Consider the following 57,372-nt stretch of genomic DNA (forward strand, 5'->3'; position numbering starts at 1 on the left):
TACGACAAGCAATTGTTCCTGCGCGACCCGTCCGTCGAGCTGTGGGCCAACATCCAGCACGCGATCTTTCGTGAAGGCGCCAGCGGCGTGGTGCTGGGGCGTGATGGCTGGTTGTTCACCAATCAGGAATACCTGCAACCCAGGGACCTCGAGGGCAACCTGGAGCGACAGATCGTGCTGATCGACAAGGTACGCGCGCAACTGGCGCAACAGGGCGCGCGGCTGATCGTCCTGCCCATTCCGATGAAGCTGGACACCTACGCCGTACATTCCACCTATGCCCCCTCGCAGCCGATCAGCGACCTGTACCAGCACTTCAGCCAGCGCCTGCAGGACCACGGCATCGACACCGTGGACCTGCGCAGCGCCTACCAGAACGCGGCGGCCAATGAGCAGCTGTTCCTGCGTAACGATACTCACTGGAGCCCGAGGGGCGCCGAACTGGCAGCGCAAACCCTGGCCAAACAGTTCCCTGAACTGCAGGGCGACACCCCTTACCTGACCCAGGCGGTCAGCGAAAAAGAAGTCACCGGCGACCTGCTCAACTACCTCAAGTTCGACCCCAGGCTGGCGCCCAGCTATTTCGAGCCGGTGCATATCCAGCTCTACGAAACCCTGCAGCAGAACCGCAACGACCTCGCCGACAGCCTGTTCGGCGAAGCGGCCGTGTCACTGGCGCTGGTAGGCACCAGCTACACACGCATCGATGACTGGAACTTCGTCGGCTTTCTCAAGGAAGCCCTGCAGCGCGACCTGGTAAGCGTCGCGCTGGAAGCCCGTGGCCCGTTCCAGTCGATGAACGAATTTCTCGCCGGCCCAGCCGCGAAAAGCGCGGAGCTGCAGACCGTGATCTGGGAATTCCCCCTGCGCACCCTGCTCGCCCAGCGCCAGATTCCTTCGCCCCTGGCTACGCCAGAAACTGCCCAACACTGACCGAGGTACCGTCGCATGCCTGCCTTCATTTCCCGCGCCCTGATCATCCTGCTGACGATCGCCAGCGCCGCCGCCCAAGCCCAGGACGGCAACGCCGACCTTTACGATCCGGTGGCCCCGGCCAACTCGGCTTTCGTGCGGGTACTCAACCTCAGCGAACGCAACATCGAAGTCACCCTCAGCGGCAAGAACAAGCCCCAGGTCGTCACCGGCGGGCAGTTCGGTGGCTATCGCTTCGTCGTGCCGGGCAAGCAGCGCATCGCCGTGGCCAACCAGGCGATCGAGCATGAGCTGAAGGCCAACACCGCCAGCACGGTGATCTACCGCGACGGCCAGCTGCTGCTGATCGCCGACCAGTTCGTCAACGAACCGCGCAAGGCGCAGATCGCCTTCTACAACCTCACCGACAAGCCGGCAGCGCTGAAGACCGTCGACGGGCAGCACGTGGTGGTCGACACCATCGAGCGCGACCAGACCGGCAGCCGCATGGTCAACGAGCTGAAGATCGCCTTCGCCGCCTATGCCGGCAGCGAACAACTGATCGGTTTCGACGAGCTGTTCCTGAAAAAGGGCCGCTCCTACAGCTATGCCCTGCTACCCGCCGCCAACGGCTACCGCGCGATAACCCTGGCCAACAGCATCGACCCCAGCGAATGAACCCTGAACGGCCGGCCAAACAAGTGAGCGGACGATGATCCCGACGAGCATGAAGCACTATTTTCTACTGGCCATCGGCAGCCTGATCGCAGCAGGCGTACAGCACGCCAGCGCGGCGGCGCAGGGCGAAAAGACCGATGAATGCACGGATTTGCAATGCCTGATCTGCCCGCAACTCGGTGCGCCCGAGGAATATGCCGAAGGCAACATGAAGTCACTCAAGCAGATCGTGCCGGGGAGCGATCGCTGGCTGTTCCGTTCGGAGGTCGACCTGACCAACGAGTTCGGCATTCCGCCAGCCATGCAGCCGGAGTTCACCCGTCTGATGCGTGCGTTCGCCAGCCATGGCACCCAGGTGGCGGTGGCCGTGCAACCGACTCGCGGCCTGATGCATCGCGCCCAGCTGCAGCCAGGGCAGATGCATGGCTTCGACTACGCGCGTGCCAGCGCCAACCTGCGCAAGTTCCTGCAGCAGATGCGTGACGGCGGCGCCATCGTCCCGGACATCATGACCCTGGTGGAGCAACCGCCGAAGGACTTCTTCTTCCGCCGCGACCACCACTGGACCCCGGTAGGCGCAGAGGCCACCGCACGGGTTACTGCCGACGCCATTCGCCAGCACCCGGTCTACGCGCAACTCCCGCGCAAGGGCTACACCACCGAGCGAACCCTGACCCTGTCCAAGGACGGCACCCTCAACCTCGGCCTGGCGGCGATCTGCGGCAACCACTTCGGTTATCAGTTCGTGCCCGGCTACCAGACCGTGCCGGAAGACAACGACGCCGCCCTGCTGTTCGAGGACCAGCCCGACCCGGAAATCGTCCTGGTCGGCACCAGTAACTCCGCCGCCCGTGAAGACGAGACCAAGCAGTTCAACTTCGACGGATTTCTCAAGCAGTACCTGAGCAGCGACCTGATCAACTACGCCCTGCCCGGCGCGGGCCAGGACGGCTCGCTGCTGGAATACCTGCTGTCGTCCAACTACGCACCGGACAAGGCACCCAAGCTGATCATCTGGGAGCTGCCGGCCAACTACCGCCTCGATGGCGACCTGATGTACCGCCAGCTGATCCCGGCGGTCAACGGCGGCTGCAAGGCCAGCGACAGCCTGCTCGAAGCGCGTCTCGAACGCCCGGCCATGGGCCTCAACGATCGTCTCGAACTGCTCAGCAACGCCGGTGCGCAGCGCAAGGACCTCAAAGGCCGCGACGCGGTACTCGACATTCGCATCAGCGACCCCAACATCAAGAACTTCTACATCATCACCTACTACGACAACGGCACGCGCGACAAGGTGTGGTTCCGCCGTGAAGCCATCGTCACCGGCGGCCAGTACTACCTGGAGCTGAGCCGCGCTGCGGAGTTCCGCGACGCCAACCTGCTGTCGGTGCTGCTCGAACCCACCCAGGTGGTGGAGCAACCCTTCCAGATCGAGACCAAGCTATGTCTGTGAGGCTTTCGCCCGGCCGCCTGACGGCCATGCTGGTGCTGCTCGCCGGCCCCATGAGCGCCAGCGCCACGCAGTCGATCTGGAGCAACCACACGCCGAACGTGGCGGCGCAGATGACGGGCGACTACCGCAACGCGAGCTGCCCGAAAAAGCCGCCCGCGGCCTACACCGGGCACCTGCAACTGGACAGCAAGTACGACCAGAGCGACGCCAGCAAATCGCGGCTGGTGGCGCGTCAGAGCAAGGACACCGAGCGCATCCGCCAGCAGGTCAAGCACTACATCGGCGGCCTGGTGAAAGCGACTCAGGTGTTCCAGCGCACCCGCAAGGCCGATGAAGCCACCACCGCCCTGGCCTGCCTGAACCAGTGGCTCGATGCCTGGGCCAGCCAATCGGCGCTGCTCAGCGACGACGCCAGCAAGACCGGCGTCGCCTCGCGCAAATGGGCACTGGCTGCCATCGCCTCAACCTTGCTCAAGGTGCAGGCCCTGAGCGATCAGCGCTATCACCTGAGCGCCGTTCAGGCGCGCTGGCTGGGCCAGCTGTCGGCCAAGGTGATGGCCGAGTACGAGCCGCGCCGCTACGACAGCGGCATCTACTTCAACAACCACGACTACTGGGCCGCCTGGGCCGTGGCCGCCACCGCCATGCTGCTCGACGATGACCGCGCCCTGGCCTGGGCCGATGTCGCACTGCGCCGCGCCTTCACCCAGCTCACCCCCGGCGAGGGCGAATACCAGTACCTGCCCCTGGAGGTCGCCCGTGGCCGCCTGGCGGCCGACTACAGCCACTACGCCCTGGTACCGCTGATGCTGCTGGTGGAGGCTGCCGAACATAACGGTCGCCCACTCACCGAGCAGGAGCGCGAGAAACTCGCCGGCCTGGCCAACTTTGCCGCGCGCGCCGCGCTGGAGCCCAAGACCCTGGCGGAACTGACCGAGCGCCAGAGCGAAGTCGGCCCGCACAAGATGGTCTGGGTGCTGCCCTTTCTCACTCGCTATCCGCAGCACCAATGGGCCGCACGCCTGTACCAGGCACACGGCAAAGCCATCAATCATTACAGTCAGGTGGGCGGCGATCTGAAGCCGCTCTACCCCCAGCTCAACTGACTCAGGATGCCACCATGTCCCAGGCACTGACCCTCCCCCGCGCGCTGCTGCTGACGGCCTGCGCAGCCTGCAGTCTGAGCGCCCTCGGCGGCCCGGCGGCGTTGCACACGCTGGACCCGCAATGGCAACAGCAGCAGCAACAGCGCACCCGCCAGCAGATCATGCAACACAGCCAGCCACCGGCCTTCGACCTGCCGGCACCGTCGCAGCGCGGCAACGCCAGCCTGGAGCCGATGTATTCGGCGCAGGCGGGCAGTTGGCCGTTCGAGCCGTTCGTGCACAACGGTCTGTTCCGCGCCATCGCCGGCTACCAGGCGCAACACCCACGCGCCGTGGTCATTCGCGATGGCAGCGTCAGCCTGGCGCAACTGCACGCGCAACTGAACGACCCAAAGGTGCTGCGTAAGCATGAAGACGGCTATCTGCTCAGCTACCCGCTGATGATTGCCGAAGACGCCGCCCTGCTCGTCGACGACCAGGTGCTCTACCTCTTCGGCCCGTCGGGCACCGCACTGATCAACCAGGGCTTGCTGCAGGTGCAGGGCTCACGTCTGGAAAGCTGGAGCGACGGCCGCGCGCTGGCCACCGACCGCCCTACCCGGCCCTTCATCATGAACTGGGCCGGCAGCCGTTTGCGGGTTGTCGACTCGCATCTGGTCAAGATCGGCTACAACGCCAACTTCTCCCGCGGCATCAGCAGCGGCATCAGCGCGCAGCAGTCCGCCACCCGGCCGGCGGCGCGCATCCTGATCGACAACAGCCGCTTCGACAGCATGGCCAGCGCCCTGGAACTGCGCCACAGCGAGGCCCTAATCCGCAACAACCAGTTCAACCACCTGCAGCAATACGGCATAGACCTGGGCAACAGCCGCTTCCTGATCGCAGACAACCGCATCGACAGCGTAAAGCACAACAGCGGTATCCGCATCGGCGGTAGCAGCAGCGGGCGCATTCAGAACAACCTGATCCTGCACACCGGCAAGAGCGCCATCGAAGTCGGCGAGCAAAGCGGCGCCCTGCTGATCGAGAACAACCGCCTCGGCGCGTCCAAGGGCTACGGCGTGATGCTGCGGCAGATCAACGGCGGCGCCGGGCTGCTGATCGAGAACAACCTGATCGCCAACAACCGGCTCAGCGCCATCGACGCCAGCGGCCTCAGCGGCGCCCTGATCATCGACAACCGCATCCAGTCCACCCCGGAATACGCCATCAGCCTGCGCAACGAGCAGCTCACCGCCGGCCAACTGGTCATCACCGGCAACACCCTGGAAAGCATCGGCAAAGCCATGATCCGCGTCGAAGGCATGCAGAACACCGTGCTGGGCAGCAACCAGTACCGCGCCAACCCGCTGTTGCAGAACCTGCTGATCGGCGATCTGCTGCCCCTGCAGAGCCAGATCCTCGAGGACACCGTGCGGCGCAACTGCCACCTGCAGATATCCCAGCCGCTGAGCGGCACCGCAGGCAGCGCAGACGCCCCCACCTGCAGCAACTGACCAACGCCAGACGTGGCTGAAAGGCCTGCACTCTTCCCGATCCGAGTGCAGGTCAGAACACTAGCGATGTTCGACTTTCAACGCTGAAAACACGGCAGCCCCGGCGCTGGTTTCATTGCCGTTGTTGTCGAGCGTGTAAACGCCCGCCTTGAAATACAGGTTGTGACTGGCCCAGGCCGAATTGAGCACAGCGCTCCAGGTCTTGACCGCACCACCGGGCTCGACCAGGCCAATCGTCAGCCTGCCGCTCTTCGCCAGAAAGACCTCATAGCTGAAATCCTGATTCAGCTTGATCTTGCTCGACAGCACGATCTTGGTGGAATTGCTGCTGGCCGGATTGCCGCGAAACGAAATCACCACATTGCCATAGCCGGTGGGCGACAAGGATTGATAGCCCAGCATCATGGGGGGCGAGGTGCTGTTCTTCGAATGAATCTGGGAAAAGGCGATCAGCCCGTTCGACGGCACCTGAGTGATTCTCGTCGTGGCGCTCAGCACGTTATCCGCGGCGCTATAGCGCCAGTTGCGCAGAGCGCCGTTGGCGAACGTCTCGCGCAACTCACTGCGCGGGTAGGTCGAGTTGGCAGTGGTGGTACCGTTGACCGGCGCCCAGAAAAACAGCTTGCCCTCCTTCGACTGAAAGTAATGGTCCTGATACCCCCCGGCCAGAACGGGGGTGGCAATGACAGTGGCAGGAACACCGACAGGGATGGTCAGGTTCCAGGTGGACAGATCGATCATGGGGGCGGTACTCCGAGAGAGGAACGACGGTCGTACGCCCGATCTATCCATGACCGTGCCGGCAAGCTTCGAGCGTTACAGCGGAGAATATCGGCACCCTCAGCGGCAGTTAACGACCATCCATCACCATGCTGGCGCTATTTTTTTGGCCACTTTAAAAATGGCCAACAGAAAAATCTATCCACCTGTTCATCGCGAAGGAATTTCCCCAGCGAAACGCCGAGCAGTGCGTCAGAAGCGGCGGAGTTGGCGCCCATGAAAGCTTTGCAGAAATGCGAACAACCGGGGACAGACCACGATTAATCTTCCGTAGATCGCGGTCCGTCCCTGCCCCCTATTGCTCGCCTGTTGTTACGTAAATCGTGTCCCCTATTGTTCTCGCGCCGAACGCTGGGCAAAGCTCTCCCGTCCGGCAGCGGTCGGCTTTGTTTAAAGGGGTAAATGCTGGGTCAGGCGCTTTGGCGGCGGTCCGGTATGCGTTCTAGCATCAGATCGCTGGCACGGATGGCGCTTTCCCGTTTTTCATCAGCGGCTCGGCGAATCGCTCGTATACCACTCCCGCTCCCATTCAAATTCCCAGGTATACGCGGCGTGCCGGGCGTGGCTATCACGAGGCCGCTTTGATCGGCATTTTCATTGCCTCGCGTTCTTCAGCAAGCCGGGCCAGTGTTTCTTCATGGGTGACCTGGCAACGCGGGGTGAGCAAGGAAACCACTACCCCAGCCACCAGAGCAGCCAGTACCGCAGGAATGCTCGGGTTGCCCCAATAGGCGGTCCAGCCCGCATGGGCGATGATGGCGAGCGAGGTCGCGGATGCGGCGATCAGAGTGGCAATCGCGCCTTGCCAGTTGTAGCGGGACCAGAACTTGCCGAGCATTGCGCAAACGAACATGCCGGCCATGACCGTTGCGATCATCTTGGTGATGTAGCTGATGATGTTGTCCGACGTGAGTGCGAATGCGAGTGCCAGGCCGATGGTGAACAGCAGCGCGAACCGCGAATAGCGCACTACGCGTTCGGGCGCAGGCATGTGGCCGGTCACCAGCGCGTAGAGGTCGCGCATCATGATGGAGACGCCGGCTAGCGCGTCCGAGCTGGCACTGGACATGGTGGCGGAAAGGCCGGCGATCATCACCAGCAATCCCAGCCCGAGCGGCAGTACCTGAGTAGCAAGGAAAGGAAAGGCGTAGTTGCTGTTTTCCAGATCCGGCGCGAGAGCGTGGGCAGCCATGCCAATGATCGCGGGAACGACGGAAAAACCAAGGTACAGCACGCCGGTAAAGATAAAGGAGCGTCGCACGCTGCTGACAGAATCCGCCGAATAGATCCGCTGGCGGAACGAGGGTGTCGCGAGTACGCCGACTCCGACCACGACAGCCAGGGAGATCGCTGGAATGAGCCCCAGCGTGCCTATCCCGAATGCATCCGTGGCGGCGGGATCCATGTGATCGGTGAGATGCTCGAAGCCGCCGATCTTTATCAAGGCGAACACGGCCATGGCGATGAAGCCCACGAATAGCAAGATCGCCTGGATGGTGTCAGTCCAGACCACGGCCAGGTACCCGCCGATGATGCAGTACAGGCCAAAGCCGATGGCGACTACGAGTTTCGCTGTGTTCAGGTCGATACCGGTGATCCACGCCAGGTACATGCCGCCACCCAGAATGTGCGCACCCAGCCAGCCAATGCTGGCGATGTAGATCAGCAGGGCCACCAGGTTGCGAACAACCCTGTTCCCGCCCACGTAATACGCCAGCTCCTCGCTCATGGTCATGAAGCGCAGCTTGCGTACCGAGGCGAACAGCACGGCAAGCAGGAGGATGCCGACCGCCCCGCCGATGCCGTACAGCGCACCGGCCCAGCCGTTGTTGTAACCAAAGCCGACCGCTCCCATGCTCGAACCGGTGCCGACCATGGTCGCAACGGTCGTGCCGATCGTGAGAAAGAGCGGGATGCTGCGGCCGCCGAGCAGAAAGTCGTCGCCACTGGAGCGGTGGTTTCGCGAAACCCACCAGCCCAGCCAGATCATGGCCAGGAGATACAGGAAGAAACTGCCGAGAAAGATGTTGCTGTTCATACCGGACCTCATATTGGAATGATTGTTGAGTGAGGTAGCAGTCATGCGAGCCGGAGAATGCGGGGCGCCGGCTCGGTCAACAGGTGATGTGGTGGTTTTCCTCCTTCGCAGCGGATGGCAGTGGCATCAGGCGCGAGACGCCTTGAAGCACTTCACGTCGACCTCGACCTTGCAATCGACGACCAGGTCTTGAACGCTGCAGATGCGGGCTGGCGGGTGGTCGCCGAAGACTTCCTTGAACACCTTGTTGAAGGAGCTGAAGTAGCGGGCGTCGGTGAGCACTGTGGTCACGTGCACGACGTCTTCGACGCCGTAGCCAGCCTCCGCCATGATGTCCAGGCAGTTCTGCAAGGCGAGGCGGGATTGCTCGATGATGCCGCCCTCGACGACCTCACCGTCTTTCATCGGCGTCTGTCCGGAAACGTACAGCCAGCCGCCGGCTTCTACGGCGCGCGAGAAAGGCAGTTTCTGTCCGCCGGTGCCGGTGCCGCCTTCGGCGCCATATCGTTTGATGCTCATGCGTGCTCCTTGGTGTTGGGTAGTGAATGAGAGGATTTGGCGGTGCGCTTGAGCAGGCGGCCGGCGCGCTGGACGAGGCGCCCGTGCTGGTATGCCACCGCTCCGTTGACCACGACCAGCTCGATGCCCCGTGCCGCGGCGATTGGCTCGTCGAAGGTGGCGCGGTCCTGCACGTTGTCGAAGTCGAACAGGGTCAGGTCGGCGTAAGCGCCTACGCGGAGCTCACCGCGATCACCCAGGCCGAAGCTGCTTGCCGACAGCCCGGTCATCTTGTGGATGGCCTCGGACAGGGTGAACAGCCGCTGGTCGCGGCAGAAATGCCCGATGACGCGCGGAAAAGTGCCCCACAGCCGGGGATGCGGATGGGGGTCGTTCGGCAGGCCATCGGAGCCGACCATGCTCAGCGGATGCTTCAGGATGCGCCGCATGTCCTCTTCGGCCATGTTGTGGTAGACCGCTCCGGCGGGCTGCAGGCGACGGGCGGCCTCGAGCAGCGAGACATTCCAGGCATCTGCGATGGCTTGCAGCGGCTGGCGCGCCATCTCGGGGTGCTGATCGGACCAGGTGATGAAAATCTCGATCTCGTCGGTGACCTGTCCCAGGTCCAGCGTCGAGGAGCCCGCGGTATAGGGATAACAATCGCAGTGGCAGGCGTGGTTCCGTGCCGCTTGCTCGAGTTTCTCGAGCGCCAGCGGCGCGGTGCCCCAATTCCCTACCCCAGCGCACTTCAAATGAGAAATGACCAGCGGCGCGTCGCCATGGCGGGCGGTAGCGACCGCCTCGTCCATCGCGTCCAGAAGACCGGCGAACTCGTCGCGCAGATGCGTGGCGTAGATGCCGCCCGCGGCGCCCACTTCCTCAACCAGTGTGCGCATTTCAGCTTCCGGAGCCTGCCGGGCATTGATATAGGCGAGCCCCGAACTCAGGCCGATAGCGCCGTCGGCCAGTGCCTGGCGCAGGGCGATGCGCATCCGCTGGATCTCGTCCGCGCTGGCGGGACGATCGAAACGATCCATGAAGTTGGCGCGCAACGCCGTATGGCCGATCAGCGCCGCGACATTGATGCTGGGGCGGGCCAGGTCCACCGATTCGGCATAGGTGCTGAACGCGGGATAGCGAAAGTCCTCGACACGGCCCAGCAGATTCATCGGGTCGGGGACGTCATCGCCGGGCAGGCGCACCGGCGCAGCGCTGATGCCGCAGTTACCGACGACGACGGTGGTTACGCCCTGGGTGAGCTTGGGCAACATCTCCGGCGTACGGATGACATTGATGTCGTCATGGGTATGGACGTCGATGAAGCCGGGCGACAGGCAGCGCCCGTCGCCCTCGATGCAGGTATCGGCGGACCAAGCGCTGAGGTCGCCGAGGGCGACAATACGTTCGCCGCGCACGGCCAGATCGCCGCTATAGGGCGCGGCACCGGTGCCATCGATGAGCTGAACATTGCGGATCAGCAGGTTGGCGTGCTGGGGCATGCATCAATCTCCCAGCGGCTGGCGGTTGTCGCCGCCACGATGGGCATCGAGCGTGAGCTTCAACCGACGCAGCTTGTCTCGCGAACGCTGTCGGTGCCGCAGCGCCAGGCTCATCGCAAGGACGTCGATGGCCGCCAGCATGGCGTAGCGCGACGACGAAGGGTGGTAGATGAAGTCGGTTTCGCGCGACGCGACGGGAAGCACCACATTGGCCTGCTGCGCCAGCGGCGAGTCCGACGCAGTGAGCGCAAGCACCTGCGCGTCGTAACTGCGGGCAATGCGGGCCGCATCGACAATCTCCGGGGTAAAGCCGGTGAGTGACAGTGCGACCACCACATCGTTGGGGTCGAGCGTGGCGGCCACCATGCGCGGCATCAGCGCCTGAGGATAGGCGCTGATGGCGTAGCCCAGGCGCACCAGGCGAAATTGCAGTTCCTGCGCCAGGACGGCCGAACCGCCGCCTGCGCCGAAGACGACAATCTGCCGCGCGCCATCGAGCAGGTCGAGCGCGCCATCGAGGTCCGCGCTGGCCATGAGTTCGCGATTGAGGTCCAGGGTCTGCTTGGCGATTTCGTACACCACGCCGATGCCGTCTGCCTCGGTTGCTTCCTGGATGAAGCGACGACCGACCGCAAGCGATTGCGCGAGCCGTAGCTTCAGATCACGTACATCCTGGCAGCCGATGGACTTGGCGAAGCGGGTGACGCTTGCATCGCTGACACCTGCGCGGGCCGCAATGGTCGAGATATTGGCGCTGGTCACGAAATCGATGTCCTCGATGACCAATGCGGCAACCTTGCGCTCGGCTTCGCGCAGGGTGGGATAGCGTTCGGTGATGCGCGACAGGATGTCGATTTCCAAATTCACTTGATGACTCCATTGCTGGCCGAAGGCACGACTGAAGGGTCGCGTTCGGGTTGTGATAATTTCTAACCTAGAAAAAATATTTGTGAAAGTTATTTTCCATGATTCAATCGACTCACCCACTCGGCGCCAGCAAATGCGGCTCTGCGTGACCTCCCATGACACGCTGAACATCCACCAAGGACCCAACATGGAACCCATTGCCCTGTCCGCCACGCCGCAGCCCGCTTTGGAAAAAGGCGCAATTGCAGGCTCGGGACAATCGCTGCTGCAGGACGTCAGCTTGCCGGCGGCGGTCATCTACGAACGCCCATTGCTGAATAACATTGCCTGGATGCAGGCCTTCGCTGAGCGCCATGGCGCGCGGTTGGCGCCCCACGGCAAAACCACCATGACCCCCGGCCTGTTCCACCGCCAGCTCGAAGCCGGCGCCTGGGGCATCACGCTGGCCACCGCGACTCAGTGCGTGGCGGCCTTTGAGCATGGCGTGACTCGGATGCTGATGGCCAACCAACTGGTCGGCACCGCCAACATGTCGCTGGTGGCCGGCCTGATCGCGAAAGGCGCGGAGTTCCATTGCCTGGTGGATGGGGTGGAAAACACCCGGGCACTCAATGCCTTCTTCGCGGAACGCGGGTTGCGCCTGCAAGTGATGATCGAGCTGGGAGTCGAAGGCGGCCGTTGTGGCGTACGCAATGACGGGGAACTGGATGCGCTACTCGCTGCACTCGCCGAATTGCCGGCCCTCTCCCTGACCGGCATCGAGGGCTACGAGGGCCTCATCGGCGGGCAGGACCCGATTGCCGGCGTCCGCGCCTATGCCGATCGGCTAGTGGATACGGTCAGGCGGCTGAAGCGGAGCAATGCACTCGCGCTGCCCAAGCCGCTGATCACGGCGTCAGGATCGAAGTGGTTCGACCTGATCGCCGAAGCCTTCGATCGGGCCGACCTGCGCGACGAATACATACCGTTGCTCCGCCCTGGCTGCTATGTCGTGCACGATCACAAGCTGTATGCCGGTGCGATGGAGGACGTGAAGGCCCGGCATCCAGACTTGCAGGGTGAGCTGATGCCAGCGCTGGAAGTGTTCGCCCACGTTCAATCCCTACCCGAGCCGGGGCTCGCGATCATTGCGCTCGGCAAGCGCGACATCGGTTGCGATCCGGACCTGCCGATGCCCCAGCGCTGGTACGCCGAAGGGAAACCGCCACAGGATGTATTCGACTGGACCGTGCGAAGCCTCATGGACCAGCACCTGTACCTCAGCGTACCGGCCGGGACGGACCTTGCCGTAGGCGACATCCTTTCCTTCGGCACATCCCATCCCTGCCTGACCTTCGATAAATGGCGCCAGGTGTTGCTGGTGGACGATGCGCTGAAGGTCGTTGAAACGCTCGCGACGCGCTTCTGAGAAGCAAGTCGCCAGCACAGAGCACGGATGAGCTGAGCGCCCCCTTCTCCCGCGATCACAGGTTGCACACAAGCATCAGGAGTGCATATGACTGCCTTGTTCAATTCCTCCGCCCCAATCAAGGTAGGGCTGATCGGCGAATGCATGGTCGAGCTTCAGCAGCGTCCTGACGGAAGTGTGCGGCAGACCTTCGGTGGGGACACGCTCAATACGGCCATCTACCTGAACCGTCTGTGCCGAGACAGCGGCATCGTCACCGACTACATCACTGCGGTAGGCGAAGATGCACTGAGCCAGGCGATGCGCGAGCGCTGGCGCGAAGAAGGCGTTGGCGATGGTCGGGTTCGCGTACTGCCGGACAGGCTGCCCGGCCTCTATCTGATACAGACCGATGCGCATGGCGAGCGAAATTTCCTCTACTGGCGTGGCGAAGCCGCGGCGCGCCATTGCTTCGACGGGCCAGGTGCCGAAGATCTATTGGCGTCACTCGCGGACTACGGAGTGCTCTACCTGAGCGGCATCAGCCTGGCGATCCTGACCAGCGAAGGGCGTGAACGTCTGCTCGGTGCGCTGGCACAGGCTCGGAGTCGTGGTTCGCACATAGTATTCGACAACAATTATCGGGCGCGTCTCTGGTCGGATGCTGCCCATGCCCGCATTCAATACGAAGCGCTACTCGCCATCACCGACATGGCCCTCGTAACCTGGGAGGACGATGTCGCCCTCTTCGGCTTCGAAACGCCGGAGCAGTTGTTCAGGCATTACGCCGATTGTGGGGTGCGCGAGGTGGTGCTCAAACGGGGCGCTCGAAGTTGCCTGCTGAGCACGCCGAATGGTCGTGCTGAAGCGATGGCGGAGCGGGTGGAGCGTGTTGTGGATACTACCGCCGCCGGTGACTCCTTCAGTGCCGGCTATCTGGCTGCCCGCCTGCTGGCGAGCGATCCAGTGACAGCGGCGTACTGGGGCCACCGCCTCGCGGGGGCGGTGATCCAGCACCCTGGAGCGCTGATCCCTCTGCATGCCATGCCGCAAATGCCACTGCCGGGAGACGGAGCCAGTAGGCAAAGGCCTCGCGTAAATTGACGCCTCAGGTAACGCGGCCTGACCGCAGCATGCAACGAGCACTGTTCTTTTCAATTCAGTGAGCCCCGAACTATGGGGACACCCATTAGCCGGCCTGGCGTCAAGACTCGAAGCAACCAGTTCTGCTTTTTAATGGCAGAGTTTCTCCAGTGCCGAACCTGATGGGCTGTCCCGGTCGAGTCCGTTTCCTCGTTCTTGAATGCAGTCCTGCCAGGTCATATCGTCCGAGGCAGGATAAATTTCGAGCTGGCTATCGGTGCCCTCTGCGACAGGATGCACCAGGATATTATCCAGCGCGTCAGTCACACCCGGATAGGTGGTCGGCGCTTGCACCACTGGGCCATTGTTCGGCGTCCAGATGATGGTGACCCCGCCCAACTGCGCTTCCATGGCGCTGCCGACCTGGCGCCACTGGCTGACTACCTGCACTCGGTCCATGCCCGAGGTTGCGCTGGTGTGGATGCCATATACCCGCATGATGCCTTCGACATCACGGCGAAACTGAAAGCGTACCCGGGTAGGGGCCACCATCATCCAGCGCAGCTTTTGCTCGGTCAGAAGTCGGACAGTCAGGACACTTCCATGAAGCGCCCTGGCTTGCGCGGGTCAGTCGTGGCCTTTGTTGATCAGGGTGAAACTGATGTTATTTACCGCGAGGCTTTCCAAATAGCTGAGGGTCACCTTGATATTTGGATGGGTTCCCTGGTCTAAATAATAGGTATCAGAGCCTCCCCGCATACCCAGCCCGCCCGGAAGTTTGACAGGCTTTTTGGATACCATCGGTTCTCCTAGAGCAGCACGCACATATTTCTGATCCATGGACAAAGTGAAGGGAGCCGGCAAACTTCCGGTATAGACCGGCTGGCTAACCGTAGGGATCAGCGTAATCATTACTTTTTCAAGACACTTGGTTTCAGCCCAAAACCAAAGCTTCACGCCAGGGGCAGGACTCTGGAGTAGTTCCTCATTTTCACGGGTATCAAACATTGGTTTCAACAATTGGTCAGGGACAACACCTTTGGTGACAAGCTCATCATAGGTGCTACCAAGCCCACCCACCCAACGGTTAATCGTTAAAGCGTCCATTCAGTACCACCCTTGATCTTCATTTATTTTGTGCATTCTGGCACGGGCTTTTTCAAGGTCAGATTCGACAAATCCTTCCCCAAGCATGTAAGACTTAATCGCATCGAAATTGCTATCTACTGCCGCGCGGAGATTGCCTGCATCGAGTAATTGCTTAGCCTGGGTGTTTCTCCAGCCATAGGTTTCGCTATTTTTCTGGTGGACACTGGCAGGAATAGCAATGCTGGCGACATTCTTCATGAGAGCTTCAATTTCGTCGTCGTCGAGGTCAGCAACTCCCTCCAGGTAGCGCTTCAACGCCGCCTGCGAAGGCATGTGATCCACATGCAACCCATTGCGGGGCCTCCCGCTGAATGCACCATAAACGTCTACCTCCAACGGATTGACCGCTGGCTTGGCAAACACCAGATACAGCGGCGGTACACCGGACTCAACAGGGAAGACCAGGATGCAGTCCTGCCAGGTCATATCGTCCGAGGCAGGATAAATTTCGAGCTGGCTATCGGTGCCCTCCGCGACAGGATGCACCAGGATATTATCCAGCGCGTCAGTCACACCCGGATAGGTGGTCGGCGCTTGCACCACCGGGCCATTGTTCGGCGTCCAGATGATGGTGACCCCGCCCAACTGCGCTTCCATGGCGCTGCCGACCTGGCGCCACTGGCTGACTACCGGCACGCGGTCCATGCCCGAGGTTGCGCTGGTGTGGATGCCATATACCCGCATGATGCCTTCGGCATCACGGCGAAACTGAAAGCGTACCCGGGTAGGGGCTATCGTCATCTCGCGTAACTGTTCCTCGGTCAGGGTCGAGGTGCCCATACTGGTTGGCCACAATGCCAACAACAGGGTGCTGGCCGCTGTACCAGCCGCGGCGGCGGTACCGCGCAAGCTCCAGGTGCCGAGCGTTTCCAGAGTAGCTTGCCCGGCTACACGACCAAGGGTTGCGCCGCCTTCCGTGCTGACGATCGCCGTCGAACCCATCACCACGGCCTGGCCGAAGTTGGCCACGGGTTCGATCTGCGTCCCGGCTTCGGTTGACGCAGGTGGCACGGTGCAGGTTTTGGCAAATACGCAGGCCTGCTCGGGATCGCCGATGAACACCTGCACGTCCTTCACGTACGATCTGGTCGGACTCCCGGCAGATGGGTGCTCTGGCGGCCTGGTCAGGGAGGCCTGAGCATGCACCGTAGATGCTACCGGTGAGGGGCTGACCGCTGCGCTGGGGACAGGGCTGGAAACCGACTGATAGGTCGCACTTGGCAACGAGTGGATCAAGCGGGCTTGGCAAGGGCAGGTGCTGAAACTGTCCAAAGTGCCCGCCACGCGCCCCTTTGCCATGAAGTGCTGGATACCTCCTGCTATCACATAGCGTTTGCCGTCCTTGCCGCACGTCACCGGATCACCCTCACGCGCCACAGGAATGCCGTGCATGCGAAAGCTCGGGTGACCATCCAGGACCACGCCACCGCAGGTGGTTTTATCGCCTCGGCGGATGAAATAACCCACTGCCATACCCTTTCCTTGGTTGTAGGAATTGAGCGGCAAGCATGCGCGCACACCACCACTTGGTGGCTATGGGACAAATCTGAATGTCAGGAAGAGCACTCCCTGCACCTGGCCAATTCCTTGCGACCCTTGCCCCAATAACTGCCTGACGCCCCTCCTGGGTCGGCATCATCAGCGCGGCGGATCACAATCAAGGGATGGGTGTGTCAGAGCCTCAGAAAGGACAAGGCGACAGATTCATGTTCAAGCCAGGTATGCTCCAGCAAAGAACTGCCCCGTTTCTTGTCTGAGGTGAAGCAGCATGGCCAAGGAAGCCGTCTTCCACTTGAAGCTGGAGCCCAGTTTGCTCGAAGAATTCATGGCAGCCGCTAAAGCAGTACACCGGCCAGCCTCCCAGGCCATGCGTGAGCTGATGGGCGATTTCATCCGCCAACAGCAGACCAGAGAGCATGATGAGTTCGCGCAGCTAAAGGTCGCTGTTGCCAGGGCATCGGTAGTGGCTGGTCTTGGGCGATACAACGATGACGTCGAAACCGTGTTCGCCGCTCGCCGCGCCAAGGGCTGGGAATGAAGGTTGCCTGGACGGCGAGCCCCTGCAGGATCGACTGGATATCTGATCGTCACCGACAGCCCTCTTAGAGCTCACGGCACGGGCCAACAAGGAGAGGCTGCCAACTCTCGTGAGCCGATCCCTCAGGAGCACTTCGGCCCTGCGTATCGGACCTGAGCGTGACGCGATCTGGATTCTTGCCCTGGTGCACGTTGCCAGGAGGTGGCCGCCGATCCAGAACTAGCCGCCGTCTCAACCCGCTTTCGACGCTTCTTCGACACCTTGCATATCGCAGAAAGCAAAAGCCCCCGAAGCTCTGGGAGCTTCAGGGGCTTTTCTTTGAATGGCGGGAAGATAGGGATTTGAACCCTAGGTGCCATTGCTGACACAACGGATTTCGAATCCGTCCCGTTCGACCACTCCGGCATCTTCCCAAGCGGCGCGAATCATAACAGCTGAATGCGCTTTGGCGAAGCTAATTTTGAAAAATTTTCGTGTTCTATCAGGCGCTTGTGAAAAAGCCGGGGGCTACCCGGCCTTCTCTCGCCGGGCTCAGGCGGTCAGGCGAGTCAGCGCTTCGCGGTACTTGTCGGCGGTTTTCTGCGCGACGTCTGCCGGCACGGCCGGGGCCGGGGCTTGCTTGTTCCAGCCGGTGGATTCCAGCCAGTCGCGCACGAACTGCTTGTCGAAGCTCGGCGGGTTGCTGCCTTCGGCATAGCTGTCGGCCGGCCAGAAGCGGCTGGAGTCCGGGGTCAGCACTTCGTCCATCAGGGTCAGGGTGCCGTCTTCGTCCAGGCCGAATTCGAACTTGGTGTCGGCGATGATGATGCCGCGGGTGGCGGCGTACTCGACAGCCGTGGTGTAGAGCTTGATCGCGGTGTCACGCACCTGGGCAGCCAGTTCGGCACCGATGATGGCTTCGCACTGCGCGAAGCTGATGTTCTCGTCATGATCGCCGACAGCGGCCTTGGTCGAGGGAGTGAAGATCGGTTGCGGCAGTTTGGCCGCTTCCTTCAGGCCGGCCGGCAGGGCGATGCCGCAGACGGTGCCGCTCTTCTGGTATTCCTTCCAGCCGGAGCCGACGATGTAGCCCCGCACGATGGCTTCCACGGCGACCGGCTTGAGGCGCTTGGCAACGACCGCACGGCCTTCGACCAGTGGCAGCTCGGCGGCGGACACGACGTCTTCGACCTTGTCACCGGTGAAGTGGTTGGGCACCACGCCAGCCAGCTTGTCGAACCAGAAGTTGGAGATGGCGGTGAGGATCTTGCCCTTCTCCGGAATCGGTTGCTCGAGAATGACGTCGAATGCCGACAGACGATCAGTGGCCACCATCAGCATGCGCTTGTCGTCGATTTCGTAGAGGTCGCGGACCTTGCCCGAGTAGATCTTCTTCAGGCTCAGGGTGGTGGGTGTGCTCATGTCGGCATTTCCGTTTCTGGCAAACGGGTATGCCGCGAGAGGCATCCCGAATGATGAAAGCCTTCGCGGCATGCCCTCCCTCATCCGGCGCTTCGCGCCACCTTCTCCCCGAGGGAGAAGGACTGAAGGAAGACGTCGCTACGCGACTTTCACACTAAGCAAGGCGAAACCTTTGCGGGTTTCGCCCATCGATTAACGGCTGGGGCGCGCTGCAGGCCGCTTTTCAACGGCCTGCTGGCACTGATCAGCCGAGATTATCCTGGATCAGGCTCAGCACGCGGCGCGATACCTCAGCCGGAGCAATGGTGTTGAGGTCTTTTTCCACGGTGACCTGGACGCCATCGCCAACCGGCGTCAGGCGCACCTGGTAGCGCTCGGCGCGGGCTTCGATCTCTTCCTTGCTCGGCTCGCTGCCGAACAGGCGACCGAAGAAGCCTGGCTTCTCCTCGTTGATCTGAGCGCCCTCGGCCATGTTGATGTAGTACAGGCCAAGGCTGCGGTTGAGGTCGTCGACGCGCACGTTGCCGAGCTCCAGCGAACGGCCGACGCCGGACCAGGCGCGGTCGAAATCGGCGCCAAGGTTGAGCACCGGGTTGCCGTTGCCGTCTTCGCTCAGGCTGACGCGACTGGGCGCATCGTAGTCGCGCGCGGCGAGCAACGATACCGAACCGCCCTGCTCCACCCCACGGGCCATGCTCACCAGCATTTCGTCGAGCAGTGCAGCTTCGAAGCTGGCGTTGCCGCTACGGGCAGCGAAATCGACATCGGCGCTGCTGCCGGCAGGACGCTCGGCGCTGGTGACGAAGACTTCACTGGTGTTGCGCTGTACGCCTGGCTCGATGCGCACGCGCACGCGGGTTTCGGCATCCGCCGCCACGCCGGAAACGCGGCTGCTCAGACTGCGCGCCATGCTCGTGGAGAGCTCATCGAAACGCTGCCAGGAGGTGATGAATTCGCCGGTTTGCGGACGCTCGCTGGCGATGCGGAAACCGTTGTCTTCGAAGAACTGACGCGCCAGCGGCCAGACTTCGGCCGGTACGCGCTGGGCCACGACCCAGCGCGAGTCGCCGCTACGCTGCAGACTGAACTCGCGCTCGTCGGCACGCACCTGCAGGCCTTGCGGGCGCGGCACTTCGAATTCGGCCGGGGTCGCGGTGCTGCTGGCTACCTGGGCAGGCACCGGCAGGAGCGGGTCGAGGCGCTTGGCCTGGACGTTGGCCGGCAATTGCATCGGTGCAGTCTGGCGTGCTTCCAGGTAGTCGCTACCGCGATCACGGAAGTAGCCATTTTCACCCCAGAGCCAGCCACAACCGCTGGTGCTGGAGACGATCAGAGCAAGGGCGGAAAATCCGGCCAGTCGCTTCATGCGTAGAATCCTTGAGTTAAGCCAATACACCGCACTGGCGCATGGCCTGGCGCAGCGGTTCGTGACAGCGCGGGCTGAGCCAGGTCAGCGGCAGACGAATACCGTCGCCCATCAGACCCATTTCGTGCAGCGCCCATTTCACCGGAATCGGGTTGGATTCGAGGAACAGTGCCTTGTGCAGCGGCATCAGACGGTCGTTGATGGCGCGGGCGATGGCCGCCTCGCCACGCATGGCAGCCGCGCACAGGTCGCTCATGGCTCGCGGCGCAACGTTGGCGGTGACGGAAATGTTGCCCTTGCCGCCCAGCAACATCAGCTCGACCGCAGTGGCGTCGTCACCGGAGTAGACGAGGAAATCCTTGCTGACGCGATTCAGCACGTCCTGGGCGCGCTGCAGGTCGCCGGTGGCTTCCTTGATGCCGATGATGTTGTCGATCTTCGACAGGCGCTCGACGGTCTCCGGCAGCATGTCGCAGACGGTACGGCCCGGCACGTTGTAGAGAATCTGCGGGATCGAGACGGCTTCGGCGATGTGGCGAAAATGCAGGTACAGGCCTTCCTGGGTCGGCTTGTTGTAGTACGGGGTGACCAGCAGGGCAGCGTCGGCGCCGACTTCCTGCGCGGCACGGGTCAGCTCGACCGATTCACGGGTGGAGTTGCCACCAGTGCCGGCGATAACCGGGATACGGCCGGCAACCTGCTTGACCACGCGCTTGATCACTTCGATGTGCTCGGGCACTTCCAGCGTGGCGGACTCACCGGTGGTGCCGACCGCGACGATGGCATTGGTGCCCTCTTGCAGGTGGAAATCCACCAATTTGCTCAGGGCCTCCCAATCCAGACCACCCTGCGCATCCATGGGCGTGACCAGTGCCACCATACTGCCCGCAATCATGCAACCGCTCCTGCCGGAAAAATTGAGCGGTAATGGTACTGGTGCCACCAATCCGGCACAAGCAACGGACACGGGCTTATCAGGTCGTTTGCACGCTACCGGCGTTTTTCCACGACCTGCCAGTGGCGCAGGCCGTCGTCCGATGCACAAGGCTTCGCCATTCCCCTCGGCGGTGCTTTTCGCTAACCTGCTGTCTTTGGTCTGCGGCTTCTCGTGCGTGGACCGTTCATCGCTTTAGGAAGGCTGCATGTCCACCCCCCTCGTTCGCGAACAATTCCTCGTCATCAGCGCCCTCGGCCGCGACGCCATGGCCCTGACCAACCTGCTCAGCCGCACCAGCCATGAGAACCGTTGCGCGGTGATCAGCACTCGCCTGAGCCGTCACGGTGAATTCAGCGCCCTGGTGCTGCAGGTGTCCGGTAGCTGGGACGCACTGGCGCGCCTGGAGTCGAGCCTGCCGCTGCTGGCCAAGAAGCATGACTTCACGGTGGACCTGGCGCGCAGCGCCGCCGCCGAAGTGCGCCCGCAGGCGTTGCCTTATGTGGCCTACGTCAGCGCCGTGTATCGCCCGGACATTCTCAACGAGCTGTGCCAGTTCTTCATCGACCACCGCGTCGAGCTGGAAGCTCTGACCTGCGACACCTACCAGGCGCCGCAGACCGGCGGCACCATGCTCAACGCCACCCTGACCGTGACGCTGCCGGCCGGCACGCAGATCAGTTGGCTGCGCGATCAGTTCCTCGATTTCGCCGATGCGCTGAATCTGGATGCGCTGATCGAACCCTGGCGCCCGCAGAATCCCTGATAGCCGCATACAAGGAGTTTCCATGTCCGTTGAACTCGACAAAGCCGTTGCCGACTTCCAGGCCGAGGCCACCAGTGGCCAGCAGGTAAAGCTGTCCGCCCTCAAGGGCCAGCAGGTCGTGCTGTATTTCTATCCGAAGGACGCGACCCCGGGCTGCACCACCGAGGGCATGGACTTCAGTGCTCGCTTCGAGCAGTTCAAGGCGGCCAACACGCTGATCTTCGGCGTGTCGATGGACAGTCTGAAGAAGCACGAAAGCTTCAAGAGCAAGCAGGCGTTTCCCTTCGAGCTGATCAGCGACGAGGAGCACCAGCTGTGCGACCTGTTCGGCGTCTATCAGTTGAAGAAGAACTACGGCAAGGAATACATGGGCATCGTGCGCAGCACCTTCCTGATCGACAAGGACGGCGTGTTGCGTGAAGAGTGGCGCAACGTCAAGGTCGCCGGCCATGTCGACAAGGTGCTGGCAGCGGCCGAAGCGCTGCATAAGGGCTAAACGATAGGGTGCGCCGTGCGCGCACGGGTGACGTGGTTCTTCGGTACGCACGGCGCACCCTGCGGCATCGCTGTCAAAGCCTCGTTGTCCTGAAAAGGCCGCATTCGCGGCCTTTTTCATTGGGCTTGGGTAACAGGTCTCTTGCGCATTTCGCGGCTGAAGCCGCTCCCACAGGCCCGATCAGGCTTGCGCGGACGCCGGCTCGATACGCGGCCAGGCGTTGATCACGGCCTTGAACAGGGTCGCCAGCGGAATGGCGAAGAACACACCCCAGAAGCCCCAGAGCCCGCCGAACAGCAGCACCGCGCAGATGATCGCCACCGGATGCAGGTTGACCGCTTCGGAGAACAGCAGCGGTACCAGCACGTTACCGTCGAGCGCCTGGATGATGCCGTAGACCACCATCAGGTAGAGAAACTGATCACTCCAGCCCCACTGGAACAGCCCGATCAGCGCCACCGGCACGGTCACCACCACCGCGCCGATATAAGGCACCACCACCGATAGGCCGACCAGCAGGGCCAACAGGGCCGCGTAGTTGAGGCCCAGGTAGGCGAAGGCGATGTAGGTAACCACGCCGCAGATGATGATCTCGATGAACTTGCCACGGATATAGTTGGCGATCTGCTGGTTCATCTCCTGCGCGACCTGGGTGATCAGCGCGCGCTCGCGCGGCAGGTAGCTGCGGAACCACTGACCGATCTGCTCGCGGTCCTTGAGGAAGAAGAACACCAGGATCGGCACCAGCACCAGGTAGATCATCACGCTGACCAGCATCGGCAGACTGGACAGGGAGAACGACAGCGCCCACTGGCCGAACTTGCCGGCCTCACCGCGCATGCTGTCGATCAGTTGCACGATCTGCGCATCGCTGATCAGGTTCGGATAGCGCTCCGGCAGCAAGAGAAACACCGACTGCCACTCGGCCGCCATGCGCGGCAGTTCATTGAACAGCGTGCTCAACTGCTGCCAGAGCAGCGGCATCAACACCAGCATGAACACCGTCAGGCCGCCCATGAACAGGGCGAACACCAGCCAGACCGCCAGCACCTGCGGCACCTTCAGGCGCTCCAGGCCGTTGACCAGCCCCTGCATGAGAAAGGCCAGCACCAGGCCGGTCAGCACCGGCGCAAGCATGCCGCCAAGCGTCAGTACCACGGCAAAGCCCAGCACCAGGAGCACCGCCAGCACTACAGCCTGTTCATCGGAGAAGTAGCGATGCAGCCAGTCGCGAATAACCTTGACCATCAACGATCCTTAATCTGCAAAAGAGGGGGCGTCCGCAATACCGATCAGACAAGCCTGCCAAAACAGCTTTTCGTAGGAGCCAGCCCCGGGGCGCTGCTCCTGCCTATTCGCTGCCTCGACGCTCAACCGGGTGACATTGGGCGCGTCCGTTATCTTTCCGGCCCGTCATGCCGAGCCATGGCTCAGGCCTTACGCAACCAGTAACGATAGATACCCGAGTCGAGCTCTTCATGCAGCAGCGCATGACCGGCCAGGCTGGCGAAGGCACGAAAGTCGCGCTGCGAGCCGGCGTCGGTCGCGCTGACCTTGAGCACGGCGCCGCTGGCCAGGCGATTGAGCTCGAGCTTGGCTTTGAGCAAGGGCAACGGGCAGTTCAGCCCGCAGGCGTCGAGTTCGGCATCGAAGGCCGGTACGTCTGTCATCATCTACTCCTGATTGGTCGGCTAGGATACCCGAACCGCCAGAGCGGGCGTAGAGCGGACCGGGACGCCGGCTGCTCGAAGCGAACAGTCCGCCATTGGCGCGGGCCACACAATCGCGACAGCGAACGGATCATCGCCCGCCCAGACAACAAAATCGCAACGGCGTACTGCTTCGCGAGTACGCCCTACGCTACAGTAACCCCTTTGCCGCCCAAGAGCCCTGAGTGCATGACTTTTCTGCGCCCCACCCTGCTGACGCTGGCCTGCCTGTTCGCCGCCCACACGGGTGCCAGTGATCTGCCGTCGCTAGGCGACGCCAGCTCCTCGATCGTCTCGCCACAGCAAGAACACCAGCTCGGCCGTGCCTGGCTCGGCCTGCTGCGTGGTCAGGTTTCGCAACTGGACGATCCGCAACTGAAGGATTTCGTCGAGTCCAGCGTCTATCGCCTGTCGGAAACCAGCCAGTTGCAGGACCGCCGTCTCGAGTTCGTCCTGCTCAACAGCCCGCAGCTCAACGCCTTCGCCGCCCCCGGTGGGATCGTCGGGGTCAACGGCGGCCTGTTCCTCTATGCCCAGACCGAAGCCGAGTACGCCTCGGTCATGGCGCACGAACTGGCGCACTTGTCGCAACGCCACTTCGCCCGTGGCGTCGAGGCCCAGCAACGCATGCAATTGCCGCTGATGGCGGCGATGCTCGCCGGCATCGTCGCCGCGGCGGCAGGTGCTGGCGATGCTGGCATCGCGGCGATCATGTCGACCCAGGCCGCAGCCATTCAGGAACAGCGACGTTTCTCGCGGCAGAACGAGCAGGAGGCCGACCGCATCGGCCTGGTCAACCTGGAAAAGGCCGGCTACGACCCACGCGCCATGCCGCTGATGTTCGAACGACTGATGCGCCAGTACCGTTACGATGCCAAGCCGCCGGAATTTCTGCTGACTCACCCGGTGTCGGAATCACGTATCGCCGATACCCGCAACCGCGCCGAGCAATACCCGGCCACGGGACGCGAAGACAGCGTGCGCTACCAACTGATGCGTGCCCGTGTGCAACTGACCTACGAGGAGACGCCGGGCGTCGCGGCCAAGCGCTTTCGCGCCATGCTCGACGAGAACCCGGGCCTCGATGCCGCCCGCTATGGCCTGGTACTGGCACAGATGAAAACCGGCCAACTCGCCGAGGCTGGTGAAACCCTGGCGCCGCTGCTGAGCAAGGCCCCGGACGACATCACCTACAACCTGGCGCAGATCGAGCTGGATATGGTGGCCAATCGCCTGGACGCCGCACAGCGCAGACAGAAACACCTGCTCAGCCTCTACCCGAGCAACTATCCGTTGCAGCAGACACACATCGACCTGTTGCTCAAGCAGCAGCGCGTCGCCGATGCCGAACGCGCGCTGGACGACCTGCTCAAGACCCGCGCCAAGGACCCGGATGTCTGGTACCAGGTCGCCGAGGTTCGTGGCCTGAGCGGCAATACCATCGGCCTGCACCAGGCGCGCGCGGAGTTCTTCGCCCTGGTCGGCGACTACAACCAGGCCATCGAACAGCTGGACTACGCCAAGCGCCGCGCCAGCAACAACTTCCAGCTGGCCTCGCGCATCGATGCCCGTCAGCGCGAACTCTCCGAAGAGAAACGCCTGGTGGAGCAGATGCTGCGCTGACGGCCCCCCAATGGTGCGCATGGCGCACCACCACGCCGAGGCCTGGTGCGCATGGCGTACCCTACTCGTCGTAGGGTGCGCTGCGCGCACCGACAACGATGTGGTAGCCCGGATGTAATCCGGGGCAAGAGCGGAGGAATCCCCGGATTGCATCCGGGCTACGCAAGCGTGTGAATACCGCTCCGCAAAAAGAAAGAGCCCCGCACTTGGCGGGGCTCTTTTATTTCAGCGGAGGGTTCAGGCGCTTTGTGCCAGGTCCATCAGCTCGCGGTTGGCCACTGCATACATGGCGTAGTCGGTGCCGGTCGCCGAACGCAGTTCGGCCAGCATCGCCTTCCAGCGGTCGACCAGGCGTTGATGCTGGTCGAGCCACAGGGCCACGCGTGCCTCGATTTCCTGCGGACCATCGGCCATCTGCAGCACCGACACGGTGATCGCACGCTGCTGCCAGTCCAGATCATCCCGGAAGGCTTCGCGGGCCAGCGCCTGCCAGTTGTTCTCCACCGGCAGGTTGGTGATCTGCTGCAGGTACCAGGACAGTTCCAGGGAGCCGCCAACGGCGAAGTAGGCCGTCGCCACTTCACTGGCATCCTTGCCGGTCACGTCCGCGGCTTCGATGATCGGCAGCAGGGTGTACAGGTGGCTGGTGCCGGCGACCACGCGCGCCAGCTCTTCCGGCGTGCCGGCTTCGACGAAGCTCTGGTAGCGCGCCAGCCACTGCTCGCGGGCCGGGCCTTCGAGCAGTTCGTCCAGACGGCCGACCAGCGCTTCGATACGCGGTGCAAAATGCGCCACGTCGCGGGCAGCATCCAGCTCGTTGCGGCGGCTGCGCAGGAACCAGCGGGTGGCACGACGGCCCAGACGCATCAGCTCGTCCATCAGCTGCAGTTGCAGCTCGGCCGGCACCTTGTAGTCCAGCGCCTCGATCTGCGCCCACCAGTGCGGCAGGCGGAACAGGTCACGCACGATCACGTAGGCGCCGGCGACGTTGGCCGCGCTCATGCCGGTGGACTCCTTCAGACGCTGCACGAAGGTGATGCCCATGTGGTTGACCAGATCGTTGGCGATCTGCGTGCTGACGATTTCGCGCTTGAGGCGATGACGGCGCATGGCGTCGCCGAACTTCTCGGTGAGGATCGCCGGGAAGGCGGTTTCCATCTCGCGCGCCAGGTACTCGTCGTCCGGCACCAGGGACTTGAGCAGCGACTCCTTGAGGTCGATCTTGCTGTAGGAGATCAGCACCGACAGCTCCGGCCGGGTCAGGCCCTGGCCGTTGGTAGCGCGCTCGTTCAGCTCCTCGTCCGAGGGCAGGAATTCCAGGGCACGGTCGAGCTTGCCGGCGCTCTCCAGCGCATTCATCAGGCGCTTGTACTCGCCGACGCGCTCGCGGGCGCGGCGCTCGGCCAGCGACAGCGCCTGGGTCTGCTTGTAGTTGTTGCCCAGCACCAGTTCGGAGACATCATCGGTCATCTCGGCCAGCAGCTTGTTGCGCTGCTTCTCGGTCATGTCGCCGCCCGAGACGATTTCACCGAGCAGAATCTTGATGTTCACCTCGTGGTCGGAGCAGTCCACGCCACCGGCGTTGTCGATGAAGTCGGTGTTGCTGGCGCCGCCATGCAGGCCGAATTCGACGCGGCCGAGCTGGGTCATGCCCAGGTTGCCGCCCTCGCCTACCACCTTGGCGCGCAGTTCACGGCCGTCCACGCGCAGGGCGTCGTTGGCCTTGTCGCCGACGTCGCCGTGGCTTTCCTTGCTGGATTTGACGTAGGTGCCGATACCGCCGTTCCACAGCAGGTCCACCGGCGCCTTGAGCAGCGCGTTGAGCAGCTCGGTGGGCGCCAGCTTGTCGGCGGCGATGTCGAAGCGCGCCTTCATCTGCGGGGTGATGGCGATGCTCTTGGCGCTGCGCAGGAAGATGCCGCCGCCGTCGGAAATCAGCTTGGCGTCGTAATCGGCCCAGCTCGAACGCGGCAGCTCGAACAGACGCTTGCGCTCGACGAAGCTCTTGGCGGCGTCGGGGTTCGGGTCGATGAAGATATGCATGTGGTTGAAGGCCGCTACCAGCTGCAGGCTTTGCGACAGCAGCAGGCCGTTGCCGAACACGTCGCCGGCCATGTCGCCGATACCGATCACGGTGACATTGTCCTTCTGCACGTCGATGCCGCGCTCGCGGAAGTGACGTTGCACCGAAACCCAGCCGCCCTTGGCGGTGATGCCCATGCCCTTGTGGTCGTAGCCGGCCGAGCCGCCGGAGGCGAAGGCGTCATCGAGCCAGAAGTCATATTCGGCGGCGATGCCGTTGGCGATGTCGGAGAAGGTCGCGGTGCCCTTGTCCGCCGCCACCACCAGGTAGGGGTCATCGGCGTCGTGACGCACCACGTTCTGCGGCGGTACCACCTCGCCGTCCTTGAGGTTGTCGGTGATGTCGAGCAGGCCGCTGATGAAGATGCGGTAGCAGGCGATGCCCTCGGCCAGCACCTCGTCACGCGAACCGCCAACCGGCATCCGGCGCGGCACGAAGCCACCCTTGGCGCCCATCGGCACGATCACCGCGTTCTTCACCTGCTGCGCCTTGACCAGGCCGAGCACTTCGGTACGGAAGTCCTCCTCGCGATCCGACCAGCGCAGGCCGCCGCGGGCGACGTCGCCGAAGCGCAGGTGCACACCCTCGACGCGCGGGCTGTAGACGAAGATCTCGAACTTCGGCACCGGACGCGGAATATCGGCAATCAGACGCGGGCTGAGCTTGAAGCTGAAATAGGATTTGGCCGCGCCGCTGGCGTCGGTCTGGAAGAAGTTGGTGCGCAGGGTGGCTTTGATCAGGTCCAGGTAACGACGCAGGATGCGGTCTTCGTTGAGCACGGCGACGTTGTCCAGCGCAGCCAGGATGGCCTGCTCGAGCTTCTGCTGCTTGTCTTCCAGGTCCTCGGCGGTGAGCTTGCGGGCGAGGTAGAAACGGGTACGGAACAGACGCACCAGCTCCTTGGCGATGTCGGCGTGGTTGATCAGGGTCGCCGCGATATAGCTGAGGTCGAAGCCCAGGCGAATCTGCTTGAGATAGCGTGCGTAGGCACGCAACAGCGCCACTTCACGCCAGGGCATGGCAGCGGTCAGCACCAGGCGGTTGAACGCATCGTTCTCGGCATCACCGCCGACGATATGAATGAAGGCGTCCTGCAGGGTGTCGTTGAGCTGCTGGATGTCGACGTCCAGGCCTTCGGCATAGGTGAAGGCGAAGTCGTGAATCCAGAATTCGCGGCCGTCATTGCGGCGCAGCTTGTAGGGGAACTCGCCCAGCACGCGCAGGCCGAGGTTCTCCAGAATCGGCAGGACGTCGGACAGCGGCAATGGCGTATCGGCGTGATACAGCTTGCAATGCAGCTGCTGCCCTGCCTGGGCCAACGGCTGGTAGAAGCTCATCACCAGCGGCTTGTCGTTGCTCAGGCTGAGCAGGTGCTGCATGTCCACCACCGCCGAATGCGGGGCGAAACGCTCGCGGTAGCCGGCCGGGAAGCCGCCGGGGAATTCGGCCAGCACGTTGGTGCCCTGGGCTTCGCCGAGGCTTTCCACCATCAGGCTGGCGTAGTCGTCCTTCCACGAACGGCAGGCCTGGATGACTTCCTTCTCCAGACGCACGGGGTCGATCTGGGTCTTGTTCTTCGGGTCGACGCGCAGGATGAACTGCACGCGCGCCAGCACCGATTCGGAGAAGAAGGTCCAGAACTCGCAATCGGTGGCCTGCAGGCGCTCCATCAGCACCTGCTGGATCTTCATGCGGGTTTCGGTGGAGTACACGTCGCGCGGCACGTAGGCCAGGCAGTAGCAGAAGCGGCCGTAGGGATCGCGACGCAGGAACACGCGAATCTTGTTGCGCTCCTGGATCTGCACGATGGACAGCGCGGTGTTGAACAGGTCGTCCACCGGGGTCTGGAACAGGTCGTCACGCGGCAGCACTTCCAGCACCTGCGCCAGTTCCTTGCCCAGGTGAGCACTGCTGTCGAAGCCCGAACGCTGCTTGATCACGTCCACCTTGCGGCGGATGTAGGGGATGTTCCACACGCTCTCGGCATACACCGCCGAGGTGTACAGGCCCATGAAGCGGCATTCCTTGACCACGTTGCCCTTGGCATCGAGCTCGCGGATGGAGACGAAATCCGGATAGGCCGGACGATGCACACGGCTCGGCACTGCCGCCTTGGCGAAGGACAGCAGCTGCGGCTCGCGCAGGTAGGCCACCGCTTCCGGCTCGATGTGCAGCTCCTCGGCGCTCAAGCCGGTACGCAGACGCTTGGACAAACCGAGCAGGGATTTCTCGTCGTAGACCATGCTGCCGCCATCGGCGGTCGGTGCGACGGTGAATTCCTCGTAGCCGAGGAAGGTGAAGTGGTTGTCCAGCAGCCAGTTCAGGTAGACCTTGATTTCATCCAGCTCGGCCTTGTCCACCTTGAGCTTGGCGCGATCCAGCCAGGCCAGCAGCTCGCGCGCCTTGGCCTTCATCGGCTGGAAGTCGGCGACGCTCATGCGCACGTCGCCGAAGACTTCGTGAATGGCCCTTTCCAGCGTCTTCAGCTCGGCGGAACCGGAGCAGCGGTCGATTTCCAGGAACATCAGCGCTTCCTGCAGCACGCCCTCGCCCTGGGTGCCACGCGGCAGGATCTCCAGCAGTTGGCCGTTCTTGTCACGGCGCACACTGAACACGCTGTTCTGCAGGGTATGGATGCTGTAGCCGTGGCGATTGAGCTCCATGCGCACCGAGTCGACCAGGAACGGGATGTCGCCATGGAGGATTTCCACCGCCGTGTGGGTGGACTGCCAGCCGTGCTTCTCGTAATCGGGGTTGAAGGTGCGCACCTGCGGCTTGGTGTGATCGAACTGCTCCAGCATGTGCCAGGCCGACAGGGTGCAGCCGACCAGGTCGGACAGACGCCGCTGGGTCAATTCCTCGAGGGCGATGATGCCGAAGAACTGTTCGGCGAACAGGGCTACTTGTGGCAGCGCCTGCTCACTCACGTGCTGTGCCAGGGCCGCTTGCAGTTGGTGCTGGAAGTCGGCTTTGCTGGCCGCCGTAAAGAACGCCATGGTTTTGCTCCATTGGGCTGGTGGTTCGACATCGCTGCCGTGAGGTATTAGTTCAACGTTAGTCCATGAAGCGACGATGACACTTGCGAGTCGCATGCGGACCGGCGTGAAGGGAGCGACCGATGGGTCACATATAGCCGCTGAGCTTAACGAGGGACGCCCCACAACCGCTTGCGGCGCTGCGACATTTTCTTTCAAGGCTGCACCGACGCGGTGCAAAAAAAGAAGAACCATGGCCCGCCACTGGAGAGCGAACGGGCCACGGCGAGAGGTCAGGCGCCGCGCATTGCCTCGGGCAGCGCCAGCACGATCTGCGGGAACAGGGTGATCAGGATCGCCGCCAGCACCAGCAGCAGGAAGAACGGGAAACTGGCGCGCGCCACCGCGCCCAGGTTGCGTCCGGTGAGGTTCTGGATGACGAACAGGTTGAAGCCTACCGGCGGGGTGATCTGCGCCATTTCCACCACCAGGATGACGAAGATGCCGAACCACAGAAGATCGATCCCGGCAGCCTGCACCGCCGGCAGAATCACGGCGGTGGTGAGCAGGATGATCGAGATGCCGTCGAGGAAGCAGCCCAGGGCGATGAAGAACAGCGTCAGCGCCAGCAGCAACAGATACGGCGACAGCTGTTTGGCGATGATCCAGTCGGCCAGTGCCGCCGGCAGGCCGGTGAAGCTCATGGCCGAGGTCAGGTACGCCGCACCGAGCAGAATGAAGAAGATCATGCACGAGGTGCACACCGCGCCCATCAGGCTGGCCATGAAGGTTTCCCGGGTCAGCGCTCCGGAACACAGTGCGATCAGCAGCGCACCGACCACGCCGACGGCAGCAGCCTCGGTGGCCGTGGCGATGCCACCGTAGATCGAGCCGATCACCGCGAGGATCAGGCCCAGCACCGGAATCAGCAGCCTGGCCTTGCGCAGCTTGTCCATGAACGGCAGGCGCTCGCCCTCCTCCGGCAGCTTGCTGCGATTGCAGGCGGACCAGAGCATCAGGTAACCGCTGAAGATTGCCAGCAGCAAGAGGCCTGGCAGGATGCCGGCGATGAACAGGCGCGAGATCGACACCTGCGCCGCCACACCGTAGACGATCATCATGATCGACGGCGGAATCAGCAGCCCCAACGTGCCGGCACCGGCCAGCGAGCCCATGGCGATGGATTCCGGGTAGCCGCGTGCTTTCAGCTCGGGCAGGGAGATGCGACCGATGGTGGCCGCCGTGGCTGCGGAAGAGCCGCTGACCGCCGCGAACAGGCCACAGCCGAACACGTTGACATGCAGCAGGCGCCCCGGCAGCCCGCGCATCCAGGGCGCCAGACCGTTGAACATGTCTTCGGAAAGGCGCGTGCGATAGAGGATCTCGCCCATCCAGATGAACAGCGGCAGGGCCGTCAACGTCCAGCTGGCACTGGAAGCCCAACTGGTGGACGCGAGGATCGAACCGGCCGGCGCACCGCCGAACAGTTCCATGCCGATGATGCCGACGCCAAGCAACGACAGGGCAACCCAGACGCCGCCGCCAAGCAGCACGAACAGCGCCAGCAGCAGGGTGATTGTAATGATTGTGTAGTCCACGGGTTCACTCATGAATGCAGTGCGGCGCTGGCCGCAATTAAGGGTCGAGCCAGCGGGCTCACTCGCTCATCGCCGTACCGGCGTCGACAGCCTCGAAGCGCTTGCCCTGACAGCTCAGCACCAGGCGCTCGGCCATTGCCACCAGCAGAATCAGCGTGCCCAGCAGCATCGGCAGCTGCGGCAACCACATGGGAATCGGCAACAGGCCTGAAGACACTTCCTTGAACTCATAGGACTCCAGCACGAACAACGCGCAGTACCAGGCCATATAGGCGGCGATCCCCAAACCGACCAGCGTGGCCAGCACATCGACCACACGACGGCCACCAGCAGGCAGCAGGCGCAGCAGCAGTTCCACGCGGATGTGCGCGCCACGTTGCAGGGCGTAGGGCAAGGCGAGAAAGCCCGATGCGGCCATGGCGTAGGCGGCGAACTCATCGGCGGCGGGCACCATGCTGCCCAGTTGGCGGGCGACGATCTGCGCCACCACCAGCACGCAGATCAGGACGAGAAACACGCCGGATAACCATCCGGACAGGGTGTAGAGCTTGTGCAGTGGGGTCATGAACAACGGGCTCCCTGGGCAAGCCTCGAGAAAAAGCCCGCCGCCAGGATAGCGGCGGGCAGCAGAGTCAAGGCTGGTAGGTATCGAGAATCGCCTGGCCATCGGCACCGGCGCGCTTGAGCCACTCATCGGTCATGCTCTGGCCGATCTGCTCGAAGCCGCTCTCCACCGCCGCCGGGGCCTGCTCGGATACCTGCATGCCATTGTCGGCCAGGGTCTTGACCAGCTCACCGGTCTTCTCCTGGGCAATCGCCCAGCCACGCTTTTCGGCACGTTCGGCGGCAGCCAGCACGGCCGCCTGGGTCGCTTCCGGCAGGCGGGCGAAGGCGCGGGCGTTGACGATGACGAAGTTCTTCGGAATGAACGCCTTGACGTCATAGTAATAAGAAGAGAAATCCCAGGCCTGGGAGTCCACACCTGTGGTCGGCGAGGTGAGCATGCCGTTGATCATGCCGGTGCTGAAGGCTTGCGGTATTTCGCCGGTCTGGATCACGGTCGGCACTGCGCCCATCAATTCGGTCATGCGCGAAGTGGCCGGGTTGTAGGCACGAAATTTCATGCCCTTGAAGTCATCCATGCTCGCGATCGGCGTCTTGGTGAAGATGCTCTGCGGCGACCAGGGCATGGCGTACAGCAGCTTGATGCCCTGCTTGGCCAGGCGCTCTTCCACGGCCGGGCGGCTCGCGTCCCACAGGGCCTGGGCCTGCTCGTAGTTGCGCACCAGAAACGGCACGCTGTCGATTTCGAAGATCGGGTCTTCGTTGCCCAGCACCGACATCAGTACGTCACCCACCTGCACCTGGCCGGTCTGTACGGCGCGCTTGACCTCGGGGCGCTTGAACAGCACCGAGTTGGCGTGCACACGAATCTGCAGCTCGCCGTTGCTGGCTTTCTCCACATCCTGCGCGAACTCCTTGGCCACGGTGGTGATGAAGTTGCCATCGGGGTTCTCGGCGGTCATGTTCCAGCGCTCGGCGGCCTGGGCACCGAAGCCCAGTGCGCAAGCCAGAGCGGTAATGGCGAAACGCGATGCGATGCTTTTCATGGTGCTCTCCTGTTCATTGTTTTTTGTGCGCCGCAAGGCGCGGCTGGAAGACGATTTCGAGTCTCAGCGCATCGCCCTACCCTGTCCAACTAGAAAAACCGGAGGCGCATGATCGGAAATCGTTATGGGATGAAAAGGGGCATTTCTGCGGCCCATGCACCAGCAGCGGGCAGCCGTTACCGGGCCCGCAGGCTGCTGGAGAATGATCAGGCGCTTTGCTGTTCCGGGACTGGCGCGACCCGTGCCATGCAGGCCTCGCCCATTTCCTCGGCGTAGACGTCCAGCGCTTCGCAGGCCAGGGCGATGATGTCCTCGCTGAGCTCGAGACCCACGCCCGTGCGCCAGGTGGCGACCACCGGCAAGGGCGGCGGCTCGGGCACCTCGTCGAGAATGCTCAGCAGGCCTTGCTTGAGCTCGTCATGCACCAGCGCTGGCGGCAGCGCGCCGATACCGAAACCGTCGCGCACCAGACGCGTCATCGCGGCGATGGAATTGACGCAGTTGATACGTGGCGCGCTGACGCTGCCGGCATGCAGCAGGTTGAGGATGTCCTGATGCGGCCGCGAATTCTTCGAGAAGGTGATGATGCGTTCGCGTGCCAGCTCCTCCATCGAGGCATAGCTGCGGTGGTACAGCGAACCGGTCGGGACGATCCAGCGCACCGGAAACGCAGCCAGTTCCAGGTTGCGCACGCTGTCGCCGTTGACCATGTCGGTCTGGAACACGATATCCAGATAGCCCTTGAGCAATTGCTCGTTGAGGTTGCGCGCGGTGTCGGCGGTCAGTTCGATCTCCACCGCAGGGTAGCGCTCCATCACCCGTGTTACGAACGGACTCAACCAGGTGTGAATGACGGTATCCATCGCGCCGACGCGAATACGCCCCTGAATGTTGCCGGTGTCGCTGATCGACTGCTTCAAGGCCTGCATGGTGTCGATCATGCGCTCGGCATATTCGAGCACCTTCTGCCCTTCCGGGGTCAGCGATACGCCCTTGGAATCACGCAGAAAAAGACGCGTGCCGAGTTCATCCTCGAGCGCAGCGATGCGGCTGGAAATGGACGCCTGGGTGCTGAACAGCTTCTCGGCTGTCAGGCGGAAGCTCTTGAGCCGTGCCACCCAGACGAAGGTCTCGAGAAATCTCAGATTCATGCCGTACCGCCTCTTCGCAATGTTCTTCTCAGGGGCTGATTTGCAGCGCCCACGCAGCCTCAGGCGTAGCAGGTTGTATGCCAGGGGTTTTTCGCCCAGCCGATGAATTTTCCTATCGCTGGCCCCCTGTTTTTTCTCGTTGGACGCAGCCGAACAACGCTTTGAAGAATGGCGCCGCGCTCTGCGCAGACCACAACAACATCATTCAAAACGCGCTCTGCCAAGCAGCCGCTCTCGTCGGCTGCGCGCTCCCAACAGGAGACACTGCACCATGAAACCCCATTACTCATTGGCATCCGCGCTGTTGCTCGGCGGCGGCCTGCCAACCCTCGCGCATGCCGATTTCATCGCTGACAGCAAGGCCAGCGTCGAGATGCGCAACTTCTACTTCAACCGTGATTTCCGCCAGAGCGGCGCCCGTGACAAGGCCGAGGAATGGGCGCAGGGCTTTCTGCTGCGCATGGAGTCGGGCTACACCGAGGGCACTGTCGGTTTCGGTATCGATGCATTGGGGATGCTCGGTGTGAAACTCGACTCCGCTGACGACACCGCTGGCAGCGGCCTGCTCCCGGCCGATGGCTCCGGCGGCTCGCAGGATGAGTATTCCAAGCTCGGCCTGACCGCCAAGGTGAAGCTCTCCAACAGCACGCTGAAAGTCGGTGCCCTGCACTTTCGCAGCCCGATCGTCTCGGCCAACGACTCGCGCCTGCTGCCGCAGACCTTCCAGGGCGCGCTGCTGAATGTTCAGGAAGTCGACAACCTGACCTTGCAGGGCGGCAAGATCAACCGCATCAAGGCCAACAGCTCCACCGACTACACCGAGATGACCGGCAACCGCATCGGCGGCAGCAGCGATTCCTTCGTGTTCGGCGGCGGCGAGTACAAGATCACCCCGCAACTGACCGCCGGCCTGCACTACGGCACCCTCGAGGATATCTACCAGCAGTACTACGGCACCCTGGTGCATGTGCTGCCGCTGGGCGATGGTCAGTCGTTGAAGACCGACCTGCGCTACTCGCAAAGCCGCGAGGACGGCAACTTCCGCGACCTCGACAACAAGGCCTTCGGCGCCATGTTCACCTACAGCCTGGGCGGTCATGCCTTCGGTGCCGGCTACCAGCGCATGAGCGGTGACGATCCGTTCCCGTACATCGCCAGCAGCGATCCGTTCCTGGTCAACTTCGTGCAGATCAACGACTTCGCCAACGTCGAGGAGCGTTCCTGGCAGGTACGCTACGACTACAACTTCGCCAGCATCGGCATCCCCGGCCTGACCTTCATGACCCGCTATATCTCCGGTGACAACGTCGAGGTCGCCGGCCGCAGCAGCGAAGGCAAGGAATGGGAACGCAACACCGATATCGCCTACGTGGTACAGAACGGTCCGCTGAAGAACCTGGGGCTGAAATGGCGTAACGCCTCGGTTCGCTCCAATTTCGCCAACGATCTTGACGAGAACCGCCTGATTCTCAGCTACACCCTGGCGCTTTGGTAAGCATTCAACTCATCACGGGGCCCTTGCGGCCCCGTTCGCATTTCTCGGGAAACAACAGGGCCATAGACTTTTAATCAAGTTGTATGACAACTTGCCGATTCCTGAGCATCATCCCGAAGAAGATGGCGAGGCGTTAACGTGAGCTTTTTACTGTCCTGGCAACAAAAATTCCGCGCCCTTGTCGCGCTCACCCTGATCAGCCTGATTCTGATGGCGGCCGCCTCGTTATGGGCCAACCATCGCGTCAGCAGTGCTTTGCAGGCACGGGAGCAGGCGGCAGCCTATGCCAGCGCCAGTACCCAGCTGATGAACCGCTGGTGGCAACAGAACGCACTGCGCCAGCAGATCACGCCTGACCTGCAGGCAGCGTTCGACAGCGGCCTCGATGAACTGCAAGAACTCATCGGACAACTGTTGACGCAAGCCCAAGCGCTGGAAGACGGCGAGACCTTGCAACACGCCCAGCAGATCCAGGCCGTGCTGCTGGAGGAACTGGCCCAGCAGCGCCAGTGGCTGAGCCTCAATCAGGCCCTGGGCCTGACGCCCTTCGAAGGCCAGCGCAAGACGTTGACGGAAAAAGGCAAGGCCCTGGAGGCGATCAGTTTCGACCTGATCAAACCCTTCATAACCGGTGCCCTGAGCAGCCAGCGTGACTACCTGTCGACCTTCGACCCGGCGTTCGCCCAGATTGCCCTGACGGCCATCGGCAAATTGCAGGAACAGATCGCAGACCTTGAATGGCAGGACACGCCGATCGGCAAGAACGTGCAGGGCTATGCCCAGGCGTTCACGGATATCCATGGCAACATCGAGCGCATCAACGCCACCAATCAGCGCCTGCGCCAGTTGGGTGAGCAGTTGCAGACGCGTGTCGAAGAGCAGGCACAAGCGCTGCAGAGCGGCCTGTTGCTGCGCCGCACGCAGGAAGCCGAACAGGCCCGCCTGTCCGCACTGTGGATGATGGGGCTGAGCTTCCTCGCCGTTGCCGCCCTGCTCTGCTTCACCTTGCTGCAGGCGTCACGCACCCTGGTCAGCCGCCTGCGCAACGTCATTCAGTTGCTCACTCAGGTCGCCTCCGGCGATCTCACCGGCAAACTGCCGGTGGGCAGCAACCCGCGTGACGAATTCAATCAACTGGCCGACGCCGCCAACCGCATGATCCAGGGCATCGGCGGTATCGTTGCCGAAGTGGTGCGCGCCAACGGCGAGCTGAGCCGTCTGCACCATCACCTGGGCGATGCCATGCGTCAGTTGGGTGATAACAGCACCCAGGTGGAAATGCAGACCGAGCAGGCCGCCTCGGCCTCGCACCAGATCAGCGCCACCCTCAACGACATGGCGCAGCGCACGGCGCAAGTCGGCACCGCCACCACCAGCGCCTACGATGCGGCGCGTAACGGCGGTGAAGTGATCGCCGCCAGTGTCGACAGCATGAGTCGCCTGGCGCAGCTGATTCAGGACACTCACAGCCAGGTCGATGCCCTCGGCCAGAGCAGCGCGCGGGTCAACGGTATCGTCGATGTGATCAACAGCCTCGCCGACCAGACCAACCTGCTCGCCCTCAACGCGGCCATCGAGGCTGCCCGGGCAGGCGATGCCGGACGCGGCTTCTCGGTGGTGGCCGATGAGGTGCGCTCGCTGGCGCAGAAAACGGTCTCGGCAACCACCGACATCAGCGCCATCGTCGGCGAGTTCCAGCAACAGACCCGGCACATGCATCAGTTGATGAGCAACGGCCTGAACCTGGCTGCCGACAGCGAGCGACATGCCGCTCAGGTGGCCGACGCCATCAGCGCCATCACCTCGGCGATGGAGCGCCTGACCGGCGAAATGAACCAGGTCGTGGTGGCCATCGAGGAAGTCTCCACCACCACCGAGGACATCGCCGACAAGATGGAAACCATCAACGTGCATACCGGGCAGAGCAAGGACCTGCGGCAGACACTCGACGAGCACACCCGGAGCCTGTCGGGGCAGGTGCTGGCACTGCACGAGCGAACCGACCGGTTCCGGGTCTGATGTCGTCAGCCCAGGGGCGCGGCGCCTGCCGCGCTCCGACTCAGAGGTTGACCTTGTCGCCGCCCTTCAGGCCCAGCAGGTCACGGGCCTGATCCGGTGTGGCGACTTCGGCCCGGAGGGCCTCGATGATGCAGCGAATCTTGGCGACCTGCTGCGCGTTCGACTCCGCCGGCGTGCCTCGCCTGTCCTCCAGACCGACGCGGACGTTGCCGCCGAAGGCGCTGGCCTGGGCGGCGATGTCGTCGGGTGTATAGGGCAGCGCATCGGACATGCTCGGTGCATGGATCGCCCCGGTCAGCGCACAGGTGATGGTTCCCAGCGATCCGGCTCCGATGATTGCGGTTCTCATGCGCGCTCTGCTTTGAGTTTCACCTCGGGCGAATCGGCAGCCTGGACTTCATCGCTTTCACGGCGGATCCGCAGCGCGACGGCACGGGTGGAGGGACTGACCTCGGGCTCGAAATAGGCCTCGTAGGCTTCCTTGGGCGGCGCGGGGGTCAGGAACACGCCGACCAGGGTGGCCACCAGCGAGAGGCCGGCGCCGACCCCGAAGGGATTCGAGGCGTCCAGGCTCTTGGCGGCGACGTAGGCGATCATCCCGATGACGATCCCGGCATAGGCACCGGTTCGGTTCATTCGCCGCCAGAACAGCCCCAGCCAGACCGGCCACATGAAGGCAGCGCCAAACGCGCCGTAGACATAGGTGAAGCCCATCGCCAGCAACAGTGGCGGCTTGATCGCACTCAGCACCGACAGCACGCCGAGCACCAGCACGGCAATGCGCAGTTGGCGGGTCGCACTGCGGTCGTCGAACGTCCGCTCGGGAAAGCACGAACGGTAGATGTCGTAGTAAAGCGAGGTGCCGCAGTTCAGCAGCATCGAGTTGGCAGTGGAGACCGCAGCCGCCAGTAGCGCGATCAGGGTCATGGCACCGACGAAGGCCGGGGCATGCTGCTGCACGATCAGCGGCATGATGTAGTCGGTGGTCTTGCCATCGGGCAGGCTGGGCAGCAGCGCCTTGGCGCCGATGCCGATGATGATCAGGCAGACGAAGATCGGGATCAGCGCGACCACGGTCCACATCATCTGCAAGACTGCCGCCTTGCTGTTCTTCGGCGCCATGAAACGGTTGATCCAGTGCGGCGCGACCGAAGCCCCGACCGCGTTCGACATGAAGATGCCGATCAGCACCGACCAGCCGAAGGTGCCGGCCGGCGACAACAGGATTCCTGGTTCCAGCGGCTCACCGCCGACGTTGATCGGCGCGGTCGTCTGCGCGACGGCGTCGAGGATCGGCCCGATCCCTCCGGTCGCATGGAGGATGCTGCCGGCACCGAACGCGAGACCGACAAGAATCAGTACCGCATTCAGGGTATCCGTGGCCGCGACCGACCAGAAGCCGCCCAGCGAGGTCAGCGCCAGCAGCGCGAGGAAGGCGAAGATCGCGTATTCGTAGGGCACGCCGGTGATAGTGTTGAATACGATCCCGAAGCCCACGACCTGCAGGTGGCAGAAGATGAAATACCCCACCAGCATCAGCACGGCGACGATCAACTGCAGCACGCTCACGCGCTGGAACGGCTCGTAGCGCATGCGAATGAATTCGGGAAAGGTGCGGGCCGGCAACTCGGGACGTCGCACCCGCTGGGCGAGGATCGGCATCACCGCAGTGGCGAGGAACCAGCCCGCCACCCAGCCGATGATCGCTGCGACGCCGGTGCGATACAGATAACCCGGCACGCCCATGACCGAGGCCACGCTGACCCAGGTGGCGACCGAGGTGCCGACCCCCAGCAGCAGCCCCATGCGGTGGCCGCCCGTGGTGAAATCGGAGAGCGACTCCACCTGCCTCGCGCTCGCGATGCAGGTCCAGACCAAGAAGAGCAGGTAGACGCCGAAGACGACGACATGAGAGCTGTTCATCGCCGCGCCTCACTCGTAACCAAAGAACTTGCCGGTCGCGCCCCAGCGGCGCACGCCCGATTTCTCGATCTTCGCGCAAAGACAGAGCGAGACCGCGATACAGAACACGACGCTCGCGCCCCAGAACATCAATGCAATCCACATAGGTCTTCCCTCTTGTTATTGTCTGGAATGACTGCTAGCGAATAAGGTGTCAGAAAAATCCGCACCCAATAAGGTTCTGAGCGGACAGAATCAGGGGGTTAGCGGACATAAAAAGAAGAAGATGAGGGTCTCGATGCAACCCCGCCTACCCCTGCCTGACGAACGAATCTATACGCCCTACAAGATCAGCGCGCTCGTCGAGGTGCTCGAAGCCCAGGGCGTTTCGCCTGCTGAGTGCCTCATGGGCAGCGGCGTCGAGGTCGACGACCTCGCCGACCCCTTCGCGCAGACATCCATACGCCAGTACATGACCGTCTGCGCCAATGCCCTGGTGCTGTCACGTGATCCCGCAACGCCCTTCGAAGCGGGAACCCGCCTGCACGTCTCCGCCTACGGCATCTATGGCTATGCTTTGCTGTCCTGCCTGTCGCTTCGCGACTACTTCAGGCTGGCGAAACGGTTCCGCCGCCTCGCCACCCCACCCATGACCGTCGAATGGGACGAAAACGAGAACGAGGTGCGCTGGTTCGTCAACGATGTCTTCGTACTGAACCCTGACCCGGCGCTCCGGCAATTTCTCTTCGAGAAACAGTTCAGCATCAACGTGACCCACCTTCAGGACGTGGTGGGCCAACCCTACCCGCCCTTGCGGGCCTGCTTTTCCTATCCTGCGCCGCCCCATGCCGAGCTCTATGCCCGCTATCTGAACTGCCCCTGCTTCTTTGCTCAGCCCTTCTGCGAGCTGGCCTACGACCGCGCCATTCTCGAGCGCAAACCCGTGCTGGCTCATCCGCTGACGTCCGTGCTGGTGCAGGAAACCTGTGACCGGCTGATCGGCCAGACCAGGATCGCCTCAGGCACGGCGGGCTCCGTCTACCGCTTGCTGATGGATCGTCCAGGTCAGTTCCCGGACATGGAAGCGGCGGCACGGATGGTCAACATGACCAGCCGTACGCTGCGTCGCCGGCTGGACGCCGAAGCCACATCCTTCCAGGCGATCCGTGACGAAGTGCGCTTGAAGCTGGCGCAGGAGTACCTGGGCGCGAACCGGATGAGCCTCCTGGATACGGCGATGCTCCTGGGGTTTTCAGACGTCGCCGGCTTCAGGAAGGCGCTCAAGCGCTGGACGGGCAAAGGGCCCGATCAATTCCGCAAATCCTTGTAAAAGGCGAGAGCGGATGCCCTGCACGGCCTGACTCCGATGCATCGCAGATGCATGCCCCCTGCGGCCAGACGCGACCACTGGCCGGCGCCTGGTAAACCAAAGACGACTCGGCCACCGAAGCGGTGACCGGGCCAAGCCTGAGCGATGCCCCAAGCGAGCCACCTCACTTTCGCCCTCAGTCATTTCCTTGGCGACGAGAAAACTCTCGCCTTCGATCGCAACGCCGGCTATCCCCGCTACCGTCGCCCACGGCCCGGAGGATCGAAATTTCTTATCCCCTGTGCACGTCTTAATTTGTTGGACGCCAACCGGGTGCCCCTCAACAATGCCCAAAACCACCGCCTCCGCCCGAAGGATCGGACACTCGGCGCAAACCAACAGAGTCCCCTATGAAGAACCTGCTTCTGAACTGCGACATCGGCGAAAGCTTCGGCGCCTGGACCATGGGCCTGGACGCCGAGGTCATGCCCTACATCGACTGCGCCAACATCGCCTGCGGTTTCCATGCCTCCGACCCCAGAGTGATGCGCAAGACCGTGGCCCTGGCCGTGACCCACGACGTGCGCATCGGCGCGCACACCGCCTATCAGGACCTGGTCGGCTTCGGCCGCCGTTCGATGGACTGCACGCCGCAGGAAGTCGAAGACCTGATGCTCTACCAGATCGGTGCGCTGGAAGGCATCTGCCGCAGCCAGGGCACGCGTGTCAGCTACGTCAAACCGCACGGTGCGCTGTATCAGGACATGATGCGCAAGCCCGCCACCCTGCGCGCGGTGATGAGCGCCGTGGCCAGGTACGACCGCCAGCTGCCGCTGATGCTGATGTGCACCCGCGACAACAGTGCCGCCCAGGCGCTGGGCGACGAATTCGGCCTGACCCTGTGGTTCGAGGCTTTCGCCGACCGCGCCTACGATGCCGCCGGTTTCCTGGTCAGCCGCAGCCTGCCGGGTGCCGTGCATCACGACAGCGAGGTGATCGTCAGCCAGGCGCTGACCCTGGCGCGTGGCGAGGCCCTGCAGGCCAGCGACGGCAGCGCACTGCAGCTGGCCGCGCAGACGCTGTGCGTGCATGGCGACAACGCCGGTTCGGTCGCCGCCGTCAGGCGCATTCGCCAGGCCTTCGACAGCCTGGTTCAGGCATGAAGGCGCCCAACGCCCGGCTGGAAGTCGCCGGCATCGACAGCCTGATCCTGCGCCTGTTCGACTTCATCGATGAAGCCAACATGCCGTGGATGCTGGCCGCACGCACGCGCCTGCAGGCAGCATTCGGCGGCGCGCTGATCGACCTGGTGCCCTCCTATACCACGCTGCTGCTGCACTACGACCTGTGCCAGCTCGACAGCGAGCAGGCGCGCGCGAAGGTCGCCGAAGCGCTCGATGGCTTGCAGCCTGCCGATCTGCAAGGCGGCCGCGAGCATCAGTTGCCCACCTGGTACGACCGCAGCGTCGGCCCTGAGCTGCAACTGCTGGCCCGGCGCAGCGGGCTCAGTGAGGCCGAGGTGATCGCCCGGCACAGCGGCCATGCCTATCAGGTATTCGCCCTGGGTTTCGCGCCCGGCTTCGCCTTCATGGGCCTGGTCGAGGAAATCCTCGCCGCGCCGCGCCTGAGCACGCCGCGCAAGCGCATCGCCGCCGGCAGCGTCGGCATCGCCGAACGGCAGACGGCCGCCTACCCGGTGGTTTCGCCCGGTGGCTGGAACCTGATCGGGCGCACGCCGAGTCGCCTGTTCGGCAGCGACATCGAAGGCTACAGCCTGCTGCAACCCGGTGATCGTGTGCGCTTCGTGCCCATCGAACGCGACGAATTCATCCGCCTGGGCGGCGACGACAGCCCGCTGGAGGCCAGCCAATGAGCACTATCGACGCCGGCCTGCGCGTATTGCGCAGCAGCCCTTTCATTCAACTGCAGGATGGTGGCCGTTTCGGCGTGCGCCACCTCGGCGTGACCCAGTGCGGAGCCCTGGACTGGATCGCCCATCGCTGGGCCAACTGGTTGCTGGGCAACCCGCTGACTGCCGCTGTGGTGGAGATCACCCTGGGCAATGCCGATTTCGAATGCAGCCGCGACGCCACCCTGGCACTGACCGGTGCCGACCTCGGTGCGCGGCTGGACGACCAACCGCTGGCGCCCTGGCGCAGCTTCGAAGTGCGCAAGGGCCAGCGCCTGAGTTTCGCCCAGCCGCGCCAGGGCGCCCGCGCCTATCTGGCAGCGCCGGGTGGATTTGAGGCGCCGCTGGTGCTGGGCAGCTGCGCCAGCATGCTGCGCGAAGGCCTTGGCGGCCTGCAGGGTGATGGCCGCGCCATCGCTGTGGGCGATTTGCTGGACTGGACCGGCAGCACCAGTGCAACGCGACAGATGCCCGCCGCGTTCATCCCCGAGTACCAGGATGCGCCGCGTCTGCAGTTGGTGCTGGGTGCACAGATCGGCGACTTCCGTGGCCAGAGTCTGTTCGATGCCTTCAACAGCCCATGGCTGATCGACCAGCGCGCCGACCGCATGGGCATTCGTCTCAACGGCCCACAGCTGCAATGCCAGCGTGGCTCGATGATCTCCGAAGGTATCCCGTTGGGCGCCGTGCAAGTGCCGCCGGATGGCCAACCGATCATCCTGCTCAACGACCGCCAGACCATCGGCGGCTACCCGCGCCTCGGCGCGCTGACGCCACAGGCCGTGGCTCGGCTGGCACAATGCCTGCCGGGGCAGACCCTGCAGTTTGCGCCCACCACCCAGGACAGCGCCCTGCTTGCCCAGCGCCGGCTCCTGGCGCAGTGGCAATAGCGTCGCACTCGGCTATATGACCCGTCCTCGTCAAGGGCGGGCATTTCGACGTTGGCGACATCCCTCGCATTTCTGTTGCCAGACTGTTCATGCCCCGCGCCGCAGATAGCGGCCGAAGCGGCAAATGCATTAAAGTCGGCGGTCTGCACGCGCGGCCGTGAAAAGCCCCGCCCATCCGCCAGAAGAGCCCGACGATGGAACACCGTGAAGCGCTGCTCGCGTTACGCCAATTTCTCTCCACTCAGATTCTCGGCCAGGAAAGGCTCATCGAGCGTTTGCTGATCGCGCTGCTCGCCGACGGCCATTTGCTGGTCGAGGGTGCCCCCGGCCTGGCCAAGACCAAGGCGATCAAGGAGCTGGCCGAGGGTATCGAGGGCGAGTTCCATCGCATCCAGTTCACCCCCGACCTGCTGCCAGCGGACATCACCGGCACCGAAATCTATCGCCCGGAAACCGGCAGCTTCGTGTTCCAGCAGGGGCCGATCTTTCACAACCTGGTACTGGCCGACGAGATCAACCGCGCCCCGGCCAAGGTGCAATCGGCGCTGCTCGAAGCCATGGCCGAGCGCCAGGTCTCGGTAGGCCGCAGCACCTACGACCTGTCGCCGCTGTTTCTGGTCATGGCCACGCAGAACCCCATCGAACAGGAAGGCACCTACCCGCTGCCGGAAGCGCAGCTCGACCGCTTTCTGATGCACGTGAAGATCGGTTTTCCCGATGCGGCGGTGGAGCGCAAGATCCTCGCCCAGGCCCGTGGCGATGCGCTCAACGGTGAGGCCAAGCCCGAGCACCGGGTCAGCCAGCAGGCGGTGTTCGCCGCGCGCAAGGAAATCCTCGGCCTGTACATGGCCGATGCCGTGGAGGAATACCTGGTGCAACTGGTCATGGCCAGCCGCACGCCGGCCAAGTTCGATGCCGAGCTGGCCGACTGGATCGCCTATGGCGCCAGCCCGCGCGGCTCCATCGCCCTCGACCGCTGCGCACGCGCCCACGCCTGGCTGGCCGGACGCGACTTCGTCAGCCCCGAGGATATCCAGGCGGTGCTGTTCGACGTGCTGCGCCATCGCATCATCCTGTCCTTCGAGGCCGAGGCCTCGGGCGTCGATCAGGACCGCGTGATCCAGCGCATCCTCGACGTGGTGGCGGTGGCTTGATGCAGCCGCGCCCCATGCGCCTGTCCCACGTAGCCCGGATGCAATCCGGGGCTGATCACGCTGCCTCCCCGGATTGCATCCGGGCTACGGGCTGAAGCCCATGCAAAACCCCGCCAGCCAACCCGGCATCCATATCGCCCTCGGCGAGCTGATCGACATGCGCCACAAGGTGCATGAGGTGCCGCTGTTCTCGACACCGGCGCGGCGCAGCCCGTTGATCGGCCTGCACCACTCCAAGCTGCGCGGCCGCGGCGTGGACTTCGACCAGGTGCGCGTCTATCAGCCTGGCGACGACGTGCGCACCATCGACTGGCGCGTCACCGCACGCACCCAGGAGCCGCACACCAAGCTGTTCCACGAAGAGCGCGAACGCCCCATCTTCATCATCGCCGAGCAGAGCCAGCGCCTGTTCTTCGGCTCCGGCCAGTGTTTCAAGTCAGTGCTGGCCGCACGCGCCGCCGCGCTGATCGGCTGGGCCGCGCTGGGCCATAACGACCGCATCGGCGGCCTGGTGTTCGCCGATAACGACCATCACGAAGTCAAACCAAGGCGCAGCAAGCAGAGCCTGCTGCAACTGCTCAACCTGCTGGCACGCGCCAACCAGGCGCTCGGCCCGGAGAGCCAGGCCAACACCGGCCGCGACAACTTCGGCCTGGCCCTGCGTCGCGCTCGCGAAGTCCTGCGCCCGGGTAGCCTGGTGATCGTGCTGTGCGATGAGCGCGCCCTCAGCGACAACGCCGAGCAGCAGTTGACGCTGCTCGCGCGCCATACCGATCTGCTGCTGCTGCCGCTGTCCGATCCGCTCGATCACGCCCTGCCGGCCGCCGGCCTGCTGCGCTTCACCCAGAACGGCGCACAGCTGGAGCTCGACAGCCACAACGCGGACCTGCGCCAGGCCTATCGCGCCCAGGCCCAGGCCCGCGAAGCACGCTGGCAGCGCCTGACGCAGAAGCTCGGCGTGCCGCTGCTGCCGCTGAGCACCCAGTTCGAACTGGTCGAGCAATTGCAGGAACAGCTCAGCACCCTGCATTCGAGAAAGTCCCTATGAACCCCATCGACCAGTTGCAGCCGCTGATCGATCCGCCCGCCGTGCTCTGGTGGCCGCCGGCTCCGGGCTGGTGGTTGCTGGCCGTGCTGCTGCCACTGCTCGGCTGGGGACTGTGGCGTTTGCTGCGCAACTGGCGCCGACGTGCACCCAAGGTGGCTACGCAGCAGCCACTCGATCCGCTGCGTCAGGCGGCGCTCGATGAGCTGGCACGCTTGAGCAAACCTTATGACGGCGCCCCGGCTGGCCCCTGGCTGCAACAGCTCAACGCCCTGCTCAAACGCCTGTGCCGCGAACGCTATCCCGAGAGCGCCAGCCACACCCTGAGCAGCCGCGCCTGGCTGGCGTTTCTCGATAACCGCTGCCCGGCGGCGGGCCTGACCCGCTGGATGATCCTGGTCGATGGCGGCTACAGGCCACAGTGCACCCTGAGCGACAAAGCCATCGTGGAACTCGATCAGGCCATCGCCATCTGGATTCGCAAGCATGTTTGAGTTCGCCTGGCCCTGGGTCTTTCTGCTCGCGCCGCTGCCCTGGCTGCTGCGCCTGCTGCTGCCGCCCGCCGACAGTGGCGACGCAGCGCTGCGCGTCGGCTTTCTCGACGAGCTGCAGGCCCTGAGCGGGCGCCGCGCCCGCACTGCCCTGCCCAGCTGGCGTCAGCAAGCCCCACTGGTGCTGCTCTGGTGCCTGCTGCTGTGCGCCGCTGCACGGCCGCAGTGGGTCGGCGAACCGCTGCCCCTGCCCGCCAGCGGCCGCGACCTGCTGCTGGCGGTGGATGTCTCCGGCTCCATGGATTACGCCGACATGCAGTGGGACGACGAGCCAATCAGCCGCCTGGAGCTGGTCAAGCGCCTGCTCGGCGATTTCATCGAAGGCCGCCGTGGCGATCGGGTCGGCCTGATCCTGTTCGGCAGCCAGGCCTATCTGCAGGCACCGCTGACCTTCGACCGCCATACGGTGCGCACCTGGCTGGACGAAGCCATGATCGGCATCGCCGGCAAGAACACCGCCATCGGCGATGCCATCGGCCTGGCAGTGAAACGCCTGCGCCAGCGCCCGGCGCAAAGCCGCGTGCTGGTGCTGATCACCGACGGTGCCAATAACGGTGGCGAGATCGACCCGATGGTCGCGGCGCAACTGGCCGCCGATGAAGGCGTGCGCATCTATGCCATCGGCATCGGCGCCGATCCGCAGCAAAGCGGTGCCTTCGGCAGCTTCGGCTTCAGCGCCCTGGATCTGGACGAAACCAGCCTGCGCGCGATCACTGACGTCACGGGTGGGGAGTATTTCCGCGCGCGCGATCAGGCCGAGCTGCAGCAGATCGAACTGACCCTCGACCGTCTCGAGCCCGTCGCCCAGCAACCGACCCTCGCCCGCCCGGCCCTGGCGCTCTATGCCTGGCCGCTGGCACTGGCGCTACTGGGCTCGCTGGTACTGGTCGGCCAGGTACTCTGGCCCGAGCTGCTGCAGCGGCTGCGGAGGCGTGCATGAGCCTGCTCTGGCCTGAATGGCTGCGCCCGCTGTGGCTGCTGGCCGTGCCGTTGCTGGCCTGGCTGCTCTGGCGCCTGTGGCATCGCGAGCGTCAGAGCGGACGCTGGCAACTGCTGTTGCCGGCGGCGTTCCACCAGGCGCTGCTCAAGGGGGGCAGCGGCCGCTCCAGCAAGCTGCCCTGGCTGGCGCTCGGCCTGGCCTGGCTGCTGGCCGTACTGGCGCTGCTCGGGCCCAGCTGGCAGCGCGTCGAGCAGAGCAACCAGAAACCTGCCGACCCACTGTTGATAGTGCTCGAACTGACGCCGCAGATGCTCGCCACCGACGGCCGCCCCAATCGACTGGAGCAGGCCCGGCGCAAAGTGTTCGACCTGCTCGAAGCGCGTCGCGATGCGCAGACGGCGATCATCGTCTACGCCGGCAGCGCGCACAGCCTGGTGCCGCTGTCCGATGACCTGGCCACCAGCCGTAACCTGCTGGAGGCACTGAAACCCTCACTGATGCCGGAGCCGGGGCGGCGCGCCGATCTGGCTGTGGCGCGCGCGCTGCAACTGCTCGACCAGGCGCAACTGGGCCAGGGTCGCCTGTTGCTGATCACCAGCGCCCTCGATGAAGCGGAACGCAGCGGCATCCAGCAGGCGCTGCAGAAGCGCTCGGTACCACTGCTGATTCTCGGCGTGGGCAGTCGCGAAGGCGCACCGGTGGTGCAGGAAGACGGCAGCTTCCTCAAGGACTCGCGCGGCGCCATCCTGATTCCGCGCCTCGATGCACGCGGCCTGCGTGAAACCGCCGAGGCCCACGACGGCCGCTACGCCGCGAGCCGCCTGGACGACGAAGACCTGCGCCGCCTGGGCCTGCTCGACGGCCCGCAGGCACTGCGCGCGGCGGGTGAGCCCACACAGCTCGACAGTCATGTCGACCAGGGCTACTGGTTCCTGCTGCCGCTGCTGTTGCTCGCCGCCTGCGCCGGTCGTCGCGGCTGGCTGTTCTGCCTGCCATTGCTGCTGATGCTGCCGCCACAGAGCAGCCATGCCTTCGAATTCGACGACCTCTGGCTGCGCCCTGATCAGCAGGGCCAGCGCCTGCTGCAGGCGCAACGTCCGGCCGAGGCCGCGCAACGCTTCGTCGACCTGCAGTGGCAAGGCAAGGCGCTTTACGAGGCCGAGGATTATGCCGCCGCCGCAGAGCGTTTCGCCAAGGGCGACAGCGCAGCCGATCACTACAATCGCGGCAATGCCCTGGCCAAGGCCGGCGAACTGGAGGCCGCGCTGGATGCCTATGAGCAGGCCCTGGAACGCCAGCCGGAGCTGGCCGCGGCGCAGCACAACAAGGCGTTGGTGGAGCAAGCGCTGCGTCAGCGCGAAAATCAGCAGCCATCCGCCGAGGATGATTCGGCCGAGCAGCCGGAACAAGCCAACGAGCAGTCGCAGACGAATGAATCGTCGGCCGGCCAGCCCAGCGAGAGTACTGCCACGCAGCCCAGCCAACCAGGCAGTGTTGGCGAGAACGGTGAAAACGGCGCAGTACAGGGCAGCGCCAATGGCGCCGGGGAAGACACCCAACCCAGCACCAGCAGTGAACCCCCAGGCGACGCCGAGCCCGTTGAGCAACCCCTCACGGAAGCCGATCTGGGCACGGCGGCCGAACGCCGACAAGCGCTGGAACAATGGCTGCGGCAGATCCCGGATGACCCGGCCGAACTGCTGCGACGCAAATTCTGGTATGAACAGCAACAGCGTCAGGACTCGAATCGATGAAGCCTCTGGTCTTCCTGCTTCTTCTAGTGCTCGCGGGGCAGGCCCATGCCGAAGCCTTTTTCGCCAGCGTCGACCGCACACGCCTGAGTGAAGGCGAAACCGTGGTGCTGACACTGGAATCGACCGACCCGACCCGCTTCGGCCGCCCCGACCTGACGCCGCTGGAGGAAGACTTCGAGGTGCTTGGCAGTCGCCAGGTCAATCGCCTGAGCAGCATCGGCGATACGCCGCGCGCCAGCACTCGCTGGATCCTGACCCTGCAGCCCCGGCGCAACGGCGAAGTGACGATCCCGGCGATCCGCCTGGAAGACGCCGAAACCCTGCCGATCACGCTGACCGTCGAGGCGGCCGTCAGTGCCGGCAATGGTGAACAGCTTGCACCGGTATTCATCGATGCCAGCCTCGATCAGGACAACGTCTACGTCCAGGCCCAGGCCGTGCTCACCCTGCGCATCTACCACTCGGTGTCCATGTACGACGACAGCAGCCTGACGCCCCTGCGCATAGCGGATGCGCGTGTCGAACAACTGGGCGAACCCCGCACCTACGAGAAGAGCATCGGCGGCGTGCTGCACGGCGTGATCGAGCTGCAATACGCCATCTATCCGCAGCGCAGCGGCCAACTGCTGATCCCGGGCCAGACCTTCAGCGCGACCCTGGTCGACCGCTCGCGCAACAACGATTTCCTGCCATTCGGGCCGCGCGCGGGCAAGGTCTCGCGGGTCAAATCGCCGGACATTCCGCTGCAGGTCAAACCCAAGCCGGCGGACTACCCGGCTGACGTGCCCTGGCTACCGGCACGCGCCCTGGGCCTGGCGGAAACCTGGAACCCGCAACCGGAGCAGAGCCAGGTCGGCGATTCCCTGACCCGCCGCCTGATTCTCAAGGTCGATGGCCTCTCCAGCGCTCAGTTGCCGCCACTGCCGGCAACCCAGGTCGACGGCCTGCGGCGCTACCCGGATCAGCCGCAGATGAGCGACCAGAAGAGCGAGAACGGCATCATCGGCACCCGCGAAGAACGCGAGGCGCTGGTGCCCAATCGCAGCGGCGGTTTCGACCTGCCGCCGCTGGAAGTGCTGTGGTGGAACACCCAGACCGACACGCTGGAGCGCACCACCCTCTCCGCCCGTACGCTGCAGGTCGCGGAAAACCCGCAACTGCACAACGACGAGCAACCCAATACGCCGATGGTGACGACCCAGATCATCGAGGGGCCGCAACTGTGGCCCTGGCAGCTGGCCTGCGCTGTGCTGAGCCTGACCACGCTGCTCGGCTTCGGCCTGTGGTGGCATGCCCGCAGGCAACCGGCGATCCAGCGCGCGGCACAGAACGGCCCCAGCCCACGCACACTGCTAGACGACATCAAGCGTGCCTGCCAGGCCGGCGATGCCCAGGCCACTCGACATGCACTCGACGCCTGGGCTCGCCAACAACCGGAAACCCTCGCCGATATGGCCGCGCGCTACGTACCGCTGTCGGACGCCCTGGACGGTCTCAACGGCGCGCTGTACAGCGAAGTTGGCCAGCAATGGCAAGGCGAGGAACTGTGGAAGGCGATTCGCAACCTGCCTGCCGCACAGGAGCCAAGCGCAGCGCCGCAGGAAAGCAGCGCGCTGCCGCCGCTGTACCCGCGCTAGGCGCGCGATGGGCTTGCAGGATACGCAGTTCGAGGCGTGCAAGTGGTAGGGTGGGCTTTAGCCCACCAATAGCGGCTGACCTTGGCGGGCTGAAACGGATCGCCGCCCGGCCCACCCTACGTACTGCCGACGAAGCCCCGGATTTCATCCGGGCTACAGCCTGATTGACCTCCTCACCCCCGGTGCGCATGGCGCACCCTACAAGCCCCGTAGGGTGCGCCGCGCGCACCGCCCCATCGGGACATGAGGCTGGATCGGCAAGAAGGCTCATCGAAACAGCCTGATTGACCTCCTCATCCCCGGTGCGCATGGCGCACCCTGCAAGCTCCGTAGGGTGCGCCGCGCGCCCCCACCGCGCGCGACGACGAGACACTCTCGTCACCGCCAGAGCCATGAAACAAAAAACCGCGGCCCGAGGGCCGCGGTTTTCGTTCTACGCGACAGGCTTCAAGCCTTGGCGCGCATTTTCTCGGTGTTGATCAGGAAACGAGCCAGGGCCGGCAGCAACCAGATCGCACCAATCATGTTCCAGAGGAACATGAAGGTCAGCATCAGGCCCATGTCGGCCTGGAACTTGATCGCCGAGAAGATCCAGGTCGCCACGCCGATCGCCAGGCAGACGCCGGTGAACAGCACCGCCTTACCGGTGGACTTGAGCGTCTCGTAGTAGGCCTCCTGCAACGACATGCCCTGGCGCAGATAGGTCTCCAGGCGGCTGTAGATGTAGATGCCGTAGTCGACACCGATACCCACCCCCAGCGCGATCACCGGCAGGGTAGCGACCTTGACGCCGATGCCCATGAACGCCATCAGTGCGTTGCCCAGCACCGACGTCAGCACCAGCGGCAGGATCACGCACAAGGTCGCAGCCAGCGAACGGAAGGTCAGCAGACACATGATGCTGACCGCCGCGTACACCGCGATCAGCATGGTGGTCTCGGACGCCGCGATCACTTCGTTGGTAGCCGCCTCGATACCGGCGTTACCGGCGGCCAGCACGACCTGCAGCTCGTCAGTGGTGTGCTGCGCGGCGAACGCTTCGGCAGCAGCCACGGCACGCGACAGCGTCTCGGCCTTGTGGTCCTCGAGGAACACCAGCACCGGTGCCACCGAGCAATCGGCGTTGTACAGACCGTCGGCACGGGCGATCGAGTTGTTCAGTACGTCCTGGTTGCGCGACAGGGTTTCCCATTTCAGGTTGCCCTCGTTCATGCCCTTGATCACCTGCTTGGACACGGTGACCATGGAAATCGCCGACTGCACACCCTCGGTGTTCTCCATCTTCCACATCAGCTCGTCCATGGCGGCCAGGCTGTCATAGGTAGAGCAGCCTTCGGGGCCGGTCTTGATCATGACCACCAGTACGTCGGAACTGGTCGAGTAGTTGCGGATGACGAAGTCGTTGTCCAGGTTGTAGCGCGAGTCCGGGTGCAACTCCGGTGCGCCCTGGTCGAGGTCGCCGATCTTCAGGTTCTGGCCGTACCAGACGCCACCAGCCAGCGCCACCACGGCAACGACAACGGAGATCGGTGCCACCATCGGATGAGCGAAGTTGGAAATGGCGCGCCAGAACGGATGGTCCTTGGCGGCCTCCTCGCGACTCTTCTTCACCGCACGGTTGCCGATACCGATATAGGAAATCACCACCGGCAGCAGAATCAGGTTGGTGAGGATGATCACCGCCACGCCCATCGAGGCGCCAATGGCCAACTCGCGGATCACGCCGATGTCGATCAGCAACAAGGTCACGAAGCCAACCGCGTCGGAGAGCAACGCCACCAGCCCCGGAATGAACAGCTGACGGAAGGCCATGCGCGCGGCCGACAAGGCGTCGGTCGCCTCACCCGAGGCCATGGCGATCCCGTTGATCTTCTGCACGCCGTGAGAGATGCCGATGGCAAACACCAGGAAAGGCACCAGCATCGAGTAGGGATCGAGACCGAAGCCCAGCGTATGCAGCAGGCCAAGCTGCCAGATCACCGCGATCAGCGTGGTGATCACCACCGCCAGGGTGCTCTTGAAGCAGTGGGTGAACCACAGCAGCAGCACGAAGGTAATGCCGATGGCCACGGCGAAGAACAGCGCCACACCGATCAGACCATCGATGAGATCGCCGACCTTCTTGGCGAAGCCGATGATGTGCACCTTGACCTTGGGATTCTGCGCTTCGTATTTCTCGCGAATCTTCTCTTCCAGCTCGTGAGAGAACTGCTGGTAGTCCAGCTTGATCAGCTTGCTCTGATCTTTCGGGTCCGGGTAGGACTCGAGCAGCGGAATATCGACGATGCTGGACTTGAAGTTGTTCGCCACCAGGCGCCCGATCTGACCCGACTTGAGGATATTGCTGCGCAGATCCTCGAGACTGTCGGTGGAACCGTCGTAGGTCTGCGGGATCACTTCACCGCCGGCGAAACCTTCTTCGGTCACTTCGGTCCAGCGCACGCTCGGACTCCACAGCGACTTCAGACCGGAACGGTCGACGCCGGGAATGTAGAACGCCTCGTCATGGATCTGCCGCAGCGTTTCCATGTATTCCTTGCTGAAGATGTCACCCTCGGTGGCTTCCACCGAGATGCGTACCGTATTGCCCAGGTTGGCCAGGTCGTTACGGTGTTCGAGCATCTTCTGAATATAGGGGTGCCCCAGCGGAATCATCTTCTCGAAGCTGGTCTGCGGGCGTACCTGAGCAGCCTGATAGAACAGGAAGATGCTGATCAGCAGGCAGATCAGGATAACCGCCGGGCGATTGTTGAAAATCAGCCGCTCGAGGAAGGACGCAGGCTGTTGTTGATGCTTGGTCATGCAAAGGCTCCCGGCTTGTTATTGTTGGCCCAGATCGGCGCCAGTCGAGGCGGCGAGGTGCACGCCGCCCTGCCCCACCAGGATCAGGTTGCCGTTATCCAGTGCAGCTACACCGGCCAGCGAAAGGCGGTCGGGACGGTTGATCAGGCTGAACGTCTGACCATGATCCTTGCTGCGCAGCACGGTGCCACCGTGCCCGACGACCGCGACGCTGCCATCGTTGAGCAGCGCGCCATCGGCCAGACCGAACTCCAGCGGGCCGTTGTTCGGGGTGTTGAGCGTGATCTGCTGCCAGCTGTCACCGAAATCGGTGGAGCGGAACAGGTGGCCACGCAGACCGTAGGCCAGCAGTGTGGCTGGCTGATCGGTACCGATCACGCCGAACAGCGAACCCTCGTAGGGCAGGTCCTCGATACGCTCCCAGGTCTGCCCCCAGTCTGCGGAGCGGAACATCAGGCCCAGCTCACCGACGATGAACAGACCGGAGTCCTTCACGGCGGTAATGGCGTTGAGGTGATAGGCGTCTTCGTTGTCGAGACGATCACTGATGTCTTCCCAGTTCTGGCCACCATCGGTGGTCTCCAGCAGCGCGCCATAGGCGCCCACGGCGTAACCGGTCTGCAGATCCTTGAACCAGATATCCAGCAGCGGCGCTTCGAGCTCGCGGTCTTCGAACTGCTTGTTCCAGGTCAGACCGCCATCGGTGGTCGCGAGAATCTGCGCATCGTGACCGACCACCCAGCCATGCTGGGCATCGACGAAGAACAGCGAGGTCAGCATCTGGCGGGTCGGCACCTTGGCCTGCTGCCAGCTCTGCCCCTGGTCGTTGGAATAGAGAACGTGGCCACGGTCGCCAACGGCAACCAGACGCTCACCGGTATTGGCCACATCGAGCAGCAGGCTCTCGACGGCCTTGGGAGACTCGATGGCATAGCCTGCATCAGCCGCAGCCGAGGTCTCGGCCTGCAGGGGCGCGGCAGCGAAAGCCAGAATGGAAAGCACACTGCACAGCGAGAGCGCTTTAGCCAGCGGCGAATGGACACGGAGCGCCGATTTGCGCGCCAGGATGGGCGCCAGACCGGACTGGGTGCGCCGCATGACGGGCTCACTCATATACCTTCCCCCTTTCTTGTTATAGGCGGTACTACTGATCACGCCCATCCTAGCGAGCTTCGGAAAGCCCTGACAATTGGCGCGACGTTATGTTTTGTTAAGGCAAAACCCGCGTGATAGAAGCCTATTCGCCAAGCTGATGCGAAAAGGCCGCTACTACTGTAGCGGCCTTCGCGTGAGACTACACGACTATTATCGCGTGCCGCGGCGACGCAGGGCGGCCGGTTTGAAATAACCGTCGTCGGGAGTGGCCTGGGTGAAGTCGATGGTGTTGCTCTCTTCGTTGTCCAGGTTCTGCACGTGGTAACGACGCGCCTGCAGGTCATGGAACACATCGAGTGCAGACCAGGTGGTCGGCAGGTCGTAGTAGTTCTTCAGGTAGGCGATGGAAACGCGCCACAGCTCGCCACGGCCGTCGTACTGATCCACCACCGCTGCCTGCCAGCTGTCCTCGTCGAGGAACAGGGTACGCTTGGAGTAGATATGGCGAGCGCCGGACTTCAGCGTGCCCTCGACGACCCACACGCGGTGCAGCTCGTTACGGGTCAGAGCCGGATTGAGGTGGCCAACCTGCAGCAGATCCTCGTACTTGACGTCCGGGCTGGTGACCTTGTAGTTGTTGTACGGGATGTAGATTTCCTTCTTGCCCACCAGTTTCCAGTCGTAGCGATCCGGGGCACCGTTGAACATGTCGGTGTCGTCGGCGGTACGCAGACCGTCAGCTGCGGCGATCGGGGTGTCGTAGGCCAGGTTCGGCGCACGGCGCACGCGGCGCTGACCGGCGTTGTAGCCCCAGGCCTGACGCGGCTCCTTCACCTGATCCAGGGTCTCGTGAACCAGTACTGCACCACCGGCCAGGCGCGCCGGGCTGGTGGTGAAGGACAGGTAGTAGAACATGATGTTGTTCAGGTCGGCGAAGGAGCCGTTCTGCAGGTAGTACTTGAACAGCGCTTCCTGCTGGGAAGTGACCAGCGAGTAGGCGCCATTGCGCTGTACTGCCACTTCCGAGGCGCGACGCACGATGTAGGTACCGCGATAGCGGGCGATGTGGTTCCACAGCGCCTCGACACCATTTTGCGGAATCGGGAACGGGATACCGCCGTAGGCATCGGAGAAGCCGTTGCCGCCATCGACCAGCTTGGCGCTGGTGGCGTTCTTCACGGTGTTGTCATAGACCCACTGCGGCGCGGAGCCGGAGCGGCGGGTCTGGTACACCGGCATCTGATAGGTTTCCGGATACGCCTTGAACATGGCGATCTGACCCGGCGTCAGATTGGCTTCGTACTGGCTAAGGTTGGCCGCAGTAATGGTGAACAGCGGCTTGTCTTCCGGGAACGGATTGACGTGGTGCTGGCCCGAGCGAGTGTAGCCAGCCGGTGCCTGGGTGATGCCACCGGTCCAGGCCGGAATGGTGCCGGCAGCGTTGCCAGCCTTCTCGGCACCGAAGGGAGTCAGGGTATCGCCGAGCTTGGCGGCTTCCTGCGGGGAAACGGCAGCCAGCGCGGAACCGGCAGAAAACGCCAGCGCAACGGCTACGGCCATCAGCCTGTGCTTGTTCAGCATGGGTAATTCTCCGTGAAGAGTATTGTCGGGCGCCCGAGGGCACCCGGCGTGTTTCTGGTTATAGGTACAGAGGGTGTTTACAAAGCAGCGAGCGAAGGCCAGGCAAGACGAAACCAGTCGAAAACGCGGCCTGTACGAGCAGTACATGAGCATTTTGCGGCTGATTCCAACGCAGCATGGCCGAGCGCAGCAATTTGTAGACGTCCTCTTAGAAGGAGTACTTGACGTTCAGGCCAATGTTGTCGCGATCACGCGCACCGTTGTTCTGGCCAGCGCCATAGAACTCGGTGTACTGGATCTCGGCTTCCAGGCTGTTCAGGTAGCTGGCGCGCATACCGAGGGTGTACGCCTTGCGCCCTTCGATGAAGTTGCCGGTCTGGTGCGAGTTGCCTTCGAAGTCATGCTTGAACACGGCGAACGGCGACAGGTTCACGCCAGCGTAAACGTCGTTCCAGGTGCCGGAGAGCACCAGGGTGTAGCCGTAGGCGTCCTTGTTGACCTGGTCGTCGCGGTCGTAGCCGGAGATATAGGAGCCGTTGCCACGGCCGGCGTAATAGCGGTTACCGGTAGGCGAGCTGTACTGCAGGCTGTCG

General features: G+C 63.5%; 48 protein-coding genes and 1 tRNA gene (2 of these 49 running past the window's edge). 23 read left to right on the forward strand and 26 right to left on the reverse strand.

The genetic code is table 11. From position 1 onward, the window contains the following. The 5 genes in view from ACN0X6_RS09030 to ACN0X6_RS09050 are tightly spaced (at most 49 nt apart) and all read left to right on the forward strand, a layout consistent with a single transcriptional unit that may run on beyond the window. Window positions 1–933, forward strand: the 3' portion of a protein-coding gene (locus tag ACN0X6_RS09030; RefSeq protein ID WP_417703333.1) for an alginate O-acetyltransferase. Its footprint begins 171 nt before the window's first position; only the last 933 of its 1,104 coding nucleotides appear in the window; the start codon falls outside the window, past its left edge; its stop codon occupies window positions 931–933. A gap of 15 nt (window positions 934–948) precedes the next feature. Beyond that, on the forward strand, window positions 949–1,590 hold the full coding sequence (locus tag ACN0X6_RS09035; RefSeq protein WP_417703335.1) for an alginate O-acetyltransferase AlgF: 642 nt from the start codon (window positions 949–951) through the stop codon (window positions 1,588–1,590). A gap of 49 nt (window positions 1,591–1,639) precedes the next feature. Continuing rightward, complete coding sequence (locus ACN0X6_RS09040; protein ID WP_417703336.1) at window positions 1,640–3,043, forward strand: alginate O-acetyltransferase AlgX-related protein; 1,404 nt, start codon at window positions 1,640–1,642, stop codon at window positions 3,041–3,043. Further along, entirely contained in the window at window positions 3,034–4,149 is a 1,116-nt protein-coding gene (locus ACN0X6_RS09045) for a polysaccharide lyase (protein ID WP_417703337.1), read from the forward strand. The genes ACN0X6_RS09040 and ACN0X6_RS09045 overlap by 10 nt, the downstream gene beginning before the upstream one ends. 14 nt (window positions 4,150–4,163) lie before the next feature. Continuing rightward, window positions 4,164–5,645, forward strand: coding sequence for a right-handed parallel beta-helix repeat-containing protein (locus ACN0X6_RS09050; RefSeq protein WP_417703338.1), 1,482 nt, complete (start codon window positions 4,164–4,166; stop codon window positions 5,643–5,645). A 60-nt stretch (window positions 5,646–5,705) separates the two neighbouring features. On the opposite strand, the gene ACN0X6_RS09055 is transcribed toward ACN0X6_RS09050, so the two are convergent. The 5 genes from ACN0X6_RS09055 to ACN0X6_RS09075 all read right to left on the reverse strand — a co-directional run bounded on the left by ACN0X6_RS09055 (window position 5,706) and on the right by ACN0X6_RS09075 (window position 11,327). After that, a complete protein-coding gene (locus ACN0X6_RS09055) occupies window positions 5,706–6,386 on the reverse strand; it encodes a polysaccharide lyase family 7 protein (RefSeq protein ID WP_417703340.1) in 681 nt (226 codons plus the stop codon). 607 nt (window positions 6,387–6,993) lie between these two features. Continuing rightward, window positions 6,994–8,463: a sodium:solute symporter family protein gene (locus ACN0X6_RS09060; protein WP_417703341.1), complete on the reverse strand. Its 1,470-nt coding sequence runs from the start codon at window positions 8,461–8,463 to the stop codon at window positions 6,994–6,996. Between the two features lie 126 nt (window positions 8,464–8,589). Continuing rightward, a complete protein-coding gene (locus ACN0X6_RS09065; protein WP_417703342.1) occupies window positions 8,590–8,982 on the reverse strand; it encodes a RidA family protein in 393 nt (130 codons plus the stop codon). After that, window positions 8,979–10,460 (reverse strand): N-acyl-D-amino-acid deacylase family protein, encoded by a 1,482-nt coding sequence (locus ACN0X6_RS09070; RefSeq protein ID WP_417703344.1) that lies wholly within the window; start codon window positions 10,458–10,460, stop codon window positions 8,979–8,981. The genes ACN0X6_RS09065 and ACN0X6_RS09070 overlap by 4 nt, the downstream gene beginning before the upstream one ends. 3 nt (window positions 10,461–10,463) lie before the next feature. Continuing rightward, window positions 10,464–11,327, reverse strand: coding sequence for a MurR/RpiR family transcriptional regulator (locus tag ACN0X6_RS09075; RefSeq protein WP_192981930.1), 864 nt, complete (start codon window positions 11,325–11,327; stop codon window positions 10,464–10,466). Between the two features lie 187 nt (window positions 11,328–11,514). Between ACN0X6_RS09075 and ACN0X6_RS09080 the strand changes: the two genes are divergently transcribed. Together ACN0X6_RS09080 and ACN0X6_RS09085 are read left to right on the forward strand one after the other, a co-directional pair. Then, window positions 11,515–12,735: an amino acid deaminase gene (locus ACN0X6_RS09080; protein WP_417703345.1), complete on the forward strand. Its 1,221-nt coding sequence runs from the start codon at window positions 11,515–11,517 to the stop codon at window positions 12,733–12,735. A gap of 87 nt (window positions 12,736–12,822) precedes the next feature. After that, on the forward strand, window positions 12,823–13,818 hold the full coding sequence (locus tag ACN0X6_RS09085; protein ID WP_417703346.1) for a sugar kinase: 996 nt from the start codon (window positions 12,823–12,825) through the stop codon (window positions 13,816–13,818). A gap of 129 nt (window positions 13,819–13,947) precedes the next feature. On the opposite strand, the gene ACN0X6_RS09090 is transcribed toward ACN0X6_RS09085, so the two are convergent. Genes ACN0X6_RS09090 through ACN0X6_RS09100 form a run of 3 tightly spaced genes read right to left on the reverse strand, consistent with a single transcriptional unit; the run spans window position 13,948 to window position 16,419 of the window. Next, complete coding sequence (locus ACN0X6_RS09090) at window positions 13,948–14,391, reverse strand: S-type pyocin domain-containing protein (protein WP_417703578.1); 444 nt, start codon at window positions 14,389–14,391, stop codon at window positions 13,948–13,950. Window positions 14,392–14,424: 33 nt separating this feature from the next. Further along, a complete protein-coding gene (locus ACN0X6_RS09095) occupies window positions 14,425–14,904 on the reverse strand; it encodes a DUF6392 family protein (RefSeq protein ID WP_417703348.1) in 480 nt (159 codons plus the stop codon). Then, window positions 14,905–16,419, reverse strand: a complete 1,515-nt coding sequence (locus ACN0X6_RS09100) for an S-type pyocin domain-containing protein (protein ID WP_417703349.1) — start codon at window positions 16,417–16,419, stop codon at window positions 14,905–14,907. It lies immediately after the preceding gene. A 295-nt stretch (window positions 16,420–16,714) separates the two neighbouring features. Between ACN0X6_RS09100 and ACN0X6_RS09105 the strand changes: the two genes are divergently transcribed. Then, window positions 16,715–16,984 carry an antitoxin of toxin-antitoxin stability system gene (locus ACN0X6_RS09105; RefSeq protein WP_417703350.1) on the forward strand — a complete coding sequence of 90 codons (270 nt, stop codon included), beginning with the start codon at window positions 16,715–16,717 and terminating at the stop codon, window positions 16,982–16,984. A gap of 323 nt (window positions 16,985–17,307) precedes the next feature. Here the strand turns inward: ACN0X6_RS09105 and ACN0X6_RS09110 are convergent. The 4 genes from ACN0X6_RS09110 to dapA form a co-directional block, all read right to left on the reverse strand. After that, window positions 17,308–17,397, reverse strand: a tRNA-Ser gene (locus tag ACN0X6_RS09110). Window positions 17,398–17,515: 118 nt separating this feature from the next. After that, the gene (locus ACN0X6_RS09115; protein WP_045735233.1) at window positions 17,516–18,385 is read right to left on the reverse strand and encodes a phosphoribosylaminoimidazolesuccinocarboxamide synthase; all 870 of its coding nucleotides are present in this window, start codon (window positions 18,383–18,385) and stop codon (window positions 17,516–17,518) included. Between the two features lie 244 nt (window positions 18,386–18,629). Further along, window positions 18,630–19,751 carry an outer membrane protein assembly factor BamC gene (gene bamC / locus ACN0X6_RS09120; protein WP_417703353.1) on the reverse strand — a complete coding sequence of 374 codons (1,122 nt, stop codon included), beginning with the start codon at window positions 19,749–19,751 and terminating at the stop codon, window positions 18,630–18,632. A 16-nt stretch (window positions 19,752–19,767) separates the two neighbouring features. Next, complete coding sequence (gene dapA / locus ACN0X6_RS09125; protein ID WP_143508543.1) at window positions 19,768–20,646, reverse strand: 4-hydroxy-tetrahydrodipicolinate synthase; 879 nt, start codon at window positions 20,644–20,646, stop codon at window positions 19,768–19,770. 247 nt (window positions 20,647–20,893) lie between these two features. On the opposite strand from dapA, the gene ACN0X6_RS09130 reads away from it, so the two are divergent. Next, window positions 20,894–21,451, forward strand: a complete 558-nt coding sequence (locus ACN0X6_RS09130) for a glycine cleavage system protein R (protein WP_074681417.1) — start codon at window positions 20,894–20,896, stop codon at window positions 21,449–21,451. A 22-nt stretch (window positions 21,452–21,473) separates the two neighbouring features. Next, window positions 21,474–21,947, forward strand: coding sequence for a peroxiredoxin (locus ACN0X6_RS09135; RefSeq protein WP_143508542.1), 474 nt, complete (start codon window positions 21,474–21,476; stop codon window positions 21,945–21,947). A gap of 180 nt (window positions 21,948–22,127) precedes the next feature. Here ACN0X6_RS09135 and ACN0X6_RS09140 read toward each other — a convergent pair whose 3' ends face one another. Together ACN0X6_RS09140 and ACN0X6_RS09145 are read right to left on the reverse strand one after the other, a co-directional pair. Further along, a complete protein-coding gene (locus tag ACN0X6_RS09140) occupies window positions 22,128–23,195 on the reverse strand; it encodes an AI-2E family transporter (RefSeq protein ID WP_143508541.1) in 1,068 nt (355 codons plus the stop codon). A gap of 182 nt (window positions 23,196–23,377) precedes the next feature. Continuing rightward, a complete protein-coding gene (locus tag ACN0X6_RS09145) occupies window positions 23,378–23,617 on the reverse strand; it encodes a sulfurtransferase TusA family protein (RefSeq protein ID WP_143508540.1) in 240 nt (79 codons plus the stop codon). Between the two features lie 228 nt (window positions 23,618–23,845). On the opposite strand from ACN0X6_RS09145, the gene ACN0X6_RS09150 reads away from it, so the two are divergent. Then, window positions 23,846–25,279, forward strand: a complete 1,434-nt coding sequence (locus ACN0X6_RS09150) for a M48 family metalloprotease (RefSeq protein ID WP_417703356.1) — start codon at window positions 23,846–23,848, stop codon at window positions 25,277–25,279. A 237-nt stretch (window positions 25,280–25,516) separates the two neighbouring features. Here ACN0X6_RS09150 and ACN0X6_RS09155 read toward each other — a convergent pair whose 3' ends face one another. The 5 genes from ACN0X6_RS09155 to ACN0X6_RS09175 all read right to left on the reverse strand — a co-directional run bounded on the left by ACN0X6_RS09155 (window position 25,517) and on the right by ACN0X6_RS09175 (window position 34,696). Next, entirely contained in the window at window positions 25,517–30,358 is a 4,842-nt protein-coding gene (locus tag ACN0X6_RS09155) for an NAD-glutamate dehydrogenase (RefSeq protein WP_417703358.1), read from the reverse strand. Between the two features lie 272 nt (window positions 30,359–30,630). Next, a complete protein-coding gene (locus ACN0X6_RS09160; RefSeq protein ID WP_417703360.1) occupies window positions 30,631–31,935 on the reverse strand; it encodes a TRAP transporter large permease in 1,305 nt (434 codons plus the stop codon). A gap of 58 nt (window positions 31,936–31,993) precedes the next feature. Then, on the reverse strand, window positions 31,994–32,500 hold the full coding sequence (locus ACN0X6_RS09165) for a TRAP transporter small permease (protein ID WP_417703361.1): 507 nt from the start codon (window positions 32,498–32,500) through the stop codon (window positions 31,994–31,996). Window positions 32,501–32,567: 67 nt separating this feature from the next. Continuing rightward, entirely contained in the window at window positions 32,568–33,545 is a 978-nt protein-coding gene (locus ACN0X6_RS09170; RefSeq protein WP_417703363.1) for a TRAP transporter substrate-binding protein, read from the reverse strand. A gap of 206 nt (window positions 33,546–33,751) precedes the next feature. Beyond that, a complete protein-coding gene (locus ACN0X6_RS09175; protein WP_417703364.1) occupies window positions 33,752–34,696 on the reverse strand; it encodes a LysR family transcriptional regulator in 945 nt (314 codons plus the stop codon). 271 nt (window positions 34,697–34,967) lie between these two features. On the opposite strand from ACN0X6_RS09175, the gene ACN0X6_RS09180 reads away from it, so the two are divergent. Both ACN0X6_RS09180 and ACN0X6_RS09185 read left to right on the forward strand, forming a co-directional pair. After that, on the forward strand, window positions 34,968–36,191 hold the full coding sequence (locus ACN0X6_RS09180) for an OprD family porin (protein WP_417703366.1): 1,224 nt from the start codon (window positions 34,968–34,970) through the stop codon (window positions 36,189–36,191). Between the two features lie 138 nt (window positions 36,192–36,329). Then, window positions 36,330–38,210, forward strand: a complete 1,881-nt coding sequence (locus ACN0X6_RS09185; RefSeq protein ID WP_417703368.1) for a methyl-accepting chemotaxis protein — start codon at window positions 36,330–36,332, stop codon at window positions 38,208–38,210. A gap of 40 nt (window positions 38,211–38,250) precedes the next feature. On the opposite strand, the gene ACN0X6_RS09190 is transcribed toward ACN0X6_RS09185, so the two are convergent. Genes ACN0X6_RS09190 through ACN0X6_RS09200 form a run of 3 tightly spaced genes read right to left on the reverse strand, consistent with a single transcriptional unit; the run spans window position 38,251 to window position 40,277 of the window. Next, the gene (locus tag ACN0X6_RS09190) at window positions 38,251–38,559 is read right to left on the reverse strand and encodes a 3-keto-5-aminohexanoate cleavage protein (RefSeq protein WP_417703370.1); all 309 of its coding nucleotides are present in this window, start codon (window positions 38,557–38,559) and stop codon (window positions 38,251–38,253) included. Continuing rightward, window positions 38,556–40,133, reverse strand: a complete 1,578-nt coding sequence (locus tag ACN0X6_RS09195; RefSeq protein ID WP_417703372.1) for a sodium:solute symporter family protein — start codon at window positions 40,131–40,133, stop codon at window positions 38,556–38,558. The genes ACN0X6_RS09190 and ACN0X6_RS09195 overlap by 4 nt, the downstream gene beginning before the upstream one ends. A gap of 9 nt (window positions 40,134–40,142) precedes the next feature. Then, the gene (locus tag ACN0X6_RS09200; RefSeq protein ID WP_417703374.1) at window positions 40,143–40,277 is read right to left on the reverse strand and encodes a hypothetical protein; all 135 of its coding nucleotides are present in this window, start codon (window positions 40,275–40,277) and stop codon (window positions 40,143–40,145) included. Between the two features lie 133 nt (window positions 40,278–40,410). Between ACN0X6_RS09200 and ACN0X6_RS09205 the strand changes: the two genes are divergently transcribed. The 10 genes from ACN0X6_RS09205 to ACN0X6_RS09250 all read left to right on the forward strand — a co-directional run bounded on the left by ACN0X6_RS09205 (window position 40,411) and on the right by ACN0X6_RS09250 (window position 51,301). Then, the gene (locus tag ACN0X6_RS09205; RefSeq protein WP_417703376.1) at window positions 40,411–41,442 is read left to right on the forward strand and encodes an AraC family transcriptional regulator; all 1,032 of its coding nucleotides are present in this window, start codon (window positions 40,411–40,413) and stop codon (window positions 41,440–41,442) included. A 389-nt stretch (window positions 41,443–41,831) separates the two neighbouring features. Next, window positions 41,832–42,584: a 5-oxoprolinase subunit PxpA gene (locus ACN0X6_RS09210; protein WP_417703378.1), complete on the forward strand. Its 753-nt coding sequence runs from the start codon at window positions 41,832–41,834 to the stop codon at window positions 42,582–42,584. Next, complete coding sequence (locus ACN0X6_RS09215; RefSeq protein ID WP_417703380.1) at window positions 42,581–43,294, forward strand: 5-oxoprolinase subunit B family protein; 714 nt, start codon at window positions 42,581–42,583, stop codon at window positions 43,292–43,294. The genes ACN0X6_RS09210 and ACN0X6_RS09215 overlap by 4 nt, the downstream gene beginning before the upstream one ends. Then, the gene (locus tag ACN0X6_RS09220; protein ID WP_417703382.1) at window positions 43,291–44,220 is read left to right on the forward strand and encodes a biotin-dependent carboxyltransferase family protein; all 930 of its coding nucleotides are present in this window, start codon (window positions 43,291–43,293) and stop codon (window positions 44,218–44,220) included. The genes ACN0X6_RS09215 and ACN0X6_RS09220 overlap by 4 nt, the downstream gene beginning before the upstream one ends. Window positions 44,221–44,414: 194 nt before the next feature. Next, window positions 44,415–45,374, forward strand: coding sequence for an AAA family ATPase (locus ACN0X6_RS09225; RefSeq protein WP_160017528.1), 960 nt, complete (start codon window positions 44,415–44,417; stop codon window positions 45,372–45,374). 100 nt (window positions 45,375–45,474) lie between these two features. Continuing rightward, entirely contained in the window at window positions 45,475–46,422 is a 948-nt protein-coding gene (locus tag ACN0X6_RS09230) for a DUF58 domain-containing protein (protein ID WP_417703383.1), read from the forward strand. After that, complete coding sequence (locus ACN0X6_RS09235) at window positions 46,419–46,913, forward strand: DUF4381 domain-containing protein (RefSeq protein ID WP_417703385.1); 495 nt, start codon at window positions 46,419–46,421, stop codon at window positions 46,911–46,913. Before ACN0X6_RS09230 ends, ACN0X6_RS09235 begins: the two co-directional genes overlap by 4 nt. Continuing rightward, window positions 46,906–47,910 carry a vWA domain-containing protein gene (locus ACN0X6_RS09240; protein ID WP_417703386.1) on the forward strand — a complete coding sequence of 335 codons (1,005 nt, stop codon included), beginning with the start codon at window positions 46,906–46,908 and terminating at the stop codon, window positions 47,908–47,910. Before ACN0X6_RS09235 ends, ACN0X6_RS09240 begins: the two co-directional genes overlap by 8 nt. Then, window positions 47,907–49,664 (forward strand): VWA domain-containing protein, encoded by a 1,758-nt coding sequence (locus ACN0X6_RS09245; RefSeq protein WP_417703388.1) that lies wholly within the window; start codon window positions 47,907–47,909, stop codon window positions 49,662–49,664. The genes ACN0X6_RS09240 and ACN0X6_RS09245 overlap by 4 nt, the downstream gene beginning before the upstream one ends. Beyond that, the gene (locus tag ACN0X6_RS09250; RefSeq protein ID WP_417703390.1) at window positions 49,661–51,301 is read left to right on the forward strand and encodes a BatD family protein; all 1,641 of its coding nucleotides are present in this window, start codon (window positions 49,661–49,663) and stop codon (window positions 51,299–51,301) included. Before ACN0X6_RS09245 ends, ACN0X6_RS09250 begins: the two co-directional genes overlap by 4 nt. A gap of 447 nt (window positions 51,302–51,748) precedes the next feature. Here the strand turns inward: ACN0X6_RS09250 and ACN0X6_RS09255 are convergent, their stop codons facing one another. From ACN0X6_RS09255 to ACN0X6_RS09270, 4 genes are all read right to left on the reverse strand, one after another. Then, a complete protein-coding gene (locus ACN0X6_RS09255; RefSeq protein ID WP_417703392.1) occupies window positions 51,749–54,103 on the reverse strand; it encodes an efflux RND transporter permease subunit in 2,355 nt (784 codons plus the stop codon). Window positions 54,104–54,121: 18 nt separating this feature from the next. Then, complete coding sequence (locus ACN0X6_RS09260) at window positions 54,122–55,216, reverse strand: YCF48-related protein (protein ID WP_417703393.1); 1,095 nt, start codon at window positions 55,214–55,216, stop codon at window positions 54,122–54,124. A 192-nt stretch (window positions 55,217–55,408) separates the two neighbouring features. Continuing rightward, a complete protein-coding gene (locus ACN0X6_RS09265) occupies window positions 55,409–56,779 on the reverse strand; it encodes a DUF1329 domain-containing protein (RefSeq protein WP_417703395.1) in 1,371 nt (456 codons plus the stop codon). A gap of 208 nt (window positions 56,780–56,987) precedes the next feature. Then, window positions 56,988–57,372 carry the 3' portion of a DUF1302 domain-containing protein gene (locus ACN0X6_RS09270; RefSeq protein ID WP_417703396.1) on the reverse strand. The gene runs 1,562 nt beyond the window's last position, so only the last 385 of its 1,947 coding nucleotides appear in the window; its start codon lies off the right edge, out of view; it ends in the stop codon at window positions 56,988–56,990.

Source organism: Pseudomonas sp., from assembly GCF_048269965.1.
Lineage (GTDB): Bacteria > Pseudomonadota > Gammaproteobacteria > Pseudomonadales > Pseudomonadaceae > Aquipseudomonas.

Coding starts and splice junctions, on each gene's coding strand:
- ACN0X6_RS09220 (WP_417703382.1), top strand. CDS start 43,291: ATGAGCACTATCGACGCCGGCCTGCGCGTATTGCGCAGCAGCCCTTTC.
- ACN0X6_RS09065 (WP_417703342.1), bottom strand. CDS start 8,982: ATGAGCATCAAACGATATGGCGCCGAAGGCGGCACCGGCACCGGCGGA.
- ACN0X6_RS09150 (WP_417703356.1), top strand. CDS start 23,846: ATGACTTTTCTGCGCCCCACCCTGCTGACGCTGGCCTGCCTGTTCGCC.
- ACN0X6_RS09130 (WP_074681417.1), top strand. CDS start 20,894: ATGTCCACCCCCCTCGTTCGCGAACAATTCCTCGTCATCAGCGCCCTC.
- ACN0X6_RS09225 (WP_160017528.1), top strand. CDS start 44,415: ATGGAACACCGTGAAGCGCTGCTCGCGTTACGCCAATTTCTCTCCACT.
- ACN0X6_RS09230 (WP_417703383.1), top strand. CDS start 45,475: ATGCAAAACCCCGCCAGCCAACCCGGCATCCATATCGCCCTCGGCGAG.
- ACN0X6_RS09140 (WP_143508541.1), bottom strand. CDS start 23,195: ATGGTCAAGGTTATTCGCGACTGGCTGCATCGCTACTTCTCCGATGAA.
- ACN0X6_RS09250 (WP_417703390.1), top strand. CDS start 49,661: ATGAAGCCTCTGGTCTTCCTGCTTCTTCTAGTGCTCGCGGGGCAGGCC.
- bamC (WP_417703353.1), bottom strand. CDS start 19,751: ATGAAGCGACTGGCCGGATTTTCCGCCCTTGCTCTGATCGTCTCCAGC.
- ACN0X6_RS09035 (WP_417703335.1), top strand. CDS start 949: ATGCCTGCCTTCATTTCCCGCGCCCTGATCATCCTGCTGACGATCGCC.
- dapA (WP_143508543.1), bottom strand. CDS start 20,646: ATGATTGCGGGCAGTATGGTGGCACTGGTCACGCCCATGGATGCGCAG.
- ACN0X6_RS09135 (WP_143508542.1), top strand. CDS start 21,474: ATGTCCGTTGAACTCGACAAAGCCGTTGCCGACTTCCAGGCCGAGGCC.
- ACN0X6_RS09165 (WP_417703361.1), bottom strand. CDS start 32,500: ATGACCCCACTGCACAAGCTCTACACCCTGTCCGGATGGTTATCCGGC.
- ACN0X6_RS09190 (WP_417703370.1), bottom strand. CDS start 38,559: ATGAGAACCGCAATCATCGGAGCCGGATCGCTGGGAACCATCACCTGT.
- ACN0X6_RS09100 (WP_417703349.1), bottom strand. CDS start 16,419: ATGGCAGTGGGTTATTTCATCCGCCGAGGCGATAAAACCACCTGCGGT.
- ACN0X6_RS09045 (WP_417703337.1), top strand. CDS start 3,034: ATGTCTGTGAGGCTTTCGCCCGGCCGCCTGACGGCCATGCTGGTGCTG.
- ACN0X6_RS09260 (WP_417703393.1), bottom strand. CDS start 55,216: ATGAGTGAGCCCGTCATGCGGCGCACCCAGTCCGGTCTGGCGCCCATC.
- ACN0X6_RS09155 (WP_417703358.1), bottom strand. CDS start 30,358: ATGGCGTTCTTTACGGCGGCCAGCAAAGCCGACTTCCAGCACCAACTG.
- ACN0X6_RS09180 (WP_417703366.1), top strand. CDS start 34,968: ATGAAACCCCATTACTCATTGGCATCCGCGCTGTTGCTCGGCGGCGGC.
- ACN0X6_RS09060 (WP_417703341.1), bottom strand. CDS start 8,463: ATGAACAGCAACATCTTTCTCGGCAGTTTCTTCCTGTATCTCCTGGCC.
- ACN0X6_RS09070 (WP_417703344.1), bottom strand. CDS start 10,460: ATGCCCCAGCACGCCAACCTGCTGATCCGCAATGTTCAGCTCATCGAT.
- ACN0X6_RS09245 (WP_417703388.1), top strand. CDS start 47,907: ATGAGCCTGCTCTGGCCTGAATGGCTGCGCCCGCTGTGGCTGCTGGCC.
- ACN0X6_RS09145 (WP_143508540.1), bottom strand. CDS start 23,617: ATGACAGACGTACCGGCCTTCGATGCCGAACTCGACGCCTGCGGGCTG.
- ACN0X6_RS09115 (WP_045735233.1), bottom strand. CDS start 18,385: ATGAGCACACCCACCACCCTGAGCCTGAAGAAGATCTACTCGGGCAAG.
- ACN0X6_RS09255 (WP_417703392.1), bottom strand. CDS start 54,103: ATGACCAAGCATCAACAACAGCCTGCGTCCTTCCTCGAGCGGCTGATT.
- ACN0X6_RS09235 (WP_417703385.1), top strand. CDS start 46,419: ATGAACCCCATCGACCAGTTGCAGCCGCTGATCGATCCGCCCGCCGTG.
- ACN0X6_RS09265 (WP_417703395.1), bottom strand. CDS start 56,779: ATGCTGAACAAGCACAGGCTGATGGCCGTAGCCGTTGCGCTGGCGTTT.
- ACN0X6_RS09200 (WP_417703374.1), bottom strand. CDS start 40,277: ATGTGGATTGCATTGATGTTCTGGGGCGCGAGCGTCGTGTTCTGTATC.
- ACN0X6_RS09095 (WP_417703348.1), bottom strand. CDS start 14,904: ATGGACGCTTTAACGATTAACCGTTGGGTGGGTGGGCTTGGTAGCACC.
- ACN0X6_RS09105 (WP_417703350.1), top strand. CDS start 16,715: ATGGCCAAGGAAGCCGTCTTCCACTTGAAGCTGGAGCCCAGTTTGCTC.
- ACN0X6_RS09170 (WP_417703363.1), bottom strand. CDS start 33,545: ATGAAAAGCATCGCATCGCGTTTCGCCATTACCGCTCTGGCTTGCGCA.
- ACN0X6_RS09040 (WP_417703336.1), top strand. CDS start 1,640: ATGAAGCACTATTTTCTACTGGCCATCGGCAGCCTGATCGCAGCAGGC.
- ACN0X6_RS09215 (WP_417703380.1), top strand. CDS start 42,581: ATGAAGGCGCCCAACGCCCGGCTGGAAGTCGCCGGCATCGACAGCCTG.
- ACN0X6_RS09085 (WP_417703346.1), top strand. CDS start 12,823: ATGACTGCCTTGTTCAATTCCTCCGCCCCAATCAAGGTAGGGCTGATC.
- ACN0X6_RS09210 (WP_417703378.1), top strand. CDS start 41,832: ATGAAGAACCTGCTTCTGAACTGCGACATCGGCGAAAGCTTCGGCGCC.
- ACN0X6_RS09175 (WP_417703364.1), bottom strand. CDS start 34,696: ATGAATCTGAGATTTCTCGAGACCTTCGTCTGGGTGGCACGGCTCAAG.
- ACN0X6_RS09205 (WP_417703376.1), top strand. CDS start 40,411: ATGCAACCCCGCCTACCCCTGCCTGACGAACGAATCTATACGCCCTAC.
- ACN0X6_RS09080 (WP_417703345.1), top strand. CDS start 11,515: ATGGAACCCATTGCCCTGTCCGCCACGCCGCAGCCCGCTTTGGAAAAA.
- ACN0X6_RS09055 (WP_417703340.1), bottom strand. CDS start 6,386: ATGATCGATCTGTCCACCTGGAACCTGACCATCCCTGTCGGTGTTCCT.
- ACN0X6_RS09195 (WP_417703372.1), bottom strand. CDS start 40,133: ATGAACAGCTCTCATGTCGTCGTCTTCGGCGTCTACCTGCTCTTCTTG.
- ACN0X6_RS09050 (WP_417703338.1), top strand. CDS start 4,164: ATGTCCCAGGCACTGACCCTCCCCCGCGCGCTGCTGCTGACGGCCTGC.
- ACN0X6_RS09240 (WP_417703386.1), top strand. CDS start 46,906: ATGTTTGAGTTCGCCTGGCCCTGGGTCTTTCTGCTCGCGCCGCTGCCC.